The 57,671-nt window shown below is 40.4% G+C and carries 53 protein-coding genes (1 of these 53 running past the window's edge); 24 read left to right on the top strand and 29 right to left on the bottom strand.

Annotated features, from left to right (window positions below; genetic code table 11):
- Positions 1 to 256: 256 nt before the first annotated feature.
- The 4 genes from C2M30_RS12315 to ydiJ all read right to left on the bottom strand — a co-directional run bounded on the left by C2M30_RS12315 (position 257) and on the right by ydiJ (position 7,251).
- Entirely contained in the window at positions 257 to 2,506 is a 2,250-nt protein-coding gene (locus tag C2M30_RS12315; RefSeq protein ID WP_105171809.1) for an NAD(P)-binding protein, read from the bottom strand.
- Between the two features lies 1 nt (position 2,507).
- A complete protein-coding gene (locus C2M30_RS12320) occupies positions 2,508 to 3,482 on the bottom strand; it encodes an acetoacetate decarboxylase (RefSeq protein ID WP_105171810.1) in 975 nt (324 codons plus the stop codon).
- Positions 3,483 to 3,584: 102 nt separating this feature from the next.
- Positions 3,585 to 4,178 (bottom strand): arylesterase, encoded by a 594-nt coding sequence (locus C2M30_RS12325; protein WP_105171811.1) that lies wholly within the window; start codon positions 4,176 to 4,178, stop codon positions 3,585 to 3,587.
- Positions 4,179 to 4,209: 31 nt separating this feature from the next.
- Positions 4,210 to 7,251, bottom strand: a complete 3,042-nt coding sequence (ydiJ, locus tag C2M30_RS12330; RefSeq protein ID WP_105171812.1) for a D-2-hydroxyglutarate dehydrogenase YdiJ — start codon at positions 7,249 to 7,251, stop codon at positions 4,210 to 4,212.
- 174 nt (positions 7,252 to 7,425) lie between these two features.
- Here ydiJ and C2M30_RS12335 point away from each other — a divergent pair, with 174 nt between their 5' ends.
- A complete protein-coding gene (locus C2M30_RS12335) occupies positions 7,426 to 7,638 on the top strand; it encodes a PGPGW domain-containing protein (RefSeq protein WP_010559264.1) in 213 nt (70 codons plus the stop codon).
- 109 nt (positions 7,639 to 7,747) lie between these two features.
- On the opposite strand, the gene C2M30_RS12340 is transcribed toward C2M30_RS12335, so the two are convergent.
- The gene (locus C2M30_RS12340; RefSeq protein ID WP_105171813.1) at positions 7,748 to 8,323 is read right to left on the bottom strand and encodes an HAD family hydrolase; all 576 of its coding nucleotides are present in this window, start codon (positions 8,321 to 8,323) and stop codon (positions 7,748 to 7,750) included.
- 193 nt (positions 8,324 to 8,516) lie between these two features.
- Between C2M30_RS12340 and C2M30_RS12345 the strand changes: the two genes are divergently transcribed.
- Both C2M30_RS12345 and ykgO read left to right on the top strand, forming a co-directional pair.
- Positions 8,517 to 8,768 (top strand): type B 50S ribosomal protein L31, encoded by a 252-nt coding sequence (locus C2M30_RS12345; RefSeq protein ID WP_010559267.1) that lies wholly within the window; start codon positions 8,517 to 8,519, stop codon positions 8,766 to 8,768.
- Positions 8,768 to 8,905 carry a type B 50S ribosomal protein L36 gene (ykgO, locus tag C2M30_RS12350; protein WP_105171814.1) on the top strand — a complete coding sequence of 46 codons (138 nt, stop codon included), beginning with the start codon at positions 8,768 to 8,770 and terminating at the stop codon, positions 8,903 to 8,905. Before C2M30_RS12345 ends, ykgO begins: the two co-directional genes overlap by 1 nt.
- A 93-nt stretch (positions 8,906 to 8,998) precedes the next feature.
- Here the strand turns inward: ykgO and ppsA are convergent, their stop codons facing one another.
- On the bottom strand, positions 8,999 to 11,371 hold the full coding sequence (gene ppsA / locus C2M30_RS12355) for a phosphoenolpyruvate synthase (RefSeq protein ID WP_105171815.1): 2,373 nt from the start codon (positions 11,369 to 11,371) through the stop codon (positions 8,999 to 9,001).
- A 669-nt stretch (positions 11,372 to 12,040) separates the two neighbouring features.
- On the opposite strand from ppsA, the gene C2M30_RS12360 reads away from it, so the two are divergent.
- Positions 12,041 to 13,102, top strand: coding sequence for a hypothetical protein (locus tag C2M30_RS12360; protein ID WP_158683400.1), 1,062 nt, complete (start codon positions 12,041 to 12,043; stop codon positions 13,100 to 13,102).
- Positions 13,103 to 13,127: 25 nt separating this feature from the next.
- Here C2M30_RS12360 and C2M30_RS12365 read toward each other — a convergent pair whose 3' ends face one another.
- Entirely contained in the window at positions 13,128 to 14,027 is a 900-nt protein-coding gene (locus C2M30_RS12365) for a hypothetical protein (protein ID WP_105171817.1), read from the bottom strand.
- Positions 14,028 to 14,409: 382 nt separating this feature from the next.
- Between C2M30_RS12365 and ppsR the strand changes: the two genes are divergently transcribed.
- Both ppsR and C2M30_RS12375 read left to right on the top strand, forming a co-directional pair.
- Positions 14,410 to 15,219, top strand: coding sequence for a posphoenolpyruvate synthetase regulatory kinase/phosphorylase PpsR (gene ppsR / locus C2M30_RS12370; RefSeq protein ID WP_054979829.1), 810 nt, complete (start codon positions 14,410 to 14,412; stop codon positions 15,217 to 15,219).
- Positions 15,220 to 15,426: 207 nt separating this feature from the next.
- Complete coding sequence (locus tag C2M30_RS12375; protein ID WP_105171818.1) at positions 15,427 to 16,281, top strand: hypothetical protein; 855 nt, start codon at positions 15,427 to 15,429, stop codon at positions 16,279 to 16,281.
- A 308-nt stretch (positions 16,282 to 16,589) separates the two neighbouring features.
- Here C2M30_RS12375 and C2M30_RS12380 read toward each other — a convergent pair whose 3' ends face one another.
- The 3 genes from C2M30_RS12380 to C2M30_RS12390 form a co-directional block, all read right to left on the bottom strand.
- Entirely contained in the window at positions 16,590 to 17,354 is a 765-nt protein-coding gene (locus tag C2M30_RS12380; RefSeq protein ID WP_105171819.1) for a hypothetical protein, read from the bottom strand.
- A gap of 776 nt (positions 17,355 to 18,130) precedes the next feature.
- The gene (locus C2M30_RS12385) at positions 18,131 to 19,396 is read right to left on the bottom strand and encodes a metallophosphoesterase (RefSeq protein ID WP_105171820.1); all 1,266 of its coding nucleotides are present in this window, start codon (positions 19,394 to 19,396) and stop codon (positions 18,131 to 18,133) included.
- 37 nt (positions 19,397 to 19,433) lie between these two features.
- Positions 19,434 to 22,223: a TonB-dependent receptor gene (locus tag C2M30_RS12390; RefSeq protein WP_105171821.1), complete on the bottom strand. Its 2,790-nt coding sequence runs from the start codon at positions 22,221 to 22,223 to the stop codon at positions 19,434 to 19,436.
- A 403-nt stretch (positions 22,224 to 22,626) separates the two neighbouring features.
- Here C2M30_RS12390 and C2M30_RS12395 point away from each other — a divergent pair, with 403 nt between their 5' ends.
- Both C2M30_RS12395 and C2M30_RS12400 read left to right on the top strand, forming a co-directional pair.
- The gene (locus tag C2M30_RS12395) at positions 22,627 to 23,442 is read left to right on the top strand and encodes a GGDEF domain-containing protein (RefSeq protein ID WP_158683403.1); all 816 of its coding nucleotides are present in this window, start codon (positions 22,627 to 22,629) and stop codon (positions 23,440 to 23,442) included.
- Between the two features lie 10 nt (positions 23,443 to 23,452).
- Positions 23,453 to 24,454, top strand: coding sequence for a helix-turn-helix domain-containing protein (locus tag C2M30_RS12400; protein WP_234004787.1), 1,002 nt, complete (start codon positions 23,453 to 23,455; stop codon positions 24,452 to 24,454).
- 9 nt (positions 24,455 to 24,463) lie between these two features.
- On the opposite strand, the gene C2M30_RS12405 is transcribed toward C2M30_RS12400, so the two are convergent.
- From C2M30_RS12405 to kynA, 3 genes are all read right to left on the bottom strand, one after another.
- Entirely contained in the window at positions 24,464 to 25,948 is a 1,485-nt protein-coding gene (locus C2M30_RS12405; protein WP_105171824.1) for a DUF3360 family protein, read from the bottom strand.
- A gap of 410 nt (positions 25,949 to 26,358) precedes the next feature.
- Entirely contained in the window at positions 26,359 to 27,540 is a 1,182-nt protein-coding gene (locus C2M30_RS12410; RefSeq protein WP_105171825.1) for a kynureninase, read from the bottom strand.
- Between the two features lie 14 nt (positions 27,541 to 27,554).
- On the bottom strand, positions 27,555 to 28,400 hold the full coding sequence (kynA, locus tag C2M30_RS12415) for a tryptophan 2,3-dioxygenase (protein ID WP_105171826.1): 846 nt from the start codon (positions 28,398 to 28,400) through the stop codon (positions 27,555 to 27,557).
- A 451-nt stretch (positions 28,401 to 28,851) separates the two neighbouring features.
- Here kynA and cspE point away from each other — a divergent pair, with 451 nt between their 5' ends.
- Positions 28,852 to 29,064, top strand: a complete 213-nt coding sequence (gene cspE, locus C2M30_RS12420; protein WP_054979221.1) for a transcription antiterminator/RNA stability regulator CspE — start codon at positions 28,852 to 28,854, stop codon at positions 29,062 to 29,064.
- A 297-nt stretch (positions 29,065 to 29,361) separates the two neighbouring features.
- On the opposite strand, the gene C2M30_RS12425 is transcribed toward cspE, so the two are convergent.
- Complete coding sequence (locus tag C2M30_RS12425; RefSeq protein WP_105171827.1) at positions 29,362 to 29,943, bottom strand: TetR/AcrR family transcriptional regulator; 582 nt, start codon at positions 29,941 to 29,943, stop codon at positions 29,362 to 29,364.
- Between the two features lie 126 nt (positions 29,944 to 30,069).
- On the opposite strand from C2M30_RS12425, the gene C2M30_RS12430 reads away from it, so the two are divergent.
- The 7 genes from C2M30_RS12430 to C2M30_RS12460 all read left to right on the top strand — a co-directional run bounded on the left by C2M30_RS12430 (position 30,070) and on the right by C2M30_RS12460 (position 37,107).
- On the top strand, positions 30,070 to 31,113 hold the full coding sequence (locus tag C2M30_RS12430; protein WP_105171828.1) for an alkene reductase: 1,044 nt from the start codon (positions 30,070 to 30,072) through the stop codon (positions 31,111 to 31,113).
- A gap of 116 nt (positions 31,114 to 31,229) precedes the next feature.
- The gene (locus C2M30_RS12435) at positions 31,230 to 31,853 is read left to right on the top strand and encodes a peroxiredoxin-like family protein (RefSeq protein ID WP_105171829.1); all 624 of its coding nucleotides are present in this window, start codon (positions 31,230 to 31,232) and stop codon (positions 31,851 to 31,853) included.
- 250 nt (positions 31,854 to 32,103) lie between these two features.
- Complete coding sequence (locus C2M30_RS12440) at positions 32,104 to 32,769, top strand: HDOD domain-containing protein (protein ID WP_105171830.1); 666 nt, start codon at positions 32,104 to 32,106, stop codon at positions 32,767 to 32,769.
- Entirely contained in the window at positions 32,763 to 32,981 is a 219-nt protein-coding gene (locus C2M30_RS12445) for a hypothetical protein (RefSeq protein ID WP_105171831.1), read from the top strand. Before C2M30_RS12440 ends, C2M30_RS12445 begins: the two co-directional genes overlap by 7 nt.
- A gap of 100 nt (positions 32,982 to 33,081) precedes the next feature.
- Positions 33,082 to 34,893 carry a sensor histidine kinase gene (locus tag C2M30_RS12450; protein ID WP_105171832.1) on the top strand — a complete coding sequence of 604 codons (1,812 nt, stop codon included), beginning with the start codon at positions 33,082 to 33,084 and terminating at the stop codon, positions 34,891 to 34,893.
- Between the two features lie 170 nt (positions 34,894 to 35,063).
- Positions 35,064 to 35,762 carry a hypothetical protein gene (locus tag C2M30_RS12455; protein WP_105171833.1) on the top strand — a complete coding sequence of 233 codons (699 nt, stop codon included), beginning with the start codon at positions 35,064 to 35,066 and terminating at the stop codon, positions 35,760 to 35,762.
- 67 nt (positions 35,763 to 35,829) lie between these two features.
- Entirely contained in the window at positions 35,830 to 37,107 is a 1,278-nt protein-coding gene (locus tag C2M30_RS12460) for a S41 family peptidase (protein WP_105171834.1), read from the top strand.
- A gap of 81 nt (positions 37,108 to 37,188) precedes the next feature.
- On the opposite strand, the gene C2M30_RS12465 is transcribed toward C2M30_RS12460, so the two are convergent.
- From C2M30_RS12465 to C2M30_RS12520, 12 genes are all read right to left on the bottom strand, one after another.
- Positions 37,189 to 39,555 (bottom strand): TonB-dependent hemoglobin/transferrin/lactoferrin family receptor, encoded by a 2,367-nt coding sequence (locus C2M30_RS12465; protein ID WP_158683405.1) that lies wholly within the window; start codon positions 39,553 to 39,555, stop codon positions 37,189 to 37,191.
- A 352-nt stretch (positions 39,556 to 39,907) separates the two neighbouring features.
- Positions 39,908 to 41,290: a DUF2271 domain-containing protein gene (locus C2M30_RS12470; protein ID WP_158683407.1), complete on the bottom strand. Its 1,383-nt coding sequence runs from the start codon at positions 41,288 to 41,290 to the stop codon at positions 39,908 to 39,910.
- Between the two features lie 69 nt (positions 41,291 to 41,359).
- Complete coding sequence (locus C2M30_RS12475; protein WP_105171837.1) at positions 41,360 to 42,295, bottom strand: calcium-binding protein; 936 nt, start codon at positions 42,293 to 42,295, stop codon at positions 41,360 to 41,362.
- 12 nt (positions 42,296 to 42,307) lie between these two features.
- Complete coding sequence (locus tag C2M30_RS12480) at positions 42,308 to 43,108, bottom strand: hypothetical protein (RefSeq protein WP_158683409.1); 801 nt, start codon at positions 43,106 to 43,108, stop codon at positions 42,308 to 42,310.
- Positions 43,101 to 43,991: a metal ABC transporter permease gene (locus tag C2M30_RS12485; protein WP_105171839.1), complete on the bottom strand. Its 891-nt coding sequence runs from the start codon at positions 43,989 to 43,991 to the stop codon at positions 43,101 to 43,103. Before C2M30_RS12485 ends, C2M30_RS12480 begins: the two co-directional genes overlap by 8 nt.
- Before the next feature lie 7 nt (positions 43,992 to 43,998).
- A complete protein-coding gene (locus tag C2M30_RS12490; protein ID WP_105171840.1) occupies positions 43,999 to 44,712 on the bottom strand; it encodes a metal ABC transporter ATP-binding protein in 714 nt (237 codons plus the stop codon).
- Positions 44,709 to 45,605, bottom strand: coding sequence for a metal ABC transporter solute-binding protein, Zn/Mn family (locus C2M30_RS12495; RefSeq protein WP_105171841.1), 897 nt, complete (start codon positions 45,603 to 45,605; stop codon positions 44,709 to 44,711). Before C2M30_RS12495 ends, C2M30_RS12490 begins: the two co-directional genes overlap by 4 nt.
- Before the next feature lie 8 nt (positions 45,606 to 45,613).
- Complete coding sequence (locus tag C2M30_RS12500; protein ID WP_105171842.1) at positions 45,614 to 46,132, bottom strand: hypothetical protein; 519 nt, start codon at positions 46,130 to 46,132, stop codon at positions 45,614 to 45,616.
- Entirely contained in the window at positions 46,116 to 46,436 is a 321-nt protein-coding gene (locus C2M30_RS12505) for a hypothetical protein (RefSeq protein WP_105171843.1), read from the bottom strand. Before C2M30_RS12505 ends, C2M30_RS12500 begins: the two co-directional genes overlap by 17 nt.
- Positions 46,437 to 46,442: 6 nt before the next feature.
- Positions 46,443 to 47,264 carry a DUF4198 domain-containing protein gene (locus tag C2M30_RS12510; RefSeq protein ID WP_105171844.1) on the bottom strand — a complete coding sequence of 274 codons (822 nt, stop codon included), beginning with the start codon at positions 47,262 to 47,264 and terminating at the stop codon, positions 46,443 to 46,445.
- 2 nt (positions 47,265 to 47,266) lie between these two features.
- Entirely contained in the window at positions 47,267 to 47,740 is a 474-nt protein-coding gene (locus C2M30_RS12515; RefSeq protein WP_105171845.1) for a DUF2271 domain-containing protein, read from the bottom strand.
- Positions 47,741 to 47,751: 11 nt separating this feature from the next.
- A complete protein-coding gene (locus tag C2M30_RS12520; RefSeq protein WP_105171846.1) occupies positions 47,752 to 48,381 on the bottom strand; it encodes a PepSY-associated TM helix domain-containing protein in 630 nt (209 codons plus the stop codon).
- A gap of 231 nt (positions 48,382 to 48,612) precedes the next feature.
- On the opposite strand from C2M30_RS12520, the gene C2M30_RS12525 reads away from it, so the two are divergent.
- Positions 48,613 to 50,424: a flavodoxin domain-containing protein gene (locus C2M30_RS12525; protein WP_158683411.1), complete on the top strand. Its 1,812-nt coding sequence runs from the start codon at positions 48,613 to 48,615 to the stop codon at positions 50,422 to 50,424.
- Between the two features lie 77 nt (positions 50,425 to 50,501).
- Here the strand turns inward: C2M30_RS12525 and C2M30_RS12530 are convergent, their stop codons facing one another.
- On the bottom strand, positions 50,502 to 51,131 hold the full coding sequence (locus tag C2M30_RS12530; RefSeq protein WP_105171848.1) for a class I SAM-dependent methyltransferase: 630 nt from the start codon (positions 51,129 to 51,131) through the stop codon (positions 50,502 to 50,504).
- Between the two features lie 231 nt (positions 51,132 to 51,362).
- Here C2M30_RS12530 and C2M30_RS12535 point away from each other — a divergent pair, with 231 nt between their 5' ends.
- From C2M30_RS12535 to C2M30_RS12565, 7 genes are all read left to right on the top strand, one after another.
- Positions 51,363 to 52,121: a DUF3450 family protein gene (locus C2M30_RS12535; protein WP_105171849.1), complete on the top strand. Its 759-nt coding sequence runs from the start codon at positions 51,363 to 51,365 to the stop codon at positions 52,119 to 52,121.
- A complete protein-coding gene (locus C2M30_RS12540; protein WP_105171850.1) occupies positions 52,118 to 53,398 on the top strand; it encodes a MotA/TolQ/ExbB proton channel family protein in 1,281 nt (426 codons plus the stop codon). The genes C2M30_RS12535 and C2M30_RS12540 overlap by 4 nt, the downstream gene beginning before the upstream one ends.
- Positions 53,395 to 53,775 (top strand): MotA/TolQ/ExbB proton channel family protein, encoded by a 381-nt coding sequence (locus tag C2M30_RS12545; RefSeq protein ID WP_105171851.1) that lies wholly within the window; start codon positions 53,395 to 53,397, stop codon positions 53,773 to 53,775. Before C2M30_RS12540 ends, C2M30_RS12545 begins: the two co-directional genes overlap by 4 nt.
- On the top strand, positions 53,765 to 54,166 hold the full coding sequence (locus tag C2M30_RS12550) for an ExbD/TolR family protein (RefSeq protein WP_100915075.1): 402 nt from the start codon (positions 53,765 to 53,767) through the stop codon (positions 54,164 to 54,166). Before C2M30_RS12545 ends, C2M30_RS12550 begins: the two co-directional genes overlap by 11 nt.
- Complete coding sequence (locus C2M30_RS12555; protein ID WP_105171852.1) at positions 54,163 to 54,801, top strand: energy transducer TonB; 639 nt, start codon at positions 54,163 to 54,165, stop codon at positions 54,799 to 54,801. The genes C2M30_RS12550 and C2M30_RS12555 overlap by 4 nt, the downstream gene beginning before the upstream one ends.
- On the top strand, positions 54,798 to 56,141 hold the full coding sequence (locus C2M30_RS12560) for a tetratricopeptide repeat protein (protein ID WP_105171853.1): 1,344 nt from the start codon (positions 54,798 to 54,800) through the stop codon (positions 56,139 to 56,141). Before C2M30_RS12555 ends, C2M30_RS12560 begins: the two co-directional genes overlap by 4 nt.
- Before the next feature lie 146 nt (positions 56,142 to 56,287).
- Complete coding sequence (locus tag C2M30_RS12565) at positions 56,288 to 56,722, top strand: hypothetical protein (RefSeq protein WP_105171854.1); 435 nt, start codon at positions 56,288 to 56,290, stop codon at positions 56,720 to 56,722.
- A gap of 76 nt (positions 56,723 to 56,798) precedes the next feature.
- Here the strand turns inward: C2M30_RS12565 and C2M30_RS12570 are convergent, their stop codons facing one another.
- Entirely contained in the window at positions 56,799 to 57,326 is a 528-nt protein-coding gene (locus C2M30_RS12570) for a GNAT family N-acetyltransferase (RefSeq protein WP_105171855.1), read from the bottom strand.
- A gap of 108 nt (positions 57,327 to 57,434) precedes the next feature.
- On the bottom strand, positions 57,435 to 57,671 hold the 3' end of the coding sequence (locus C2M30_RS12575) for a cation diffusion facilitator family transporter (RefSeq protein WP_054979191.1). 651 nt of this gene lie beyond the right edge of the window; only the last 237 of its 888 coding nucleotides appear in the window; its start codon lies off the right edge, out of view — the gene reads right to left on this strand; the stop codon is at positions 57,435 to 57,437.

Raw genomic sequence — 57,671 nt, forward strand, 5'->3', positions numbered from 1 at the left:
TTCTTGCTCTTCTTTTCTGTTCATCTAAAACCTCAACTAACACATCATAAATATATAAAAATGTGTCAGCCAAGGTCTAAAGATTCACACTTTAATCAAGTTACACAAAACAGCAGGCTTGCGCTCCTTCGTCGCTTATTTTAGCCTTTTATTAAGGCGTTACGACTGTCCGCTTGAACTCACTGCACTTAAGTGACTTTCAGATTTGATTGAATCCTATTAATCAAATCTGAAAGACCACGTTAAAACTGATTTATTATTGCTCGTCAGGCTCAAAACCAAATTCACCACTAATATGATTTGGATAACCACAAATAGCGCGAGATGTTGCCATGCCCGCCATGGTTGCGGCTTCTACACAACCTGCATTAACACCGGTTTTGATCCAATCTCCGGTAATCAGCAGATTAGCAAATTGCGTCCCATCCGTTGCTAAACGGTATTGGCTAGAATCAACCACCGACATTACATAACGTTCACTGGGATCGACATTTGCGCGCCAATATTGGCTATCAAAACGGGCCTCTCCTACCGCATTTGTCGTATCCATAAGTGCTTGCCAATCAAATTCACCTTGTTTAGCAATATCTGGCCACAGTGGATACATTTGCTGCGTAAGTTTAAAAACGCTATTGGCTTTTACGCGTGCATTACACACGGCTTGAAAATCACTCTGGGTACTTGGTGCAAAACTTTCTTGCGTAAATGCGCTACAAAAATAGGCGACATTTTTCGGCTCGACATCACCTTGCCAATCTTCTTTATTAATCAGCTGATCCATTGACGCCCAAGTATCAAAGGGTTCGCTAAAGCCACTTAAAATTGGTTGCTCACCACTTGCGGGCGTATACGCCCAACCTGTTTCATCGAGTGGTTTGTCTAACCACAATTGAAACGCTTGTGTTGCTACGGCTTTGACTTTTTGTGAGGTTAAACTTAATCCTTGATCTTTTGCTAGTAACTTTTCACATAAATGAGGCAAGCTGGCGACCGATATGCCATAAATGACTTTATCAAAATCAACGCCCTGTTTTAGCGTCACTTCAGGCAGAGCTTCGCCAAAGTGTTGCTGATACACACTTGGCCAATCACTGTAAAAACTTTCTAAATTAATATTGTGCTGTTTAATTAGCGCTGCTTGTTCATCGTTAATTTGCTCATATAGTGGGAAAGACGGCCAGCATGGTAGTCCTTTTACATCAACAAGCGGATGGTAACGCCCTGTTTTTAGTGCAACCTGCTTTATCAGTTTAATCTCATCGACACAGTTTTCGCCATCATTGCTTTGCGTTGGCAAAAGTTGCGTCACTTGATGGAAATATTCAAACTTAACACCGCGTTTAATGAGTAACTCGTAAATCGGACTAAATATGGTGTCGCCCATACCTGCTTGCATTTTCCACATTACTCCGCCGTGATAACACAGCGATAAACGCAGCATTGCCAACGCAGCTACGCCAGCTTCCACATTGGGTTTTGCAAAGTCCCCGTCTTGGTATGCAAAGACAAGATCGTAAAACCCCCGGACCGGCGCAGAATCAACTGAAAACTGTGTGTTTGCCCCGTGTTTTTCTAACCACGCTCTAAAATCAAGATTGTTAATTGCGCCAAAGCCACGTTCAAATACCTTGTCTTCAATTAAGCCTTCCATCATGGCAAGGGCTAAATCAGCGCAAATATAAAGGCGACGAATATCAGCGTTATCTTCAAGTAAGTCTTCAAATTCTTCGTTTAACCAACGCTTAAAACGTCGGATCACCCACTGAATCGCGGATGGGTGTTTTGTATTAGATAGGTTTTTATCGCTAGCACGCTTATCAAAAAAGTAACTAAGCTCGCTTAGCGTAACTTGAATATGTTTTGAGAACGTTTCTAACGAATCTTCGGCATCGTCTTTAAACTCTTGCCATTCGTCTTTGATATCGTCGACTTTTTCTTTTACTTCATCAATAAAGTGGGCAAAAAGGTTTTGTTCTTCATCGTTTTCAGGCGTTTTAATATCGCGCACTTTATTCAATGAGTTCGCTTTGTGTTCTAATTCGCCGACAAACTTTTTTATCCAAAAATATAATAAGCGTGCGATTTCCCAAAAGTGTAAATCCAATGTGCCATCCGCTGGGTTGCCCGGAATTAGCGGAAAATCAACAGGCCATGTTTGCCACTCGTTATCAATCAGCTCTTGTAATACAACATAACTGTGAGGCTTAAACGCCTCTTGACAGGTTGCTAACGGCATGCTGTCGGGGCGTGCTAATTTTTCGTAGACTGATTGAATCATTTTAAAAGAATTTACATAAGCGCCAAACCATACGTGAAGTCCGTGCTCTTCGATACGTTGACCCAAATACGGGTTGCGGCCACTGGCGCCTTTACCACCAATGCGCCAACCTTGCTGATACACTGTGATATCGTACTTATCTTGCCAGTTTTCATCGTCTGTTAAATACACCGCGGCGGTCATCGCTGACACGCCACCGCCAAGTATCACAATTTTTTCTTTTGCCATGTTAAAGTCCTTTTGTAGCGATAATTTCACACGCTTTTTCTTGGTCAAAATCCATTACAACATTAAATGGTAATAGCGCACGATGGGTGCCGGGATAAATACCAAACATCTCACCAAGCGGAAACGTATCAAGCTGATACACGGTCACATCAAATTCATGCTTAAAGATTTTAGCGCTGTGTACCTTCTTGATAATTGACGGAGAATGTACAACGCCTTGGTAAACTGCTTTACTGCCATCACCATTTGGTAATTGCTTAAATAGGATCTGGTCCATTTGCGGGTTTACAAAACCATCAAGCAACTGCTTTATAGCGTTTAAATCAAGATCAAAAAAATCAGTATCGGACTTTAAAATTTCAAACGCTTCTTTCACCAATTCGACAAAATCACTCACAGGGTGTTCGCCGCCTTGCTCAACTAAATTTACTTCAAGCAGTTTATGCTTTGCCATTTTGGTATTCGGCGAAAAAGGCTGGAAGGCATCAAGGGTAAGTTCAAAAAACTGAGGTAATTCACCAATGTTTGGCATCTTATAGTCACACAAATATTTGTTATAACCCCAGGTCTCGCGTCCATTAATCAGTGCATAAATATTGTTTACGGTAATAAACGCAGGATACCAATAAATATGGTCAACTTTTTCTTTACCACGCTTGTTCACCATTTTGGCGACTGGTAACCAAAATATAATGTCGGTCTCTTGCATCCAACCTTGTTCACTAAACGGAGGTACTTTAGATGCGATGTTTTCGATATCCGTAAAGGTAAGCAAGGTGTACGCACTGAGCGCCTTAAAGCGAAATTCATCTGATTTAACCGCGTTGAGTGTTATATCGATATAGTGTTGAATTTTTTCGCTACAGCCTTTAACGAAAAAGCCATATTGATTGGCATTCAACATGCGACACGGTGGTTCGGCAATCACATTGCCCGGAAATTGAATAAAGTTGGGTTGTAAAGGTGCTTGCGCCATAGTCTTCCCTCTAAATCGCAAATCAAAATTAGGTATTTAACCCTTTGAAAATAGTACACACTTGAGAAAGAAGGAATAATTAGTTTCTATTATTTTTACGCTTTAATTGGTAATTTCGATGTGCTTAGCAATTTCACTTGCTAATAACGCATAGCCTTGCGCGTTGAGGTGTACTCGGTCGGATTTTTTGCTGGCATCACCCAATAAATCGGGCAAAGTATCTTCAATAAGCACCAAATCATATTCATCAGCCAGTTTTTTATACACTGGCATCGGTGAAAGTAACAACCCGAATTGCGGTACCGCAACTAACATCACCTGCGCACCGTGTTGCTTAGATTGGACAATCATTTGCCTTAAATTTGCTTCGAGCTGGGTTTTACTTTTGTTTTGCAGCACATCATTACCGCCATAACAAATAATAATAAGGCTCGGCGTATGCGTGGTTAACACATTATTTAAACGCGCGAGCCCTTGGCTGCTGGTTTGGCCTGAAATGCCGCTATTTATCACTTCAATACCCAACTCGCTTGCCAGTTTTGCAGGATAGCTATTTGATTTATCTACCCCAACCCCTTGCGTAAGGCTATCGCCAAACGCCACAATGTTAGCGTATGGGCTAATTTGCACGGTATTGTTGCCGCCGCAGCCATAAAGGCAAGTTACCATAAACATTAACAGGGTGATACGTATCATATTACTTGCCTCTATGCGTTAAGCCATTTAGCTAAAGCAAACTGTTTAACAATTGTATTGGGTGTTTTGGTTTGTTGCCGTTATTAAAACGCTTAACTTGCGAACGACACGAAAAACCAGTCGCAACAAGCTGTTCAATTGGTGTGTTATCAACCGTTTGTTGCCAGCTCATTTCATAAAGCGCACGAGATTTATCTAAGTTTTGCGTTTCATGGCCATAAGTGCCCGCCATACCACAGCAGCCAGTAGCTTTTGCATTGAGTGTTAAACCAAAAGTTGCAAACAGGTTTTGCCACACCTTACTGGCATTTGGCATTGCTGTAGTTTCAGTACAGTGATTAAGTAACACAAAATGATTATCAGTGTTTGCTTCTTTTTGCTCAAAGCGTTGCGTTTCAAACCATTCGTGGGCCAATAACACATGGAAATCGCCACGTTGTTCGCCAAGCGCTTGGTTATATTCGTCGCGATAACACATAACAAGCGATGCATCTAAACCCACCATAGGAATATTCAGTTCTGCTATCTGGTTCAAAAATGCGGCACTGTTTTTCGCTGTTTTTGCAAATTCGTTTAAGAAGCCTTTCACATGCTGTGGCTTACCATTTGGTTTAAACGGTAATAGCACTGGCGTTTTACCAAGTTTTACCAGTAACTGGCAAAAATCGTCCACTAATTCAGCTTCATAAAAGCTGGTAAACGGGTCTTGTACAATTAAAACAGTTTGCTGCTTTTGCGATTCATCAAGTGTTTTAAGCTGATTTAGATTAAACGCAAACTGAGTAGACACGCGCTTAATAATGGCGTTATCACTTAATAATGGTGAATCCACATAGCCGATTTGGTTTTTCAAAAAGCGTTCTACAAACCCTACTTTTAAAATAGGGTTTACTAGAAAGTGTATTTTGCTTAAAAGCGGCGCTTGCGCCTCAATATTAGCCACTAAGTAATCTTTAAGTGGGCGTTTATAACGGGCATGGTATAGGTTTAAAAAGCGTGCACGGAAAGTCGGTACATCCACTTTAATTGGGCATGCCGTTGTACACGCTTTACATGCCAAACATTCGTCCATCGATTCTTTCACTTCATGTGAAAAATCGTAAGCACCTTTGGCTTTTTGTTTTGCGAAAATGCGTTTTTCCCACCACGACTTAGTCTCGCCTTTCGCTATCGCTTTTTCGCTTTCGAGTAGATCTATGCCCTTTTCACTTTGTAAACGCATCCATTCACGCATCAAACTGGCACGCCCTTTTGGTGAATAACGTCTGTCTTTTGTTACTTTATACGATGGGCACATAGGTGAGTGGCTATCATAGTTATAACAAAGACCATTACCGTTACACCCCATGGCGTTATCGAAACTGTCTTTAATGGTGATCGGGATTTGTTTATCGAAATGCGCACGCTTAGTATCGTCAACACTAACAAGCTGCTCATTTGAGTCAAGTGGCGTACAAATTTTACCTGGATTTAACCGATTAAGCGGATCGAATGCTGTTTTGATCTTTCTCAGTTCAGTAAACAAAGTATCGCCAAAGAAATCTGGGCCATATTCACTACGGTAACCTTTTCCGTGTTCACCCCACATTAAACCGCCGTATTTAGCGGTTAGTTTTACCACTTCATCGGAAATATGACGTAGCAATTTTTCTTGCGTTGGGTCACACATATCAAGAGCAGGCCTTACGTGCAATACACCAGCGTCAACATGGCCAAACATGCCGTAGTTTAAGTTGTGTGAATCAAGTAATTGCCTAAATTCAGCAATAAAGTCCGCAAGTGCTTCTGGTGGTACTGCCGTATCTTCTGCAAATGCCAGCGGTTTTTCTTTACCCTTTACATTGCCAAGCAAGCCTACCGCCTTTTTACGCATGGCATAAATTTTTAGAATGTCGGCCTTAGAATGCGTTACCTGATAACCAATGATCCCAGCTTGGTTATTTACCATTAAGCTATCCAGCTTTGCCAACAAGCCATTTACTTTATCATCGATATCCGCCTGATTTGTCGCATTAAACTCAACCATGTTGAGGCCCTGCATATCTTTACCCGGCACATCCTCAATCAAGCTTGAAACTGAATGCCAAATTATGTCTTCTCGGGCAAGATTAAGTACACGGCTATCAACGGTTTCAACCGAAGTCGCTTTGGCGTCCACTAAAAACGGTGAGTTACGAAGCGCTGAGTCAAAGCTATCGTATTTTATATTGATCAGCGTTTTAAATTCGGCAATCGGCGTAATATTGAGTTTGGCTTCACAAACAACCCCTAACGAACCTTCTGAGCCGGTAATAATGCGGCTTGCATCTAACGTCGTAAGTTCATCATTGAGAATATTTTCTAAATCGTAACCTGTTAAAAAGCGGTTTAAGCGGGGAAATTTCGCTTTAATTTGGCCGCGTAAATTTATACCGGTATCGAGTAATTGTTGATAAATCTTGCCGCGTGTTGATTGTTCTTCGGCGTATGTTTTTGCGGTATTAACAGCAACGGGGGCAGTATCGAGTTCAGTGCCGTCTACCAGCATGGTTTTTAAGCCAAGTACATGATCGGATGTTTTACCATAAACAAGCGAGCCTTGACCCGACGCATCGGTATTTATCATACCGCCAACCGTTGCACGGTTACTGGTCGAAAGGTCCGGCGCAAAGAAAAAACCATAAGGGCGTAGAAAATCATTAAGCTGATCTTTAATCACACCGGTTTGTACGCGCACCCATTTTTCTTCAACGTTGATCTCTAAAATCTCACGCATGTGGCGCGATAAATCAATCACCATACTGTGTGTTAGCGATTGACCATTGGTACCTGTGCCGCCACCACGCGGTGTAAATTTGATTTGCTGATATTTGCTTTGATTTGCAAGTGAAAAAATCTGCTGAATATCTTGGCTTGTTTTTGGAAATAAAATACCTTGCGGTAACGCCTGATAAATACTGTTGTCAGTTGCGGTTACAATGCGCGTTGCATAGCTGATGTCGATTTCACCACTGTAGTGTGTCGTTTTTAACTCAGCTAAAAACGCCTCTGCTAAAGGCGATAAGGTATCTTTTTGATCTATTACTTCAATCATTACTTGCTCGGTGACGGGGAACAGGGTTTGCACTCATTATATCAAAGAAATACAGCGAGTTTTGCTTCATATTTACAGTTTGTAACATCATTTATTCGCGCACTAAACCAAATTTTTTATACTATGAATAAATATCGTGTTTATACGTGAATTTATTCGTTTAGGATGCTACAGATGAAAAAAATGATAAACCATGTGTTTGCAGTAATGTTTCTAGCGCTTGGCTTACTTTTTATGGTGGTGCCAGGCCCATCACTGATCTTTTTTATTGCTGGTTTACTGTTGTTGGCGTTTTACTATCCTTGGGCAAGACGCTATTTGAGCCATTTTCAAAAAGCACTTAAATCATCTTGCCAGTTTATCGATAAAAAATTAGCAAGGCGTTAAGTTAAAATCGGTTTTAAAACATACATTCAAGCTGCTAGCTTAACTAGCAGCGTAACGATTCGAACCGTAATCCATTTAAAATTCCCCTCATTCCGCACTGCAAAGCAAGTTAAGCGAAACGTGCCAGTAACTCAGCATAGCTTTCAAATACATAATCTGCTTGATGTGCGTAGTCTGGTGTTTCGAACTCGCAAAACAGTGCACTTTCTACCCCTGCATTTTTTGCAATGTTAATGTCGTGAAGATAATCCCCTATATATAACAAGTTGGCGGGGGCAATATTCCACCTTTCTGCCAGCATAAGTAAAGCTGTAGGATCGGGCTTTGCCGGTGCATCCTCACGGGTTATTACGGTTTCGATTGGTATTTGATTGTTGGCTATTTTTATAGAGCTTGCTTCAACACTGTTTCGCGTAATAATCGCAGTGGGATAGTTTTTATTAATTAAATACCGCACGAAGTGCTCTGCCCCTTCAATCCACTTTGCACTGTGGGCATCGTCAAGTTCTAAACGCTTTATTGTGTGATTCGCGATTGACTGTTTAGGCTCATCTAACGATGCAACAAACTGCAAAATATCTTGCTCTAATGGGCAGCCAATTTCCTTTCGCATTGTTTTAAAACACAAGTTACACGTTACTAAAGTACTGTCTAAATCGAAAATTACACCTTTGATATGTTTCATACTGCCTCTGTGTTACTTGCTTTTAACGTTATACAACAAAAATACGCTAACAGATTAGGTTGTAAATGAATTAATTGAAATTCTTAGCTAACTAATTTGTTATTTTTTTTGATAATAATTATCATTTGATATTGATTGTTACAATATAACACTTTATATTATGTAATGTTGTAACATATTAATTGGAGCTTATATGAAACCTGGTATCCACCCTGATTACGGTAAAGTGGTTTTTCACGACACAGCAGCAGATGCATATTTTTTAGTTGGTTCAACCATCAAAACCGATCGCACAATCGATTATCAAGGTAAAACATATCCTTATGTAGCGATAGATGTATCGAGTGAATCGCACCCGTTTTACACAGGTAAGCAACGCGCTGCTCAATCTGACGGCCGTATTGCGAAATTCAATAAGCGTTTTGGTAAATTAGGAAGCAAATAATGCAAGTTTTAAGTTCGTTAAAAAGCGCTAAAAAACGCCACCCTGATTGCCAAATCGTAAAGCGTCGCGGTCGTTTATTTGTAATTTGTAAATCAAACCCACGTTTTAAAGCAGTACAAGGGAAAAAGAAGAAATAGTTTTATGAAATGAAAAAAAGGCGCATTGAGCGCCTTTTGTTTTGTCAGCTTTATACTGATGACATATCAGTTAAAGGAACTGGTTAAGACAATTTATTTAGCGTGCTTCTCACCTAGGTATAACCAAGTTTCAAGCACTGTGTCTGGGTTTAACGACACAGAATCAATACCTTGATCCACAAGCCAGGCTGCAAAGTCTTCGTGATCTGATGGACCCTGACCACAAATACCCACATATTTACCTTTAGCTTTAGCTGTTTGAATCGCCATTTCTAATAGCTTTTTAATCGCAGGATTACGCTCGTCAAATAAATGAGCAATTAATCCAGAGTCACGGTCTAAGCCAAGCGTTAACTGAGTTAAGTCATTAGAACCGATAGAGAAACCATCGAAATACTCTAAGAACTCATCTGCTAATAATGCATTAGATGGCAGTTCACACATCATAATTACTTTTAAGCCATTTTCACCGCGCTTTAACCCGTGCTCTTCAAGTAGCTCAATTACGCGTGCTGCTTCTTCTAACGTACGCACAAATGGGATCATGATTTCGATATTGGTCAGACCCATATCGTTGCGAACACGTTTAATCGCTTCACACTCAAGGGCAAAACAATCGCGGAAATCTTCTGAGATATAGCGTGATGCACCGCGGAAACCAATCATTGGGTTTTCTTCTTCCGGTTCGTATTGCTCACCACCCACTAAATTCGCGTATTCGTTTGATTTGAAATCGGACATACGCACAATGACGCGCTCTGGCGCAAATGCTGCACCTAGTGTCGAAATACCTTCAACAAGTTTGCTGATATAAAATTCAACCGGACTTTCGTAACCTGCCATCATAAAATCAATATCAGATTTTACGTCGTCAGACTGAGCATCATAGTTAAGTAGTGCTTTCGGGTGTACACCAATCATACGGTTAATAATGAATTCAACACGTGCTAAACCAATGCCTGCATGTGGTAATCGCGCAAAGTCGAATGCTCTGTCTGGGTTACCCACATTCATCATAATTTTCATTGGTAGTTCAGGCATTTCATCAACGCGAGATGTTAATACCTCATAATCAAGTAAACCTTGGTAAATATAGCCAGTGTCACCTTCGGCACAAGAAACTGTCACTTCTGCGTTGTTTTCAATGGTGTCAGTTGCGTTACCACAACCTACTACTGCAGGAATACCCAACTCACGTGCAATAATTGCTGCGTGACACGTACGGCCACCACGATTTGTAACAATCGCCGCTGCACGCTTCATAATCGGTTCCCAGTCAGGGTCGGTCATGTCGGTTACTAGCACATCGCCTTGCTGTACTTTATCCATTTCATCAATTGAACTAAGTACGCGTACTACACCTTTGCCTATTTTATGACCAATAGCACGACCTTCGCATAACACGTTTGACGAGCCATTTAGTTGAAAACGTTCCATTACGTTGGCGTCTTCGTTAGAACGCACTGTTTCTGGACGCGCTTGTACAATATATAGCTTGCCGTCATTACCGTCTTTAGCCCATTCAATATCCATTGGGCGACCATAATGCTTTTCAATGATCACTGCTTGTTTAGCAAGTTCCATTACTTCTTCATCAGTAATCGAGAATTGATTTGAGCGGGTTTGTTCAATATCCACTACTTCTACTTGCTTACCGTGAGATTCATCGCTTGAATAGATCATCTCAACTGCTTTTGATCCAAGCGTACGGCGCACAACCGCAGGGCGATTTGCCGCAAGTGTTGGTTTGTGTACATAAAATTCATCAGGGTTAACCGCGCCCTGCACTACCATTTCACCAAGGCCATAGCTTGATGTTACAAATACCACATCTTCAAAACCAGATTCGGTATCAATACTAAACATTACACCTGATGAGGCTTTATCAGAACGGACCATGCGCTGAATACCCGCTGACAGTGCAACACCACGATGATCGTAACCTTGGTGAACACGGTACGAAATTGCACGGTCATTAAATAACGATGCGAATACGTGCTTAATTGCCACCATTACTGCGTCAATACCGCGCACGTTTAAGAAGGTCTCTTGTTGCCCTGCGAAAGACGCATCTGGCATATCCTCAGCAGTTGCTGAAGAGCGAACCGCAAACGAAACATCTTGATTTTCATCACCATGAAGCGTTGCATACGCTTCACGAATCTCAGAATCTAAATTACTTTGGAAAGGTGTATCGATAATCCATTGACGAATTTCGCCGCCAACGCGTGCGAGTTCGTTTACATCATCAACATCAAGCGTATCAAGTACATTGTGGATTTTGTCGTTGAGGCCTGATTGGTCTAAAAACTCATTAAAAGCATCAGATGTTGTAGCAAAACCACCAGGCACAGTTACACCTGCGTTTGCTAGGTTAGAAATCATTTCACCGAGGGAAGCGTTTTTACCACCAACACGTGGTACGTCATTCATACCAAGTTCTTGATACCAAAGTATATATTGCACGGAAATTCTCCATAAGCAAAAGGTTGTGAGAGTGTGTTATCTAATCCTAGTTGAGATAACATCAAGTTGCTAAATGTGAACGCCTATTACATCTGCGATAAATTTGAACGGGTAGCAGGGATTAAGGTTTCGTTTAAAGCGAGCATGATTTTACATAGATGAACAAACTAGGTAAAGCGAGCAAAAACGACAAAATCAAGGACAAATACCCGAAAAACAGTAAAAATTAACCTTAAATGCGTTAAAACTGCATTTTTATGCTAGTGACACCGGTGCCAATAGCAAAATTAGAATAAATCATAACAATAAATTTTTTTTAAATATGATATTAAATAAGTGTTTAAAGACCCAATTTGAAGTTAAAACAGCTTTTAAACCAATAGACTCATCTTTAAGCACAACCCGATTATTTTTGGCTTATCCCCTCCAAACACATTAATACGTTCTAATGCAAAGAGTTGATATTTTAGAGCCAGTAAATCGCGCCTAAGCCGAGTAATTGCGAGCAACGTTTTGTCTGAGCAGCAACGATTAAAGTGCCTTGTCAGGATATGTTAATTGGTTTAACATTTCTGTTAGCGTGTATTTCGGCAAAGGAGTCGCCGTTTAAATACACCAAAACCTTACAAATAATTCATTAGCAAGCAGTTGAAAAACATGGAACATGCAATGAGACGCGCAGACTTTTACAACCGAAAACGTATGGTGCATTTGGCATCGTGCGCCGCTTTTGTCATCTCGACTATTTTAATAAGTTTAATCCTTGCAGAATGGCATAAGAAATCCCTAGCTTGGGTAAAAAATGGCTATTTAGCACAAGGAACAATCGTAAATCTTGATAACAACCCAAGTAAGCTTAATACTCTATTGCAGCGGGCAAGACTTCATACCGCTTTCGCAATTACCTACAGTGTAAAAATCAATAACGCACTGTTTAAAAAAAATGCCTATGTAGATCAGCACGTGTATGCAAGTTTGAGCGAAGGTAAATCGGTTCCAGTATACATTGCAAAAAATGGCGAACAGCACAACTTAAAGAGCAATATCGATGATCAACTAGCGCAATCACATCTTATTTATTATTTATCTAAAACCGCCGTCATTACTGTGCCGGTATCTTTAATTTTTCACGCGTTGCTAATGCTGATATTTGTTCGAACTCGCGCAAATATCTTGCTCAAAGGGTTTTATACTAAGCACTCTTGGTTAAATACAAACGACAATGTACTAATTTGGTTAACCCATTCGCAAATCATCGTTATCCGCTTTGAAAAACATCAAACTAAAATGCTTGCTCAGTTATATCAACAAGAAGCATGTTTAGACGATTTAATTGCCAAGCTTAAGCGTCCTAATATTTACGCAATTGATATCGCAGATATTAACGCAATTGAAAGTGAATATGCCTCACCAAAATTATTGGTATCAACCGCAAATCGAGCCTATAAACTTAGCTTTATGAATTACGGGTTAAAACATCACGCATTAACTCAAATCGCACAACATCTACCCGCGCACCTTATTCACAGCGTTAATAAGAAATCACGGATTATGGGATTTATGCCATGGTTTTTACTCTCAGTGCTTTGCGTAGCAGCCGTTTTACAATTAAATAATCACGCGCTTATGTTAATAATTGCTGCGATTTTTGTACTAAAGCTATTACCGAAATGCATTTTTCATATTTGTTCGCCACGCGAAGTACAGCGCTGGCGAATACCTGATATTTAACAGCTGTGCATTCAATTGCTGAAAACTATTGAAGTTTAAGTCGTATTAAATATCTATAGTCTTTTATGATACCTCTAAACTCGTCTACTAAACTAAATTTCTCTGATATTTCATAGTTTTCGCATGATGAAAGTGCATCTTTGTTTAAAGTTAAAAGAAAAGCGTCTTTTGCACGTTGAAGGTCATCTATTGCAACTGTTTTATCGCCAAACAGCGAACGCACTAGGAAGTCTTGAGGGTCTAGTGTCTCCAACACCTTAGATAATCTAATTTTTTTATCATTAGAATTGATTGTCGCTTTTAACGGTGGCATCACTGTAGTTGAATCTTGAAAAGATATTTTTAAAACACGCCTTTGTTTGTTCATTCTATTAGGACTAGCGCGGTGAACAGCTGTTCGATTGAATAAGAATGAAAAGCCTCTTTGACCTGTTAAACGATAGTATCGCGAACTCTTAAAAAGGTAAGGCCAAAAACTCAAAGGTTTATCTGAAATTTCAAACGCGCCATCGGCTTCTCCTACATCGGTAAGATAAACGAATAGGCTAACATGTTGCGTCTTTTTATCCGATTGACGGTGCCTGCAATCTACATCTCGGTGCCAACCTCTTAAAAAATTACCTGATGAAATATGCGATTTATTATTATTTCCATCAATTTCGTATGCATGACAGTGGTAGAGTACAGGTTTGTCAAACATTGAGTAAATTAGTGATAACACTTCCTTGTTAAATATATCATTAAGTAGGCCTAGCTCTTGCATGTGCTTCGCATCAACATAGCGTCTGCTTGCTTTTTGTTTTGCGAAAATGTCGTCAAAACTTGTATTTAATTTCTCAATTATTTTGTCATTTAAAAGTGGATTAACTTTAACAACCGCATTCGCTTTTACTGCAGTATTAACTTCAATACTAGGTTTAAACATATTTAAAAAGACCTATCATTAAAAGTAATATTGCCGCCGAGCCATAAATCGTTATATACGGGCTTAATGCAAAGAGGCCAAATAGCGCAAGCAGAAACACAGACAAAGCAAGAACCACACCGATTGATTCTTTTAGTTTAGTTTTAAGTAGCACTTAATTGATTTCCTTATTTCTAGATCCATAATGTGCGTAACTATATAATTTTATTAAACTTGAACAAAGAACTATTTAATCATCAATTAAACAAGTGTAAACAAATAAGCTTTAGAAAATATTCTCTTTCAATGTAGTTATATTTTAATATCTACATTCACAATGTTGTGTCGTGTTTAATTATTTGGTCTTATATAAGCGCTCTCACAACAAAAAAATAAGGTTATTATGCGCAGCGCATTTTATATATCCGATGGTACCGCAATTACCAGTGAAGTATTTGGTCATGCTACCTTGTCGTTATTTCCTGTCGAATTTAAACACATCACAATCCCGTTTGTTGAAACTGAACAAAAAGCATATGAAGTTAAGTTACAAATAGATAAAGCGTTTAAATTAAGTGGTGAAAAGCCATTAGTGTTTTTTACCTTTGTTGATCCTCAGTTGAGCGACATTATTTTATCGTCACAAGGCCAATGCTTTGATTTTTTAACTGCTTACAGCGGCCAAGTAAAAGACACAATTGGCGTTGAACCTGTGCCACGTACACACCGAACTCACTCAATCCATGAAAAAAGCTACGATTTCCGAATCGATGCCGTTAACTATGCACTTGCAAACGACGATGGCAGCAATTTAAAAGATTATGATGAAGCCGATATTATATTGGTCGGTGTGAGTCGCAGCGGTAAAACGCCTACCAGCTTATATTTAGCACTTCAATACGGCATTAAAGCGGCTAATTACCCACTTACCGAAGATGATTTGGATATGATGCGTTTGCCGAACGCGCTAAAAAACCACAAAAAGAAACTGTTTGGTTTAACAATAAATCCTGAGCGCCTTGCGGCAATTCGTAACGAACGTATGGCAAACAGCAAATATGCATCGCTAAGGCAGTGCCGCCTTGAGGTGCGAGAAGCTGAAATGCTCTATAAGAAAAATAAAATCCCTCATTTAAGTTCAACGCACTTTTCAGTTGAAGAAATCTCCGCGAAAATCCTCGCCGAAACCGGTTTAGAAAGACGCAAATACTAGCACGTACAGGATTACACCTTCTAATATATTGCACCTAAAATCATATAAGTTTTAGGTGCAATACACAAAAACACGTCGACAATGATCTTAAGTAGATTTATACCGTATCAATCCTATGGTGTATTCATTTGTCACGTCGTTTGTGCCATATTTATTGTGTAGGGATTTTGTTAAATAAGGAGCGTATTAACCTAACCGCGAGAGACTATGCGCGCAGTATTTTTTAGCTTGTTACTTTTCAACCATGGTTTTGCCTTTGCTCAGATCATCGATATTTATATTCGCGATGATGTGTACAAGGATTATCAAACGTTTGTAAATGGCCGTGACATTGCCACAATCTCAAATTTTCAAGGAAATGCAATTCGACGCGACGTAGTCGATATGATAATTGCCCAAAAGGCGCTTAAATTAGGCGGCTTTCACCACAGTTTCAATTACATTCCAGGCAAAGTAAATTTTCGTAATACCCGCATGCTAGAAACCGGCAAGTTATTGATTAGTTTCGATACTTATTGGTTATCTGACGCACATGCTAAAGCCAAATATTTGCACATTAGCAAACCCGTGATCCGTCAAGGTGAATATATTGCTGGGGTTTATACTAAAGCAGGACGAGAAAAAGCCCTTGGTTTAACTCAAATTAGCGATTTTAAGCGTTTAAGTGCGGTATCAACACCAAAATGGCGCACCGATTGGAAAACGCTCTCAGATTTACCGCTCAAAGAGTTAGTCATTGAGCACGAATGGATCAGTATGGCGCGTATGGTCAATACCGGCTGGGTTGACTTTATGTTAATGCCATTTAATTCAACTACTGACCAAAGCTTTAAACTTGATAAAATCAATTTGTTACCCGTGCCAAATGTTGCAATAGAGCTAAAAGACAGTCGTCACTTTGTTATTAGCCGCAATCACCCTCTTGGCTCACAAGCATACCTAGCCCTTGAAAAAGGGCTAAACATGTTACGAAACCAAGGCGAAATAAAGAAAGCCTATACACAAGCCGGCTTTTTTGTTGATAAACAGAATTTAAATATTATTAATGCGCAGTATGACTAAACGCTATCTAAAACAAGCGACTAGGTCTTATTGTATTAAAAACGCCTAACTTGCTTTGTTAGATTGACATTTGTTAGTTGTATGTGTGCTAATTAACGCCACTCAAATACGACGTCATTTCTTATACTCAATTGAAAAAAGACGTTTATCTAATCATATTTTGACAATTATGAGTTAGAGTCAACGGACAGCGTTGTGCCAAACACGGCCGTCGATAACGCCCGATTAACGGGTAAAAAATTGTGGGCTAAAATTGAGCGAAGCGAATAGCCCGCAAGTTTTTTATCCCTGTTGAATTGCTTGTTAGCTTACTTTCCAAACATTTTCTTCCATTTGTTTTCATACTTTTCTTTTACTAGTCGAGTAGAGGAATAGTTATCCTTCAACAAGGTGTCTAACTGGCGTATTACGCTAATATATTGAACTAAATCATCTGTTAAAGAAGACAAATCCCTTAAAGACTGGGCATTTTGATATACCCCTTTACCAATTTTCTCAGGCTTACAGTCATTTAAGTATAATACTTCTTTTTTGATTGGATTCTTTATCAATTCACTGATAATTTTAACAACTTCACTTTCCAAATAATCAGCATTATTTGCCAATTCGCGAATAGAGTGCTCAAAAGCAATCAGATTAACAGTAACGTAATCACCGACAGACTGCTTCTCTACACCAAATACATTTTTAGACTTAGTGCTTTCCGTGTGTAAATAAACTTTAGAAAGAATGCTACTTATCTCTTTACGACTCGCATCAACATTGAAATTTTCATAATTATAAGAACGTCGGTTTAAAAATCCACAAACGACCAAATCCAGCTGGTCTCTCACATCGATAATAAGGGCTGCAAGATATTCAGATAAGTGTTTTTTCCTCTTGCTGAGAGGGTATAGTATTGTTACTAAGTAAAAAACATATGCGGCTAGGTAGGATATACATAAACCCACTGAAAGATCAGCCAGCTTAGCACCACCACGAAAAACTTCTGGTGCATCTGAAAAATGGAACTCAAATAGAAAGATAACAACACAACATATAAGAGCCGTCAGTTTCAATGTTTTATCTTTCATAATGTTGCAGTTAATCCTTTGTAAGCTAACAGTTTATTAAGAGGCAAGTTGCCTCTTTTTCTACCGCAACATCGCCTGTTTACATTCTGAAGTAATTTATAACACTAATAATTAGTTGTTACTAGTCAGATAGTTATTTGAAAATTAACATTTTATAAGTTGCAAAAAACAGGCAAATTGCCTGTTAATAATATTAAGGGGGAAAAATCATTAAGAAATGAAATAGGCATATTTGATGCTTCTTTAGCAACGACCACTTTTTGCTCATTGCTGCCGGATAAATAATTAAATCCAAGGGTTATTTCCTCGCAGTGCCCAGACTATGAAAAGCCAATTTTTACCAAACCGTTACGCTTTAAAATTCATCTACGAGATTTGGTTACATCGGTCACCCATGATTTCACTTGCTCAAGCTGCTAAGCGTTGCATCATAGCGTTTGTATTCACATTTAAGTAATAGATGAAAAATTGTTTGATTTAGGGGTACGTTTGGGTTCATTTTTGTCGTGTAACAAACATGAACAGAGCGCATCATAGATGGTGTGAGAATTAAAATTCATGGACTAATTTGTACACCCACTAAGTTTAAAAACGGGTTACCTACATAACACTCTATTACTTGTGGTTTGAGCAAAATTATATCAGCAACTACTCCTCATTCAGAACTACCTGTCGGTCAAAATAAAGCCCATATCCAAAATGCTAAGTTTGATATGAGCTAATTTAAAAACTTAAGTTTAAAAAGAATGTTTTAAAAACAATTAATAAAAATCACGTTATTGACTGCGATGTTTAAAACTAAAGCTTTTCTCTTTTACTAGCTCACCACTTTTATTTGTTGGTGTCGTATAAAAGTTAACGTTTAACTCATCTTGTTGATTATCAATTTCAATATGGGCAAATCCCCAAGTGAAAGCCTTATTCCAAATGAGATCGTATTCTTGATATTGACGCTCTTGATAATTTGCAAGTCCGCGATGCACACCGCGCATTTTAGACGCAGCGCCACTAATTATAAGCGGTAATGGTGGTTTTTTATCAGATGAAACACGCGAACAATCATCCGTTAATAACTCTAAATCATGTTCATGCCCTGCAATATACGCATCTGCGTATTGGCATAGTTCAGGCAAAATTAAGCGTCTTAATACATGGCCTTCATCGTATTTTGTGCCGCCAATTGACCATAAAATATGGTGACCATAGACAATTTTCCATTTTGCTTTTGAGGTTTTTAAGCCTTTAGCCAGCCACGCAAGCTGTTTATGATCTTCACCATCAAGCGGTACTTCGTGTTTTTCAATGTCTTCGACTTCTGCTTGCCCTTTAGCAAGCGCCGTTGCTAAACCCTGCTCACTGCCATCTTTTGCTAGTGGGATTTCATAGTAATGCTGACCTGATAACAACATATTGGTGTCTAACACAAAAAATTCCACATCATTCCCGGGCAAGCCTTTTGTAAAACGGTAATATCCTTGTTTATCCATGTGGAAATTAGGCTGTTTTGCCATCCAAGCTGTTTGTAATGCAACCCCTTTACGCGATGTTTTCCAGTCATGGTTACCCAATGCAGAGTACACAACTAACTCAGGTTGCTGCTCAAACAAAGGTTTTAGCGGCGCTAAAATAAGGTCGTTCATGCGTTTCTGGTCGTCTTTTCCATCATTCGCATCGGCGCCATCAGGATAAATATTATCACCCAGCTGAATACCAAACTGACACGCGACGCTTTGGCACAATGTTGCCATTGCCTTGCCAACACTTGCAGCGCCTGTGTCCTCAGTGGCAATCTCGGTGCCCGGATAAACATAAATTGGGGCGTGGCCAAACTCTTCGATTGGGCGGTGCTCTTCTAGCCAATCTTTTTTTTCAGCGGCAATAAATTCAGCCTTAGTTTTTGGCTTTGTTATATGTTTTTGTTTTGGATAACCTGGGTGGTAGCCGCCATCGCCAAATGCTAAAAACGAGATTCGCTCATTTGAAAACGCTGGCAATGCGCTCGTTGCCAATAATAAACTAATTAAAATGGTAATTTTTTTCATATAAATCGCCGCTAGCGATTGGCTAGCGGCACCTCATTTAGAAAGATGTAAAAGTAAATCCGAGTTCGAACGAACGTCCGTATGTTTCATATTGTAGGCTGTAACGCTCATTACCGTGCGACAAGTAATATGGCTCGTCGGTAATGTTCACAGCGTTAAAGTACACTTGAGTTTGTTGGTTAATATAGTATTTAGTACTTAAATCAAGTTGGGTATGAGCTTGTTCGTAAACCCCTTTATCTCCTAGCTCATATTGATACGCTTCGCTTTTGTAACTAGCGCTCAAACGTGCACTAATTTTAGCGGTTTCATAGCCAAACATGAGGTTAGCAACGGTATCAGATTGATTTGGCAACTTATCATCAGCATCAACAAAGGTACCGTTGGCTGAAAACATCAAACCATTTTTAAAGTTCTTGGTCCACGCTAATTCAACACCTGTGAGTGACGCGCTGCCACCATTGATTGGCTGCATTACTTCTGCAAAGCCGTTCCATGAACCATTGTCTTGCACTTCGGCCATTACAATAAAGTTATCAATATCTTTGTAGAATAAACCCGCCGACATTACGCCAATATTGCCTGGGTAATATTCAATTGATGCATCAAGGTTAAGTGACTCGTACGGGTCTAGATCCGGATTACCCACCTCAGCCTTACGCTCAGTGATTGTTTCGCCATCTTCATCAACAATTTCGGTTTCAATTAATTGATACGCAGCGCTGTCGCCAAATGTTGGACGAGCAATGGTATTGGTATAGGCAAAACGTGTAATAAGCTTTTCGTTTACGTCATACTTAACATTTAAACTAGGTAAAAAATGGCTGTAATCTTTATCTACTTGCCACGGTGAAATTTCAACAAATTCACTGTCATTAATGTCATCAGCAACTAATTCAACACGGTTACCTGCGGTTGAAAATGACGTGTCTTCATAACGCACACCTGCAACAATATGCCATGCATTGATATCCATCGTGATCATGCCATATGCCGCTAGAATGTCTTCATCACTGGTATAGCTTTGCCCAAAGCTATCAATTTTTGAATCAATGGCGTTTACATCAAAGTTTGATTTATTAGCGTTAACAAATTGTGCAATATCACTGCGCGATAATCCTGGTCCAAATGAGCCCAAATCATAATCTGGTGCACCCACTGCAAATTGACTCGCTAATGCATCGTTAAAGCCGCCATCAAAAACAACCACGTTTACATCGTTAAATTTTTCCCGCGTTTGGTATTTTGCACCAAATTTCAACTCAGCATTATTGTTTTGCCAGACAAAATCTTTACTGACATCAAACTTCACACTTAGCGCTTCATCTTCCGACACATTGTTTTCACTTACAATTTCATCAAGCTCAAAGTTTGGTAAATCATGTGCGTTGGGTGAATGAGCTAAATCAGGTGCATCATTCGTCGTGTTATAGCCTAAAATGAAGCCTTCGCCGGCAAAGTCCGCATCAATGCGATCGGGTTCTTTTTCATTTGATTTCGAATACCCTAAATCGTATTCAACAAACCAATCGTTTAGGTGATTTTTACCGCCTAACACCATAGACAGAATTTGCTGTGTCTCGTAGCGGTCTTTTGTATCGCGGTCCATTTCTGCGTCAACAAATGTCGCTGAGTTGTCGCTGATGCTATCTTCAAGCACAGTACCTTTATCAAACTTATATTCATTGCGTAAACGGAATTCATCATCAGCGAATTCACTCCACAAAGTACGCAAGTAATATTCAGAGTTGCCCGTTGTTTTATAATCTAAGTTAAGTGCAGCGCCTAAGCGTTCACGGGTTACTAGATAATGGCGCTGTTCAATCTCTTCAGCGCCGAAAAAGTTTATGTCGTCACCACTTGATTGGCCTTCAACTTCCATCTCATTCCAGCCACCATCAACTTCTGAATTGTGTGAGCCAAACTTGCGTTCAAACCAACTTATCGCAGTTGCAACACCGAGTTCATTGCCGTTATCTAATTCATATACGTCAGTAAAGCTTGCTGATATTTTTGGGCTGCTCTCACTTACTTGCTCATTGTATGACCCTTGTACCGTGGCACTGTAGCTTTGCCCTTCTCGGTCAAATGCACTTAAGCTTTTAACATCAATCGAACCACCTACTGCACTTGCGTCCATATCAGGTGTCACGGTTTTGCTAACTTCTAAACTTTGCACTAGTTCGCTTGGGATCACATCCATTGCTACGCTTCGCACGCCAGCTTCTGGCGATGGCACGTTAGCACCGTTAATCGTTACGTTGTTTAGATTCGGGTCAATACCACGTATACCAACAAAGCGCCCTTCACCTTGGTCGCGTTGAATAAACATACCAGGTAAACGCTGCAGTGCTTCTGCCGCGTTTTGATCTGGCAATTGGCCAATAGAGTCACTACTCACAATCGATTTTATACTTAATGCGTTTTTCTGACGGTTAATAGCACCGGCTTGTCCCGCTCTGGTGCCAACTACTATCATGTCTTCTATTGCGGTTTGAGCCGACGACAAGCGCACATTTTTCTCTACAATGCCACTTTCGTTAATTGTTACTCTGATTGTTTTAGGCAAAGCACCAAGGTACGAGATGACTAACGTGTAGTCACCCGCAGGCAAGTTAGTTAACGAATACGAACCATCACGCGCGGTCACAACACTTTTATTGAGTTCTTGAATTTCGACTTTAGCACCTTCGAAATACACTTTTTGATTAGCATCGCTAACGCGACCAGAAACGGTATTCGCTGCTACTTGGCAGGATAAACAACTAGCAAGTACAGCAAGAGTAAGTTGCGTACGCTTAAAAACTGACGGTTTATTACTTTCCATTATTATTCTCTTTCAGGGGTTAAGGCATATGCCGAGAGATTCTGTTGTCTAGCGCTCGTTGCTGAGACAGCGCTACCCTACTTGGGAGATGTGAAAAAAATATTGCAGTACAATCAACTAAGTACTGATATGGCTTAAAAATCACTTGGTTTACTGTGTTATGAGCTAAATTAACCCCCTTGCATCAACCTAAAATGCCTTTATCCCTGTAAGGACTCAATTTCTGTCATAAAATTGATACCTTTTATGAGCTAATCTAACCCTACTCATATAGCTTTAAACCCAAGAAAATGAACAAAAAGCCTGTTCAATTATTATGAAAATCACCAACCTTACGCTGCACAAACATTTGGTCTTTGCCTTTTTCACTTGCTTACTACTCTTGGTCAGTTCGTTTATTCACATGAGTAACGCAAAACCCGTTGCCAGCATTAAATGGCTCGATGTTATTGGTGAGGGCGGTATTGCTGTAATTACCTTATGCTGGTTAATTGTTACGCTTTACACCCGCCCGAAAGGAAAGTTAACCACGCTGTTATTCATTGGCATAAGCATGGTGCATTTTTCCATGTTACTTGACCTGCTCGATGAATTTTTTCGCTACAAAAATGAGTATGCGTGGTTTTCACGGCTTGAGGCAATTCCCGCAGTACTTGGGCTCGTGATGATGAGTTTCGCCCTTTACTACTGGCATAAAGAACAGCAAATAATTAATAATCGTTTAATTAAAAGCGAGCGTTTTTATCGAGAACACAGTTTTTACGATATGATTTCGGGACTGTATTCAGCAAGTTATATGAAAAAGCAAATTGCCGCTGAGCTTGTTCATTTCAATACCCATAACACACCATTTTGTATAAGTGTGTTCGACATAAAATCGTTTAATCTTTATTTGCGCGAACAAGGCCGATTATCTGCCAATAAACTATTACATGATATTGCCAGTTTAATTCAAGTAAACATTCGCGATAGCGACTTAGCCTGCCGTTACGCTGGAGATCGCTTTATTGTACTGATGCCAAATACTAAACAGCATCAAGCCCAAGTAATTAACACCCACGTTGCGAATATGGTTAAGCAACACGTCTTGTACTTTGACAATAAAACCCTTTTTAACGCAATTCATCAGTCAAGTATCGAGGTAACGCGTGGCGATGATGTGACCTCTTTGCTGATGCGATTAAACCACACCTTAACGCTACAAAAGCAGGTGGCATAGTTTGGCAAACGTGACCTTTTTTGAATGCAGCGATAACGTAATTCCAAGTGCACTTTTGTTATTGCCTTTGCTTGAACTTTGCCAGCAGCAAGGCGTAGATACCAGTAAAGTGCTAAACGGCAGCAAGTTGGCTTATTACGACCTGTTAAAAAGCGACATAAACATTAGTTTTGATCAGTTAGCAGTCTGTTGTCACAATAGTTTGAATTTATTGCCGCATAACGATTTTAGCTTTCAAATTGGTCAACAGTTTTTTAATCAATACAACTCTGATATAAAAACCGCAATTGTAAACGCACGCAATCTAACCCATGTATTCAAGCTGCTCAGGTGCTTTAGTAGTGAGTTTTTTCCGGTATGTAAATTTAGCGAATTTAACAACGAACAACAGCGGCATTTTGTTATTGATGTGGGAATTAAACATTGCCCCGAGCGAGTTGAACGTTTCTTTTATGAAACGTTAATAAGTATTGTGTGCCACTTTATTTATTGGCGTTTTCCAGAAATTGATATCACTATACAATTGCCATTTAAAGCACCTAAACATCTTGAGTATTACCACACATTTATAAAACACCCTGTGATATTTGATAAGCCATTGCTGTTGATATCGATAAAGAGCGAACAGTTGAATATACCAGCTAAAGAGAGCAGCACTATATTAAGGCGCCAAGCATTTTATAAGCTGACTAAAAAACAAAAATTAAACAGCTTACTTTCCGTTCTAGCGCGCCACATTGCGTGTAAACCAAATACAACATTAGAAACTGCCGCAGCCCATTTATCAATGAGTCCAGCAACATTAAAACGCAAATTACAAGCACACAATACCAGCTTTAAGTACGAGAAAGATCAGGTACTTAAAAACGTGACCTTGTTTCACTTAATGCAAACTTCTGCATCAAATCAAACCATCTCCGAAAAACTGGCAATCAATGATTTAACCAATTTTCGTCGCTTGTTAAAGCGTTTAACGGGAAAAACGCCAAACCAGTTACGTTTGGCGAAATAACCCTTTTAATTATCGAAAGCTCGGCATAATTGCCGGAAGACCCGGTAACAACCCGACCAATGCCATTACACCTGTAAGCACAACAAACATAATAAGTGGAATAATCCAGCGGTTCATTGACGTTAATTCTTTAGAACGTTCTTTACAGCCAATCAGGCCTAAGTTATCCAGTAACATGGTTAAAGACCAACCAAATGCAGGGTTAACCAACGCAGATGAGAACACGACAATTGCTGCTGATTGTGTGGTTTTACCTTCGCGCGTCATTTCCATGCCTGCTTCAAGTAATGGAATAAACACACCCACAATGAGTGCAACACATAGCACAGGTTGCCAAATAGCAAGGTCCATTGGGTAGCCCCAAATACCAGCAATAATACAAAATAGCGCAGTTAACACGGCACCTGCTGGAATAGGACGCTTAGCAATAGCCGCAGGTACAATGTATGTGCCCCAAGACGACGTAAAGTTCGCACCGCCCATAATTGAACCGAATGTTTGGCGTGCCGACGCACTTAACATAGTATCATCAATGTTCATTTGTACTTTTTCAGTGCGCTCTGGGTAACTAATTTTCTGAAAAACTTGATGACCTAAGAAATCAGGAGACCACATAGCCACTGCAAGCACAGCAAATGGTAGCACTACAATAAAGCTCTCTAAGGTGGGTAAGCCTAACATCCAACCGGTGCTTTCACCCCACCAATACATCGGATCCATATTTGGTAAACCTGGACCTGTTTTAAATTCAAACGGCGCACCTAACATAAAGGCGAGGCCACCACCAAGCAAACAACTTAGCGGCACAGCGAGCCAGCGCTTCTTAAAATGTTCAAGTAACGCATAAAGTAAAATCGTGGTGAAAATAATAACAAACGCTATATGCGCCATATTGATGCTTTCAGCCCAGGCAAATAGCTTTTTAACCTGAGACGTTGTGCCAATAAAACCAAGGTAAAGCAACAAGCCCCCACATACGCCCCGACTGGTCAATCCCGCAAGCACACTGCCGCCCTTACTAATCGCAAGCAGCAAACCAAATGCGCCAATTAACAAACCAAACGCCATTGGGTGACCGCCAGCAGCAACTACAATTGGAATAAGCGGAATAAGCGGTCCATGGGTACCTGCAAGGTTAGCAGTAGGTAATAAAAAACCAGAAAACAATAAAATAAATAGTGAGACCAGTAATAACTCGTAGCGCACGTTTTCAAGTATAAAGCTATCACTTAACCCTAATGGACCAGCAAACGTCGCTGCAATTGCACCTACCATAACCACTTTGCCTATGGTGCCTGCCATTGCTGGAATGGTATCTTCTAATTCAAAACGATAATCACGAAACGGTAAATTAGGGCGCCATCGTTTGGGCTGCATAATTTGTAATTCATGCTCTAAATACTCATCGCGCGTGTTGAATTCAGAACTTGGTTTGTGAAGCGATTCATAACTTGCGCTATGCAAATCGTAATTGGTGTCTGTTGGTGTTGTCATTGCATCTCCTACTACAGATGAGATTTTTATTATGAAAACACCATAACGGAGTCGTTGCGTAATGAAAGTTAGCCATAAGTCGAGTAGCTATTTGAAAAACGGCCTTTTTTCGCTTTAAATTTAATCAGTTATTATCTAAGCTTGTATTTAGTAGATTTAAATCAATAACTTAGTATATTTTTAATTTAAATTAGTGTAACAACATTAGCCTTTAGCTATTAGTCTAATAAGGTGTTTAGGGCTAACGTGTCAGAAGGAAGTTTAGAGTTTTTACCTGAGATTCTATTTAACTAATCGAAGAATCAGGATTTAGAGACATGATTTAAACGTAATTCAACCTCACAAATCTAACTGTTGTGCATTACCGCCTTTTCCTAAAAAAGACGGCAATACTGCTTAGAAGCACATGTTTATACCATTGTTTTTGCGATATTTGCTATTACATCAAGTGCATTATCAAGCTGTTCATCTGTTACATAAGGTGCTGGCCCTAGACGTAATTGGTTTCCACGGCTATCGGTTTGAATTCCCTGCTCAGCTAACTTTTTCACCCAAGTTGCAGCCTCAGGTGTCGTCAATGACAAAAATCCTGCATTATTATCAATGCCATGCTCTGGCAAAGTAAGTACGCCTGCGGTTAACGCCATACTTTCAATGCCTTGCCAAAGGCGTGTTATTTGCTGTTTATTAATGTCAGCAAGTCGTTCTGCACTCAATCCTTGCGCATTAAAAAAATCAAATACAGCCGCAGCGCGGTAATGACTTGTTGGATCATATGTTGAACCGGCAAATGCACCTTGCCCTTTGCCATACCCGACTTTTCCAGGGGCTTGATCAAGGCTTTCAAATTCAGCAAACCAACCGGTAATAATTGGGCTACCATTATACCCTTTTGGAATGCGCATAAAGCAGTTCCCTTCACCGGCTTGGCAATACTTATAACCACCGCCAACAATAAAAGCAGTTTCAAGTTGCCAACTCGCTAAACTAAATGGAATGACATTAAGCGCGTGATACACATCCACTAAACACGGTATGTTTAACGTGTTTGCAGCAACCGCAACATCGCCAACTTGGTGGAAAATACGACTGGATGCAAAAAACACTGCAGAAACTAACACGGCATCTGTGTCTTTATCTAATGCGTTGATTAAACGCTCTGCCAAGGTGTCTTGCGGTTGAGTATCAATCACCTTAACGTCAATATTGACGTCTTTTAGACGATCTAACTGGCGACGCATTGAATGAAATTCACCATTAGTGGTGACGATTTTTATCGGTGTTTGTTTTTTATGCTTAAAACAGCTTAAGTCAGATAAAAAACGTAAAATCAATTCATGAGTGGATTGGCCTAGCGCAATTTCACCGTGTGATTCTCCGAGTAAAGTTCGATAAAAGTCACGCACTTTATCAGCCTTTTCAAACGCCGCGCCCCATTTATCGTCGATATGCTTTGCCGCATCGTTAAAACAATCAAGTAATCCTTGTTTTGCTGCATTAGGCCACGCTTGATGCGAGTGACCTGACAAAAGAATACGATTGGTCACATCAAACTCAGAATAAAACTCTTGTAACTGGTGTGCAGTTGTCATTGTTTTTACTCCTATTACAGTTTAGTTCTAAGTTCAAATAACTCAGGGAAAAAGCTAATATCCAACGCTTTTTTCAAAAACGCCACGCCTGATGATCCACCTGTACCCGACTTGTTCCCGATTATACGCTGTACTGTGTACATATGTTTAAAGCGCCATTGTTGGAAACTGTCTTCAATATCAACTAGCTTTTCAGCAAGTTCGTAAAGCTCAAAATACTTGTCAGCGTCTTTATATACTTCAAGCCATGCATTTAGTACGGACTCATTTTTTTCATACGGTTGACTTTTATCACGCTGCAAATGGCTTTCATCAATTTCTAGCCCTTGTTTGGCAAGAATGGATAAAGTGACATCGTATAAGCTCGGCGCATTAAGAATATTAGATAATTCTGTGTGCACTTGCTCATCACTCTCATGTACTTTTAATAAGCTGTGATTTTTGTTGCCAAGTAAAAACTCAAGCTTGCGGTAACCATACGATTGGAAACCTGACGAGTGACCAAGAGCATCGCGAAACTTTAAATAATCAACCGGTGTTAATGTTGATAAAATATTCCACGATTGAGTTAACTGATTAAAAATTTGTTTTACGCGCGAAATAACTTTAAACGCATGGCCAAAATCACCATTGTTTAAATTGTCTATCGCGGCACTTAGTTCATGCCCTGCCAGCTTTAACCAAAGTTCACTCGATTGGTGAATCACAATAAACAGCATTTCATCATGCTGATTTGATAGTGGCTTTTGCGCGGTAAGGATTTGTGACAACTGAAGGTAATCACCATACGACATGTCGTCTTTAAAGTCGGTGTGAATGTCTTTTTCTAGTTCACGAAAGTTATGATGTGGGCACGACATAGCTAAGCTCCAAAAATTATTATTATGCGTTATACGGCGCTATTTTATACATGTGTTTGATTACGCCTAACATATGCGATGATATATAACCCAAAAGCATATCTTAGAGACGCACGTAATTAAAACATGTTGAATAAAATATGTCAGTGTTTGCCTAATACCGTGCTATTAAAATGTGTACTTTTTGCTTAACACCTGTGTAAAGCGCAGCAAAATCGCGCCTTTATTAACTAATCCGACCTATTAAATGCCAATTTTACTAGACAAAACACCCTTAAAGGACTAATATTCAAAGCGCTTAAAACATAGATCAATCCCTATTACTGCGTTGTTCCTTCGTTACTCCTTTTTAAAAGTTGTACCAGATGCTAGATGCGATATTAGCTGAAATATAAATTAAGCCCGACGGTGATAATCACCAAAATATACACTTTTAAAAAAGGTTAAAAACATGTCTAACAAAGTAGATGGCGTTGTAAAATGGTTTGACGAGTCAAAAGGTTTTGGCTTTATTTCACAAAACGACGGCGGCAAAGACGTATTCGTACATTTCCGTGCAATCCAGTCAGAAGGTTTCAAAACTCTTGCTGAAGGTCAAGCGGTTTCTTTCGAAGTTGAAGACGGTCAAAAAGGTCTTCAAGCTGCGAACGTTGTAGTACTTTAATTAGTCACTACAAGAAAAAAGCGAGTTATTAACTCGCTTTTTTTGTGTCTGTTTTTTATATTCACTCAGTAAAGCCAAGCCTAATACAACTCATACTAGTCACAATACTTGAGCAAATTAAATTTTTGCTTTGGGTAAGTTCTGCCTAGTTTATAGAAAGCCTCACGTACGCATGTAAACATTAAGTTTAAACAAGCACCTTTCAATCGGGTTCATTGCCGCAGTAATTAAGTGCTCGTTTATTAATTTCCAGCTAGTTTAATTTCGCTATTAAAGCCTATTATTGAACGCAAATAACTACACAGAAATATCGTTAATCACCTGTTTTGCTAATGCTTTTAACTCATCTGGCTCTGGATGTGTGTAACCATACGTACGCAAGCCATAAATACTCATCACCAACGAACGTGCCCTGCACTTTGCATCACGCAAACCAACAATTTCACCCGCGAGAATGCCTTTTTCAATGATTGCTTCTAACCCTGCTTGCCAACGATGAAGTTGCTCTGTAACCAGCGTTTGCACGTCAGAATCTTGTTCCGCCAATTCATTAAGTGCTTTTTGTAATAAACACGACGCTTCAGGTTCGCAACTTAAACATTGCTCAACAATATGGTTAAGATACGCACTTAAACCTGCTAAAGGCGATGGCGTTTTTTCAAAGAAGGCGTTAAAAAATGCAGTGCTGTCTTGGTTATACTGACCAATTGCTGCAAGCAGTAACCCTTTTTTATTTTCAAAAGCGCAATAGATTGAACCCGGATGCAAGCCCGTTGCGGCCTTTAGATCTTGCATGCTGGTTTTGTTGTATCCCTTATGCATAAACGCATTCATCGCAGATCGCAAAACCGTTTCACGATCAAATTCAGCACTTCTCATAGCGGACCTCTTAATCAATAGTTTGCCAATATAACTTAATTTGAATATTTGTTCAAAAAAGTACTTGAATGAACATTCAAATAAAGCTAACTTGAATAAGCATTCAAATTAACGAGACATAAACACATGGCTAAATCACTTTTTGATGAAGTTGCGTTAAACGCTGAAATCACATTACAAAACCGCATTTTAATGGCGCCATTAACACGCTGTATGGCTGATGAAAACCTCGTACCTACAGAGCAAATGGCAACATATTACGCAAAACGCGCACAGGCGGGCCTGATTATTTCAGAAGCGACTATTATTCGCGCCGACGGCCAAGGTTATCCAAATACACCGGGGTTATTCACCGCGGAACAAATCCAAGGTTGGCAACGCGTTACAAAGGCAGTACATAACAACGGCGGCAAAATTTTTGCACAACTTTGGCACACAGGTCGTGTTGCTCACCCTCACTTTTTTAATGGCAACAATGTATTAGCGCCAAGTGCGTTAAAAGTTGAAGGTACTGTGCCACGGATGCGTGAACTTGAATATATTGAGCCGACCCCTGTTACTGTTGCGCAAATTGAGCAATTAGTAAAAGACTATGCGCAAGCGGCAAGCAATGCCATAGATGCAGGTTTCGATGGTGTTGAAATTCACGGCGCAAATGGTTATTTAATCGACCAATTTTTACATTACAATAGCAATCATCGTACTGATGAATTTGGTGGCTCGCCAGAAAACATGTCACGCTTTGCTCTGCTTGTGGTAGACGCTATTTCAGAGCGAATTGGCGCTAAACGTACAGCGCTTCGTATTTCACCAGGAGCTTATTTTAATCTTGAACCCCATTCAGACGACCGCGCAGTATTTGACTATTTGCTAGATGCACTTTTAGAGCGCGAACTAGCTTATTTACACATTGGTATTTTTGATGATGAGCAACGCTTCGAGTACCTAGATGGTCGCGTATCTGACTATGTGCGCGAAAATTATCCGCATACATTAGTGGGTAACGGTGGGTTTAGTGCCCAATCGGGTGAGTTGGCAATTAATCAGGGGCGTTTTGACTTGCTTGCCATTGGTCGTCCATTTATTGCCAACCCAAATTACGTTGAACGCATAAAAAATGGTGAAGAACTTACCCCATACAGCGAAGAGATGCTGCAGGAGCTGGTTTAATTTATATCACTAAAAAAGGTGCTAACTTAGCGCCTTTTTTATCTTTTTAAAAGCATTTGAAATTAAATAAGTACTTGTCGGGTCAAGTAAGTAACGTAATAACTAGGACCCAAAATATGAAACGTTTTTTACTTTGCCTTGTGCTTATTGTTCCATTTTTACTAAGTGCAAAGCCAATTGCTGAATCGAGTGATGAAGTTACCCCTTTATTGAACGGACAGGTTATCCCTGACGTTGACGTTACTCAAATAAACGGTAAAACCACATCACTAAAAGAGTATCTAAATGGCGATAAAGCGATTTTATTTTTCTATCGTGGAGGCTGGTGCCCGTTTTGTAATACCCAAATGGGGCAACTTAAAAAGATTGAGCCAAAACTAAAGCAACTTGGCTTTAAACTCGTTGGCATTTCTACTGACGCACCGAAAGACCTAAGCAAAAGCGTTGAAACAATGTCACTGCAATACGATTTATTATCTGACTATAACAGCGAGATCAGCAAAGCCTTTGGTATTGCATTTTTTACTGACGCCAAAACAACTCAGCGCTATGTTAAACGCCTTAATTTAACCAACCCGCTAAAGCGTAACAAAGCCGGTGAACCTCGATTAGTATTACCTGTACCCGCTATTTACGTGATTGATGAAAAAGGGTTAGTACAGTTTAATTACGTAAACCCTAATTTTAAAGTTAGGTTACATGAGGATGTTTTACTTAAAGTGGCTGAAGTTTATAAGTAAGCAACCAGCCTATTAATAGCTTCATGAAGCTAGATTCACGTTAAGCAATTTTAGTTAGCTAAATACTCAGATTTAGTACTTAATAAGTTATTAGGTTAAAAGGCAATTGTGCTTATCAATCGTAAGCTTATTAAAATCCCCAAACATCTGAGTAAGTAAACATTACTTTTATGATGTAATTTGTTATCTCGAGTTTTGGTTAACTATACTTATTGGCAAATTGAAATGACTTTTATCTTAAGGTCTGTGAATGGCAACACGCCAAGCATCACCACAAGAACAGGTATCCGATTTGCCAATATTACCGACAATATTGGTCGAATTGTTGAGCATTCCGCTTGATGATAAAGATTACTTCAATAAAATTGAAAAACTTGCAGAGCGCGATCCGCCCCTTGCCCTCAAAATAATTCAACTAAGCAATACCGCTAAACAAGCCGCTATTAAACCCATTCGCAGTATTAAAGATGCGATTGTGCGCATGGGCACAAAAGAGGTATTTAACTTAATAAACTTAGTGGCGCTAACCAAGGTATTCGTGCCCACCAGTCAATTTGAAAAACAATTGTGGCGTCAATCGTTAATCTCAGCGGAATTACTAAAAACCACCTATGACGTACTGTTACGCAGCGTGATCACCGCTGATATGGCTTACTTAGTTGGTTTATTACATGATATAGACATCACATTAAACCACAAACTGTATGCCAAGTACTTTGATTCACTCGACGAATTAACTTGGTATTTACCAAAGCCTTATGAAAAGCACCGTATTGCCTATTTACAGCGTCAACATGCGTTTAATGGCGCGAAAATTTGTAAAACATGGCATATCCCAAGTCCAATTCCCGAGATTATTTATTTCCATCACCACGATAACTTGCCCGATAAATTTAAACAGTTTATCCTTTGTTAGAGACAATCCGCCGTGTGCAGTTTTGTGATTTAACGACCCAAGTTTATTGCAAGCATCAGGCACTTGAGCTTGATGTATTGAATGAGTTAATTGCGAGCAATGAGATTCTATTTAGTTGGCAAAACCAGCACGCTAATTTTGCACAGTTGTTAAACCAGCTGCCAACTGCCATATCGCTTGCTGAAGAAAAGTACCGTTTACTTGCCATTTAACTGGCGCACCAAATTTAACCTTTGAAACTAACATAAGTTCAAGCGTTTACAGCTAAATATTTTGACCTACACTTTATAAAAATGGATCAGGCAGCCAAATATGAAATTAAAAACAGCCTTTATAAGCTCGCAAGTCGCTTTGTTAATCAGTTTTATTGTGGTGCTCACGTGTGGCGCCATAATTTATCAAAAAGTCGCTAATCACTACCGTATTACGCAATCGCTAACCGACTTTAAACAAGTATTGTCTGACACCGTTAATTTACAACAAGAGTTTTCCCTTGATAAAGACGAGCAAATGCTGGAATGGTCAAAAGAGCAGTTTGACGATTATTCACAACTGCATTTTGCGTTATTTAAACAAGTGGCAGACATCGAAATTGCAGCGCGACTGCTTACGCAAATTCAAGAAGCAATGCGCCAGTTTGAACAAAATCTCAACAAGCAAATCGCCATTCAAAAACAACTTGGTTTTAATGAAGATCAAGGTATTCGTGGTAGCTTTCGAAAATCCATTCATGCAATTCAAGCCGTTAGTCAGAAAATTAACGACCAAACACTCGAGATAATGATATTAGAATTAAGACGCCGAGAAAAAGACTACTTGTTACGCTGGGATAAAAAGTACTTAGAACTACATAAACAAACATTAGTGCAAATAAAGGTGTATCTACAAACCCATAACAGCGAGTTAAAAACCCAGTTAATTTATAATTTGAAAGACTATGATTACAACTTTACCCAATATACGGCACTACTAGACACCATGGGCCAGTCGTCAACCCTAGGTGTTGCCGGTAAAAATAAAGTGCTGTCACAAGTTATCAATGAGCGTTTTACAAACCTATCTTTACTATTAAACGAGCGCGCAAAAGACGCTAGTAATCAAGTGTTGTTCATCACATTCAGCGTTACATTTGTATTTTTAACATTTAGCTTATTAAGCTCATTCTTAATTAACCGACGCATTGGTTACGGATTATTTAAGCTAAATGCATTTATCAGTTCAATTTCCCAATCTGATACCTTTTCAATGCGTAGTAATATACGCGGTGATGATGAAGTAACCGATCTGGCTAAAAATATTGATAACCTACTTGCCCATATTGAGGAACTAATTAATCGATTAAGTTTGGCGCAAAAGCGCTTAATTGAAGACGCGAAAATGGCAAGTCTTGGTACTATGGTAAAAGGCTTTGCCCATGAATTAAATACACCGCTTGGCATTGCTATTACCAGCGAGTCCCATTTACGAGATCAAGTAGAGCAACTAAAACACTCCTTTAACCAAGGCACATTGCAAAAAAACACCCTTGAACAAATGATCTTGGATGCGGAAAATTGTTTAAGTTTGATGGAGTCAAATTTAAACCGTTCAGCTAATTTAATTAACAACTTTAAGCAAGTTGCGTCCCATCAAGAATACGATGAATTAGTCGAATTTAATGTCGAAACATTTTTAAATAACCTGTTTGATAGCCTAAAACACGAACTTGATAAATACGATGTTAACGTTAGCGTCGAAGCGACAAATGGGCTGGTTATTAAAAGCTATTTAGGTGCGTTTAATCAGATTTTTACAATTCTTATTGTTAACAGTTTACGTCACGGCAGTGAGCCAAATAAAACCTTAAACATTAATATCGTGGCAAAAATGGTGGGGGCAACACTGCATTTCCGTTACATGGATGACGGTGCAGGTGTAAAAGAATCATTACTCGACAAAATTTTCGAACCCTTTGTGACAACAAAACGCGCAAAAGGCGGAACCGGTTTGGGGCTGAGTATTGTGTACAACTTGGTCACGCAACGCCTTAAAGGTGAAATCGAATTTCAGAGTATCGAAGGTGAAGGCGTATGTATTTACCTGCATTTTGATGAAGTTGATTACAATCTTCAGTTTGATGAGTAATAAGCGTGTTGATTTAGTTTTACAGCATGTATCGTGGTTATCATCTAGCGAAAATACATAAACGGTTACTATTTTCACTAAGCCATACGCTGCAGAAATAGACAGCAAAGGTCAACACGCTCTGTATTCTGTGTTAATGTAAACGCGAATAAAGTTAATTGAATTACATTATGGATCAAGTTGTTAGCCATTTCATAGGCTTGCTTAAAACAGGCAATATAAAAGAAATCACCTCGTTTTATTTAACGCAAACGCCTCAGAGTCAAGCACACATAATGCTGTTTTTAAACTTGCAGGCCAATAAAAGCGTAGAGTCTTTTGATTATTTTCAACGTTTAAGCGTCACACTAAACGGCGAACGCCCGATGCCCACTCCGTTAGTATCGCAACTTAAAAATAACCAAGCGTTATCGTTTTTTACGCCGTTATTGCAGAAAATGGCAAACTTTTCACTGCAAGATACAATGAAGCGCAATGTCTTACATTACCTATTTGTTGCCCGCGGTGAACACACAAACGTGCCCTTTACTTATGTTCGCTCACTCCTATTATTCGAAAGTAATGTGTTTTTACCAAAAGCATTGAGCCAACGTGAATCTAATGGATTAACGCCGCTGGAGTGTTACCTGCATTTAAACATTCAAGGTACAGTGTTACCAAATCATGAACTCACTGCGTTTATTGCGCTGTGTGAAATAGAGCGTAGCCAAATCACCTTAAACAGCGACAACTTAAATTCTGCATTAAAGCGATTTAAAAAACAGCGTGCCGATTTTGACCTAACACCCGATTACATCGAACAAAAATGTTTATTGCTAGCCAGTTACTACGGTGTCTCAGAGCAGCACATTACTACTTCGCTTAACTAGCTCGCGCTCTCTACAATTTGTAATCAACGACACAACAAATAAAACAATAACAAAGGTTTACCGATACATGCTTTCATCACTAAAAACTAAGTTAATTACACCACTTTGCCTGAGCTTGCCGATTTTAACGCTTGCTACGTTTAATATAAACGCTGCCATAGCGTTTAATGCAACAAGCGCATGGCAAGAGGTTGAACACGTACTGACAAAGCAATACGCCTATTTTGATAGGTTAAACAATGCAAATACAGTATTGAACCAGTTTAAAAGTAAAGCGTTGAAGGCTAAAAACAAGGCTGAGTTTAATGACATTAGCCAGCAGCTTATGCGTGCCTTTTCCGACCCGCATTTAAACCTTGGTCCCTACGATAAAGACGATTTTAGTGTGTTTCCAACCGGCTCAGATATCCGTGCTATTTATCAGAACGACCAATTTATTGTGCAAGATATCAAAGCTGGTTCAGCCGCAGATAAAAGTGCTCTCACATTAGGTTCGACAATTATCAAAATGGATAACCAGCTAATAAAGCCTCTTGTCGCCAGCTTATTTGGTCAAGGGTTTGAAACCTTATCACCACAACAAATTGAGTACGGGGTAAATGTTGTACTTGGGGGCCTTCGTAAACAAACGCGAGTGATTACCTTTACAAGCAGCAAAGGGACTCAACAAACCATTACGCTTGCCGCCAGTTATGATGCGATTAATGCGCTCAACGATGGTCCGACATTAAGCTATCGTAATTTAGATGGTCTTGGCTATATTCGCTTTAATAACTCCCTTGGTAACAACCAAACGGCGGCCTCGTTTAAAAAAGCCATTAACGCACTTAAGCATACACGCGCACTGATTATTGATTTGCGTAATACGCCAAGTGGCGGCAATACTGGCATTGCAGAGCCTATTCTGGGTCACTTTGTTAGTGCAAAAACACCGTATCAAACCTACCGCACGCAAACGCTTAACATGGCGTATCAAAAAGCACCAATGCAAACAGCGTTTGTTACGCCAACTAAACCGCACTATGCAAAACCATTTATTGTGCTTGCTGGTCGTTGGACCGGCAGTATGGGTGAAGGTATGACTATTGGATTTGACGCTCTTGGCGCACAAACGGTGATTGGCGCTCCCATGGCCGATTTACTCGGTGGCATTAAAACAGTGACTTTAGAACAAAGTGATGCCTGGCTAGAAATGGCATTTGAGCGTTTATATCATGTAAATGGCACCTTTAGAGAAGATTTTGAACCACATATATTAGTTATCCCAACAGATAGAGATCATCAAGGTGCTGATCCAGCCCTAAACAAGGCTATTGAGTACTTACAACACTCTACCAGTATGTAACGGCTGAATATAAATAAAAAAGCCTGCATACAGTGCAGGCTTTGTTATTAAACCAACGGGAAATTTATGATTGATTAACGTTTAAAATCTAACGTTAATGTTCGCAGAAACACTTCTACCCGGCTCTGAGTAACGTTTAATGCCGTCGTTAGAAACACCGCCTCTAAAACCGCCTGAACCTTCTGAAACAAAACGAATGCGCTGCCAGTTGTAGTACTCTTCATCGAATAAGTTACGTGCCGCGATATTAATCACCATGTTATCTGTTATATCGAAATTAGCGATTAAATCAACTACGGTCGATGTATCACTTAGGAAATCGGTCGCTTGAACCTGCTCACCTTGTGCATTTGTGGTGTATGCATCAGTTGCCTTTTTCTCAGCTTGGTGACGAACTTGCGCCATAACACGCCATAGTGACTGTGAATCATAACCAATACTGACAACTGCCGAGTCTGGCGAAACAGTTAACATTGGGTCGCCATTGTCATATTCACCTTCAGAATGGGTGTAAGCAGCGCGCAGCTCTAAACCATTATTAAAACGATAAAGCGCATCTAACTCAACACCTTGAACACTTGCTTCACCGATGTTTTCAGGTCGTTGATAGTCATCTGTAGTGACCTCCATTTGCTTGTAACAACCACATGATGGGTCGTACACGCGCTTTGTTGTTGGTGTCGCTAAATCGCGGGTATAAGTAACATTATCAATAAAATCTGTGTACTCACTGTCAAATACCGACACACGTACTCGGCCGTTATCATTTTGCCATTGATAACCGAGTTCCATATTAAATGCCGATTCAGGTTTTAAATCATAGTTTGGTACAAGTTGCCAATCGTCAACCGTTGCACCGCGTGAGCCATAATAAACTTGCTCAACAGATGGCGCTCTAAAACCTGTGCCAAGGTCAACAATCACTGAGTGATTTGGTGTTATTTCGTAGTTTGCTGAAAGCTGCCAAGTAAATGCATTCATATCAACGTCTTTGACAAGGCCTTGATCATTTGTGAAATACTGGTCGAACTCTGGCTGATAGCTGTAATCGTCATATCGCAATCCTGCAGCTAACGTTAACGCGTCTGTTACAGTTACGCTATCGCGTAAGTACGCATTCCAAATCGCAACGTCTGTTTGAGGAATAAAATTAGCATCTTTTATTGGATAATGGGTTGTGCCATCAGCAAGAGGGCGTCTTAATTGTTGATAACCTGAATCAGTTGTCAGCCCATTGTAACGGTGATCCCACATATTATTTTCAAGTTCACGCGTTTCAAAGCTTGTACCGTAAACAATATCGTGGCGCATTTGCCCGGTAACAAGTTGCTTTGAAAAATCAAATGCAAGGGTCGAAGTCTGTTGTGTAAGTTCACGCTGCTCTTGACGTAAATACGCTTCTCCTAGCGCTAAGCATTGGTAACTCGGCGAGTATTCAAGACACGCCGCGTAGTGCATATTCGTTACACCAGAGGTGAAAATATCTTGATAATCAAAACGTACCTCCAGCTCATCAAATGCGATGGTATCTAGCGTTAAATAATAAAATACACCGTAACGGGCGCGATTTTGTTCATCATCAGAAAAACGACGTTGAATACTGCTTGAAACGCGCGATAGGTTTTCTACTTGCGAAAGGTTATCGTCATTTTCAACAACAAAGCCTAGTTCATGAACGTCGTTAAACTGATACTGGGTTTTAAATAACAGTGCGTCGCTGTTAAAATCGAGTGGATCTGGTTTTTCTCGCGATGCACCCGTTGTATCTGGGTTTCCAGAGTGGTTACTTGATTCACTGCCCTGGCGTTTTGTGTACATTAGTAGTGTTTCTAGCCCACCAAACTTGTTAGCCACTGCAATTGTGCCTTGCGCTTGTTCATCGCGCTCATCATAACCAAACTTGAAATAACCACGGGTTTGATTTTCATCACCGTCAAGTAAATCAGATGCACTCATGGTAGTAAACATCACTGCACCACCAAGCGAACCTGAACCACTGGTTACTGAGTTTGCACCTTTAACAATTTGAATAGCTTTCATATGCTCAATTTCAGTGGAGTTACGACTCGCTCGAAAATACTCATAAGGCGCAAATGAAGGGGGATCTAATGTTTCACCTTGGGTTAAGCCATCAACCGTAATCGCAATACGATCGCCTTCCATACCGCGAATATTAAAACCGTTATTACCAAAACGGCCCATGCTTGCAACGTCTACACCTGGAATGTAGTCAGCGACATCATTAATATCCTGCATTAGGTTTGACGAAACTGACACGCTGTCGAGCTCCGTTTGTGACTTAGATTCAACGCGCTTGTTGGCAGATAATTTTGTTTTTTCTAGCGTTGTGACCTGCGTATTTGCCAACGCATATGGGCTTGCGCCCGCGATTGAAACAACTGATGCAAATGAAATTGCGGTGCTTAGCTTAGATAGAGTAAAGCGCAAAAGAGTATCCTCACATTTAAAATTCATAGTCATCGCACTCAGGTCGTAATGATAATGATTCGCGTTTTTAATGCAAGGTAAATTATACTTTTTTTCGCAATATACTTAATCGCGCTAAATCCAGCTCAGCAAAATCGATAACCAATTGATATGTCTAAACTAACCTTAAAAAGAAGTGTAGTGATTTGTCGTTAAAGCAAGATGGCACATAAAACTTAAGTAACTTGAGCTAAACAGCATCAAAGTGAAGTGAGTATTTTGAGAAAGTAAGCGGCAAATCCGTATGCCGTTTTTATGTAATTTACGCTAGAGCGTGTTGATCTGTATTGCCTATTTCTTCCATTCTTGAGTTTTACGGCGTAATCGTCAGGCTAAGTTGCCCTATTTCCCCTTTGCCATCTTTAGTTATTGTGGCTTGTTTCGTGAGATTAAATGGCAACTTTTGATAACTGGTATCACCATGCTCTCGGCTAACTTCAATATGCAATATCAATTCATTTTCAGTGACAATTTGGCCAAAATCGTCCTCGCCAAACCAGCTAATACTGTGTTGCCCTGGCTTTCGCGTTGCATGGGCAAGGTGCGGAAAAACGCTATTTTCCTTGCGCCCTACTTTTCGCCACCAACGCCTGCTTTGCTGCCACCATCTTTCACTATCACCAAGAATAGCCATTTGTTTTATTGGATTCCCTTTTGTATCTGATAGCCATATCGCAACATAAGGTTTGCGGTAATCGGCAATATCAAATTCAGGTAACGTGTAATCAAATGTCAGCTTTGCCTTGTGTTTTGATACATCGCGTTTTTGCCATGTTTTTGAATAAACAACGCGTCCGTCAGGTAGAAATAATACGCCTGATACGTCATGCTTATTAAGCCAATCAATGGCATTTACACCATTCATTGTGGTTAACGCGGTTGCAATGGCATCGGCATTTGCAGTTGTTTTTGCAATTACCGCAGCACCGATAGGCTTTTTAATGGGCCAGCCATCGCGGGGGGCAAAAATATGGCTAAACATATTGTGCTTAATTTGAAAATGACGAAACGCAAGGCCACTTGCTGCATATGCGTGATTTTCCAAATTAGTTAACATCACCTGCGTTGCGTTCTTAACATTTGGGTTTGTAAATGCGATTGGCCACGCGCCGTAATGACGACCATCGCCGCCAATATCAATTTTAAAGCGGCTTTCACTATAACGGGCAACAAGTAAGTCATACACTTTATCTATGATAAACCCTTTCGCGATACCATTAACATCAAGGGTTAGCTCCTCATCAAGGGTGATGTGTGACCCATTAATTAAGATTGTTTTATCGCGTAACGAACGGGCCTCGCGTCTTACCTCAATGCGAGATGGCATAGTTTGCGTTTGTTCAGCCTGTTGCCAAATTGGTAAAACACTGCCTAGTCGACAACTAAAGTGGTTAGTGGTACTTACTTGCCATTGCTGACATAACTTGAGTACGTCGATAAGCTCAACAGGTGCATTTTTTAGTTGTTTCTCACGATTTAAAATCGACAGGGAACTACTGTTGTTATAGCGCGATAAAATCGTGTCCAAGCGTGTTAACGCTTGTTTAACTAGCTCAAACGCTTGGTCTTGCTCAGTCGCTGATACATTCTCTATAGTAAACTGAACAGATGTGCCTAAATAGGCCGTTGTGGCGTACTGTTTTGCCACTGCGTTAAATCCGCACACAAGTGCTGCGATTAAAACCACAAAACGCATCATTTACCTTTTTTAAATTTAAAGGGGGATTACTCCCCCTGAATGTTTGGAATTTTTGACCCGCAACCGTTACAGTTTACTGTCTTGTTTTTTGGCATCGCGGTTAGCTACTTGTGTGTTAGCCTTTTCGTCAAACTCTACTTTGCCGTCTTTGTTTTTGTCATAACGTACAAAACTGCGCACACCTGACAATTGAAACTCCTCAAATGTCATACCATTGCTGTCTACATCAAGGATTGCAAAGCGTTTATCGGTACGTGCTACGCGTTTTTCACGGGCTTTTGCAATTTGCGTATCAAGTCGGTTTTCAAATTCGGCTAAATATTCGTCAAATACCAGTTGGCCGTCACCGTTTTCATCTGTTCTTGCGAACATTTCTTCACGCACTGCCATGTACTCTTGCCAAGACACACTGCCATTGCCATTAGCGTCGTAGATCGCAACCATGCCCTTTTTATTATGCGTTGTTGGCATTTTTACAACACGTTTCGCACTGGCTATTTTGCGCTCGCGTTGTTGTTTTTTAATTTCTTCTTCGCTTTTTTGCTTAGCTTTTTTACGCGGTTTGTATTCTGGTTTCGGATCTTCATCGGTGATCATGCCGTTTTTATCCGTATCAAAAAAATCAAAACCACGCTTTGCAACATCCATGTATTCGTCTTTCGACATTATGTCGTCGTCGTTTTTATCCATTGCGTTAAAGCGCATTTTTGTTTGCTTTACGCTTTGCTTACGTTCTTGTGCAATTTTTTTATCGAGACGATTTTCGTATTCGTTACGGTATTCATCTAAGTTCACTAGACCGTCTTTATTTTCATCGGCAAGGTCAAAGCGAACTTTGCGCGCTTTAAAAAACTCTTCAATCGTGACCTGTTGGTTGTTATCTGTATCCCAAGTATCAATCCAGCTATAGCTAAAATGGGATTTTTCTGCTGCTACAACTGAAAAACTGTTAATTGCTGCAATCACAGCAATGGCCGATAAGGTTTTAATTGGACCTTTCATTTTCAACCTCTTTTATAATTGAGAAAGTGTTTGGGATAATGCGTTATGATTGTTTTTTAAGCGCGCAATAAATGGCGCTTTGTTAAATCGACTAAAATCATCAATATGCCAGGTGTTGGGCAATGGCGTTTTCTTAACTTTGTCGACTAATAAGTAATTTAGGCCTATGGCTTGTGCGTCTTGCTGGGTCGTTAAATCTGTCGCAAAGCCATTAACAAACGGCGCCTGTTTCGCATTTGCCACCATAAATGCAACGTCGTGTTTAATTAACAGCTCATTACTCGCGCGATTAATGCTGCGAATTTGCGACGATAGCGCTTGTTGATTGGCATTAAACATCGCAGAGAATTGTGGCCAAAGGCTCACTAAATCACGCTTCAAAATGCCTAGCATAAGTAGTAAGTTGTTATTGTTAAGCCAAAAATACTCTTGTTGGTTTAGTAACACGACTTTCTCGCCCTTTGGTAACAGGGCCTCGGCAATGTCAATTTCAACCACACGAATATTGCTTTGACGCACACTGGCATATAAATCAAATTGCGGCTTTATCGAGCGCATTGATACATACGCATCAAACTGATCAAATTTGCGCGTTTTGTTTTTCTTAATCCAGCTTGGGATGCGACTTACAGGTAAACGCTTTGGAGGTAAATAAGTCACTTGAATAGGCGTATTTTCAACCATTGCAGTTACTAAGCTATGGCTTATTGGACTCACAGTGACAATTTTCAAAGGCTTACTTTCGCTTGCCTCTGACGCACCTACAGCTAAAGGCATTAAGGTTAATAACATGGCTAACATAAGATTACGCACGGGTGCTTACTCCTTTTACGCTGTGCACGCTAATGGCAAACACGAACCAACAACAAGCAGTTAAAATAATTGCAGGACCTGTTGTAACAGCCCATTGCATATACATTGGCAACAACACACCAATTAATGCGCTGGTTGTTGCAATCATTACTGACCATAACAACATGCTGCGTAAGTTATGGGCTAACAACCGTGCACTTGCCGCAGGAATAAGCAACAATGCACCAACTAAAATTGCACCGATGATTTTCACGGCAGCGACGGTCATCAGGGCAATAAGTACAACAAAGCCATAATCATGCAGCTTAGTGTTAATGCGCTGGCTCTTTGCAATTTCAGGCGCAATTGCGGTTAAGAATGCTTGATTTGAAAAACGCCATGCAAGCACCACAATAATGACAAACATCACTACTAAAATGAGTAAGTCTTGTTCATTGGCGGTAAGTACCGAGCCAAATAACACTTGCTCTACTAAATGGGCATTCACTTGTTGCGCAACCAACATTAAAAGCGCCGCTCCCATTGCCAAGGCAAACGCCAGAAAAACACCAATTAGTGCGTCATAAGGTACGGTCGTACGCCCTCGCACCCACTGCAACGACAGAGCAAACAACAATGAAAACGCAAATAAACTGATCCAAGGTGCGGTAATTGGTTCGCCAAGTAGAATACCAATCGATACGCCTGTGAGTGCTGAGTGGCCAACTGCTTCTGATAAAAAGGCTAAGCGTTTCACCACCACTAAAGTGCCTAATGCTCCCAACAAAGGGCCAATTAGCAAAGATGCTAAAAAGGCATTAACCAAAAAACCATAGCTGAACATTTCTGGCAACAGACCAATATTCACTAGATTTGAAAAGAATGTATGTACTAGGTCCAACATAATGTTCCTACGCTGATGTTGCTAACTCAAATGGTGCGACATTCGGCTTTAAACGGCCAAATACGTGTTCAATCGGGCCATAGTCAACCAGTTGTCCATCAATCACGGCAACAAACTGACAATACTGCTCCACTACGTGCCAGTGGTGTTCAACCATAATCACGCTGCCACCAGCTTGGTGAAATTCTGATAACACATTAAGAATTAGTGCATGGCCTTGTTTGTCTACACCGGCAAGTGGTTCATCTAGCACCAGAATATCCGGTTGATTAATTAGCGCAGCGCAAAGTAAAACGCGTTGTCTTTCGCCAGCCGATAATGTACCAAGGCGTTTGTTATTAAAGATTTCAATTTGCAAACGCTTCATAGCATTTCGTATTGCTTGCTTTTGCTGATGCCGAAACCAAACTGGGCGGGTATCGCATACCATAGTGAGGTAATCGCTTACGGTTATCGGTAAAGAGGGCTCAATAACCGCAATTTGTTGTAAATAACCAATACGCCGCGCACTTTGCTCAGGCCAATCTAAGGCGATTTGTCCGCGGTGCGGCACTTGCCCCATAAGGGCTTTAATCAATGTTGACTTACCACCACCATTTGGCCCAACCACACCTAGCCAAATTCCCGCAGGTACCGACAAGTTAACGTCATTTAACAGCAGGTTGTTGTTAATGCTGACACTTAAGTCACTAACACATACGATAGGAGCATGAATTGTCATAGCGTGTTACCTGATTTTGATGCAGCAAATGTCAACGCTTTGGCGAGCATTGTTAGGTTGTGCTTCATTTCCCGTTCAACCAAATCTTGGCTGTACTGACCATGGGTCATATGCGAAAAGTGATACACTTTGATGCCCGTCGCTTTTTCAATTACATCAACATAGCTGTTTGCCATATTCAGTTCTGTAAACAGCACATCTATGTCGGCTTTTTTTATTTCATTAATCGTTTGCTGTAACTGCGACGCACTTGGGGAAACCCCGTGCGCAGGCTCAACAACGGCTGAAACCGTTAAGCCAAACTCTTGCAATAAATAACCATATGCGTTGTGGGTGCTCGCGATACGCACATTCGATAAATCGTGATTGATTAAAATATCTTGCACTGGCTTTTTTAACGCTCGCAATTTTTTGGCATATAAAAAAGCGTTTTTACTAAAATACTTAGCGTGCTCAGGTGCCAATTGACCAAGAGATTTTGCAATGGCATAAACTTGGCGAATTGCCGCATCGATAGAAACAAAGGTATGAGGATTCACCTTATGGTTTTTGCGCAGCAGCGGCACTTGGTCGTTGGCTTTTATCAGTGTAACGCCTTGCGGTTTTATGCGATTAAAACCATCGAGTGCAAAATCATCATGACCAATACCGTTAACGACCAGTGCGTCCATGTTTTTTAAACGGCTAATATCGGCAGGGCTTAAACTGTAATTGTGTGGATTAAATCCCGTTTCAATTAGCGGAATTACCTCACCTTGGTTACCCACAATATTTGCCACATAGGCATAATAAGGGTGTAAGGTCGTACCGACATGCAACTTACCGTGCTGTGCATATGCGTTCGATAACGTGATGCAAAACACCATCACACTAAACATAATTTTGTAAAACAAGCGAACCTCTAATTTTGGTTAGTCTGGCTACTTACGTGTTGCCATTTATTATTGTTATTGCAAAGCGCATTATCGTCATGATGTGCGTGCGCTGTCGCGCTATGGAGTTGTTCGCGCCACATCACTTGCCAGCCCGAATCCTGAAAGTTAAGGCGTAATTGGTGGTTATCGTGTCGATGTATAAAACAACCTGATTTCGGTGATTCAAATTCACGCTCGGAAAAAGGTTCAATCTGGTATGTGATCAGCTCGTCTAATGTAGGCCTCATAGCCAATTCGCCTACGCTGGATAAAATAGCGATTTCTTCTGCGGCATTTTGTAATTGGGTGCTAAGGCTTACAATATTTGCCGGCAGCGCAACACGTTTACTTCGCTCGCCTGCCGTGAGCACAAGAAGTAATGCTGCAAGCGCAAGTATTGATACAATAGCCACGACAAAATACGCATTTTCCTTACGCCCATCTTGCTGCGGCACAATTTCCACAAAGCCAGCTTGGTAAAACGCGCGTTTATTCAAGTTCGGCATAATCAAACTCAGCAGGGCTTTCATGACCCGCATCAAACACAATATAAAACTCGCCGTTTGGTTTACTAAACGACACGCTGCCATCACTCGCGGTTTTTACTTCACGTAATAACGCTTCATCGTATGAGTACACTTTGAGTATTACTTCACCCGCTAGACTTGCATCAGAATAACCTGCGGTGCAGCTAAGCAGTTTTGCATCCGTATTGCTTACATGGCAGTTTAGCGTTGGAAAATGGGCATCTGCTTTAGCGCATAGCGCTAAAGACAACATGCCAATCACAGGGGAAATCAGCTTTTTCATCGTGATTTACTCAAAAATCACTTCAAATGCGTAGTACACGCGGGTAATTTCTACATCCGCCTCAGGATCGGTACTATCGATTTTATGATTGACCTTTAGCATGTAACGCCCGCCTTTTGCGAAATTGAAGCTCACAAGGCCATCTTCATCACTTTTCAGTTCAAGGGCTTTAGGATTTTCGCTGTATTGAGGGGCTTCGAGCTCAATCACCACATCTTGATTTGCCACTGGCTTGCCGTTAAATAACAAGCTTACCGTTAAATCTTCACCGGTTACGTAATCTGACGGATGGGTGATTGGTAATACTTCAAAACCTTTATTTTTTGCTTTGAGTACGTCGTTGGTGGGTGCTTTATTCGTAACGTACGACATTGCAATGGTTGTATATGATGCCGTTTCTAAATCTCGCGCACCTTTTGGTGCATTAGCCTTTGCGTGTGATTTATTGCCGCGGATGCGTTTTTCGGTGTCTCGCTTACCAATCTTGTAGCGCGAGTGATAGTTTGGACCGCGATGATATTCAAGTGCATATGTTCCTTCGCCCTCAACACCTAAATCGAATGTTGAAAAACGCGCACCTTGATAAAAGCTGCCAATACGACGAACTTGTTTGCCGTCGGCAGCGAATACTTTTACGCCTTCACTTGGCATTGCAAAATCAGGTCTGTATGTGGTGTGTGACGCAGTGATTTGAACCGGCACGTCAACCGCCTTTTCGCTATTCACCGTAAAGTAACTTGGCCAAATATAAATGTCATGGGCACTTGCTAAACCTGATGCCAAAGCAAGTGTTAGCCCTGCGGTTACGTTAACAAATTGGGATTTCATTATTATTTTCCTTTGATAATTGTTACAGCGCCAATTTCTTTATCAGCGTTTAAGTGATAGCGTTCTTGGTTATCTGAGAAGTCGATTGGCATTTTTAACAGTGAACGGCCGCCGTCTTCACGTACCACTTCAATAAACAGTTTGAATTGGCTTAATTCGCCAACATCGAGTGTTTCGCTGTATTTACCTGGGCCTTTTGTCGCGCCAGTCACACCATCAGGCGTGTCACCATAACGCCCTTGTTTGCGCCACCAACGACGAATATCCACCAGCCATTTATCTTCTTTTCGTTTAGTTAAGTGCCATAGCAACAACGTTTGATTTTGCGCTTTACTTTCAGCCCAAATTGCAACGTAAGGTTTGTGATAGTCGCCGGTGGTAAAACTCGGTAATTCAAATTCAACTGTTAAGGTATTTGCATGCGCAGCGACAGATGCAAAAAAAAGGGAAGTCACTGCAATTAACTGCTTAAGCATCGATACGTCTCCTAATGCATTAAAGTAATGATAAAGACAAACAAGCTACTGCCGAGTAGCAAAGCGATGTTGGCGTTTTTGCGCTCCATACGGTTAACCAAAACCAGCCAAAAACCACTGATCGAAAACAGCACCATACAAATTGCGCTTATATCTGAAAGCACGCGCCATAAGCCCGATACGTGCTTTGCCCGATGTACATTATTCAGCATATCGATAAGGGATAAGCGTCGTGTATCAACATGTGCTTGCCCTTCTTCAATAAATGCCTCAACTAGCGTGCTGCCATTTGGGCCAGATAAATTCAAAATGACCAGACTATCTAATTCATCCCAATCGATTTCAAAGTCAACTCCCGATACGCCATGTTCAACATCAAGCCAATGCAGCAAGGTTAAACTGTGGCTCGCATAATGAGTTGGCCAGTCGGGTAAATCGGTAAGACTTTTTGGCAGCGCAATGGTTTGCTGTTGCTTTTCAACGTCACCACCTTTCCAATCGGGGTGGTTTAGGTAAATGCCCGTAATTGCAAAAAACACCATCAACACCAATACCGGCATTGCACTGAAAATGTGTATTTTGCGCATAATGCGAGATACATAACTAACATCGAATTGCATTTGGCTATTTGACCTTGCCATACCACTAAAAAATCTTCGGTCTACTTATTTGTCGGGCAAATTCTACTAGCGTTCGCTGACACTTTGCAATAGCATATGATAATTATTTTCATTTAGATTTGTAAATTAAACATGTTTCAGCTAGTCAAATATGGCAAAAACCTTATTAACTCTCAGCACGCTAACTTATCGTATTTATTGAATTTATTTATAAAATTGCTTTTTCTATTGGGCTTTGTTTTATGGGCGTGGATGTTTTCTTTAAATTCAAGCCATACTCAAACACGCTTTTCAATTGAGGGGGTTACGCAACACAGTAATGGTGAGAAAGTATTCGATAGTTTTACCATTAAACAACTTGAGTTTTTCGATGAAACTCGCTTAATTGTGCTTAACCAAGAGTTTGAGATAATCAATTATCTGTCTAGCAACCAACTCGCCATTGCTCATCTGTTAGAACAAATCGGCTTATTGTTTTGTGCTGTAATTGTGGTTATTTCATTGCTTCTTTGGCATCAAAAAGAGCAGCAAAGGCTATCGCTTTTTGCCTTTTGCTTTGTTGCATGTGCCCTATTTAGTGGCTGCTTTACCTTGTTTAACCTAGACGTAAACAACGGCTTATCACTGTATACATCAATAGGTATATTGAGTGTGTGTTTTGTGTTTTATGCCAGCTGTTACAGCTTACTGAATGCCCGTAGTCAAACAGCGAGTACCTTGCTTGCATTCGCCAGTCAATCAGGTACTGCGATGTCGATTGCAGAGCGCTTTCATAAACAGCTACCGAATACTTTTGATCTGCGTTGTTTATCTTCTCTCACACCCGATTGTTTAGGCCAGTATCGCCAAGTGCTTTTAATCGCCAGCACTTATGGCGAAGGTGCGCCGCCAGAGACCGCGGTGACATTTCTTAATAAAATGAAGCAAACGCAAACGCTAACTAGCAAGGTGAATTTCTCAATTTTGGCGCTTGGCGATCGTACCTATCAGCATTTTTGTGCATTCGGCCACCAGCTTGCACACGTATTATCATCAAAAGGGGCAAAGCCAATTACCGATGTGATTGAGGTAGACCGCGGTGATAAAGATGCCATTAGCAATTGGTGGCAACAAATTAGCCACTTTATTGGCAAGGAGCAATCGACCGTTTCATTGACTGATAACTATCACCTTCTTAGTACCCACAGTAACATGCTAGTGAACTCACAAAAGCCTAAGCGCGCTGCACATAGAATAACCTTTAAAAACGAGGGACTTGCTTATCAGGCTGGCGATCTTTTGGAAGTAATACCCAAATACAACGCAATTAAGTGTCAACAAATGCTACGTGAAAAAGGCTTTGATTGTCAGCAACCCGTCATTTTTCAAAATATTGATATGCCACTATTTGAAGCGGTAAGGCAATCTAACTGGCTTGGTGAAAGCGCAACATCAGCTCAGCAACTTGTCGATGTGTTAACGCCGCTACCGCCGCGGGTTTATTCAATTGCAAGTGCACCACACGAATCTAACATAGAGATTTTTGTGCGCAGGTATTTCGATGACTTAGGTAAGCCGGGACTTGCTTCAAATTATCTGTGTGATCTGAGTGAAAATCAACTGATAAGTGCTCGCATTAGGCATCATGCAAACTTCCATTTGCCTAAACGCCTCTGCCGCACCATTTTAATCGGTGCTGGCACGGGCATTGCGCCTCTTATTAGCTTACTAAAAGGTATGTCAGTCAAAGAGCAGCGTGTACCTGCTTGGTTATTCTTCGGTGAGCAATCAAAGAGCACCGATTTTTATTTTAAAGATGAAATTAATGCCATGCTTAGCGATAAATCACTGACTTACTTTACCCCAGCCTGGTCGCGCGACGGTGACGGTTATATTACTGAGCAGCTAGAGCAACATGCTAGCAGTATTAAAAAGTGGATGCTTGACGATAACGCAATGATTTATTTATGCGGAAAGCAAAAAGGGTTTGGCGACACAGTTATCAGCTGTCTTAAATCAATTTTAGAAGAGCACGTCTACCAATCACTTATCGAGGATAAACGCATTAGAGTGGATCTTTACTAGCTAGTTGATAATGACAATTTATTAACGTGAACAACATTTAGACTAAAGGCGGTTTCTTGATAAAACCGCCCTTTAAATTAGCGTTTAATTCCCTGACACAGCAAAGCATGGGTATTAGTACCTAACAACTCTTGGCTTTTAAGTTCAAAGCCAGAAGCGTTAAATAAGCTTTGACATAAATCGGGGGTGAGTACTGTGCTGTGCGCCGGCTTTTTACCATAGGTTTTATGGTAACGATACAATAATTTTGCACGATTAATCAGTGACATTTTATACATGGTAACACTCATCACAATCACCTGACCAAACGGTTTTAATACGCGATGACACTCTTTAAGTAGCTTATTTTGCTCAGGTACAACGTGTAATAGGTTAGCCATAAACAAGGTATCAAAGCTGTTATCGCGATAAGGTAAATTAAAGCCATCTGCCAACTGGGTTTTTACGTTATCGCAATCACATAAGCGCTTTTGGCATACATTTAACATTTCCCTACTTACATCGGTTGCAGTAACCGACTGTGCATTGTCAGCCATCACTTTAGTAAAAGTGCCATTACCACAACCGAGCTCTAGCACATGACCCGTACCGTAAAACTTTGAAAGACGCGTTTTAATACGGTCTATCTCCGATTTACCCACGACATAATTGTTACGATTTTCAAAATCAGTCGCAAACTGCTGCCATTGATTATTTAACGCTATCATCTGTTGAAACTCCTTTTTCTAAACAAGTAAAGGGAACACTTGTTAAGTGTGTGGTTTTCGCACCATTGCTTATTTATTTGTAAAGGCAATGCACGATTCAAGAATTTAAGTTTAATAGTGAGTTTATTTTAGTTGTAGATACTAATGATAACGGTTATCATTTGCAATATATTTGATTTGTAACTAACGCTGGTGTGGCGCTAAGTCACTACTGGCGAATTTTTTGTCACTATGAAGACTCCAAAAAAAATAACCTTGGTGCTATTAATTGCTACTGCGTGTCTGTTTGAAAGCCATGCAAGTACCATAAAGGACTATCAATTATTGGTCGATAAATGGCTTAACTTGCATAAACAACGTAATCAACTGATCGCCGATTGGCAAAGCCAAAAACCTTTGCTCGAGCAACGATTACGTTTATTAAATATTGAAAAACAGCGATTAAAAGAAAAACTCGCACAAAGCAAGCAGCACAATGATGAAGTTAGTGAGCGCCGAAATCAGATTTTACTCGCGCAATCTAAACTTGAATCTGAGCAACATGAGCTTACATTGTGGCTTGAACAATCAATTAGTTACGCTCACAGCCAGATAACAAGCCTGCCCCCTCCTTTAGCAAACACATGGCGGCAATCGCTTTTACAAATTACCGATGCATCGACTGACAGTGAAACCCTTGAAGTTTTGTTACTACTACAAAGCAAACGCCAAGCGTTTAATCAGCGCATAAGTTTTGAAAAGTCCAAAATCACACTAGCAACAGGTAAACACGTGTTACTTGAACAAATCTACATCGGTGAAAAGCTTGCCTATGTGAGTACGCCAGATGGTACACAGACTGGCATCGGGTTTGTTGCAAACAATCAGTGGCAATGGCAACTCAATAATGAAATGCCTTATGCCGACTTTGTAAAAGCAAAGGCCATATTGCAGCACCGACAAGAAGCGGATTTTATCGCTTTGCCGGTAACCTTGGAGCAATCACAATGAAACTAAATTTATGGTTAGTCACTGCGTTGCTTTGTGTTATTGCGCCGCTTAAAGCAAACGACGTAATTCAATCGTTACAACACGATATAAAAAGCGCGCAAGCCGCGCTCAACAAAACCGAAAAACAATTGGCACGTGAGAATAGTAATCTCAGCCGCGAATTGCTTAACGCTGAAAACGCTGTTCTGTTACTGCGTAAAGAAACTGAAGGCGTAGTACGCGCACAAGATGAAGCAGCACTGTCGATAGAAGACGTTGAAAATCGCTTAAAACAATGGCAGCAACAGTCGCAATATCAAACACACCTGTTAACTCGTTATTTAAGTGAAAGCGAAATCACGCCAAAAAGTGACGACTTAACAGAATTATTAGCGCTTGCGAAAAAAAGCTTTAGTGAAACACAACAAAGGCAGGGGCTGTTTTATCAAAGTGAGGTTGTATTTAGCGATGGGAATACACATCAAGCAGAACTAATTGATATTGGCCCTTTCACTTATTTTAAAAGCGATAGCACTGCGGGTTTAATTGATAAATCTAGCCAGCACAATGAAGTCGCAGTATTACTAGGAAATGCGCATGATGCATTAACGCAGTTAAAAGACACCGGCAGTGCGTTTTTGCCAATCGACCCGAGTAACGGCCGCGCTACCATGAGCTTAAAACAGCAAGAGAGCATTATTTCGCACATCAGCAAAGGCGGTGTTTGGGTCGCACCGATATTACTGTTTGCACTTTTCGCGTTACTTATTTCAATTTACAAACTGGTTCAGCTTGCAAGGCTCGACAAAATCGTGCCCGCAGTAACAGAGCGCTTAACTAACCTCAATGGTGAGCACAGCACATTGAAACTGGGCAGCTGGCAAACCGAACTGGTCGAAATTTGTAAACGCTCTCCAATTGGCCAATTGAGAGATGATTCGCTTTTCAATGCCTTAAACGAGCAAAAGAAGCAACTCGACAACCTACTTGGCGCAATTGCTGTAACAGCTGCTGTTGCGCCACTGCTTGGCCTTTTAGGAACAGTAAGCGGCATGATTGAAACCTTTAAATTAATGACCTTGTTTGGCGCAGGCGACCCGGCTGCGGTATCAGGTGGCATCTCAGAGGCGCTCGTAACGACCGAGCTCGGCCTTGTTGTCGCTATTCCAGCGTTACTCTGCCATGCATTTTTGTCACGAAAAGTTAAAAGCCATTATCATCAACTTGAGCAGTGTGCCATTTCACTTAGCCAATTTAACTTCAACCAAAACATAGAATTACATAAAGGCGCGGCATGATCACATTAAACGAATTATCTCATCCGATTGTAATCGCCATTTTAGCGCTCGCGCTGTTTGTTTATTACCGTTTGGTGTATGCCTTTATTGCACGTAAACAGGTGTGTTGTTGCGGTCTTGGCTTTTGGCAACAATCGCTCAACTTATGCATTTGCGCGCTACCGCTATTAGGTTTGCTTGGCACAATTATGGGATTATTAGATGCCTTTGTTGCCATGTCTTATGGTGAAACAATGGGCTTGGGCAACAGTTTAACCGCCGGCATATCAGACGCCCTATTTACAACACAACTTGGTTTGTTATTGGCCGTGCCTGCTTGGATCCTCTACAGCCTAGTTAATCGCAGCTTAAATGAAGTAGAGCGCCATGCAAGCTAATCTAAAACAACGATTGCAAAACGAGCAACAGCAACACATCGATTTATCGCCATTAATAGACGTGGTGTTTATATTGCTTATTTTCTTTATTGTTACCACGGTTTTTGTAAAAGAAACAGGGGTAGACGTTGATAAGCCTCAGGCATTATCGCAACAAAAACTAGAGCGCAACCTGATTATGATTGCCATTACTAACGCTAAAGAAGTGGTTTACGATGGCAGTAATATTGGCGTTGCCGGCGTCCGTTCGATTGTTAGCCAGCTGACAAAAGACAAGCAACGTGCGGTGGTTATTCAGGCTGATAAACTGGTACCAACCGAGCTTTTGGTACAAGTAATTGACGAAAGTAAACTCGCGGGTGCGAGCAATGTGAGCATTGCCACACAATGAAGAAAGTAACTTCGCATTCAATTGCTTTACTGGTTGCCTTTGCAATTCTCACATCGGCACTTTCCCTTGTAATGCTTTCGCGTTTTTTGACTACCGGCGTGCAAAAATCGCTAACAGTGCGCAATATTGAGACCGTGAGTTTTCCCCCGCCCCCTCCTCCTCCGCCACCAATGACGCAGCCACAAGTAGACACACCCCAAATTGCCATGAACGCAAGTGGTGAGGGCCCGCAAATCACCATGAGTTTAGTAAAACCAGAGGTAACCTATACACAACAGCCAATTGATATCACTTTTCAGGTAGATGACATCAACTGGAGCGACTCATTGGATGTTGATTGGCAGGCATTTGGTTTGAGTGACTTAGATTCCTTGCCACGATCACTTGCGAATCTCAAATTCAACGTACCCAAAAAGATACGACGCAGCGGCGTAAAGCGTTTTGACATTGTGCTTGATGTATTAATCAACGAACAAGGCAAAGTGACGCTAATTGATATTAAAGAGAATCCATTTCCCAGCTTTAAAAAAGAAATTAAACGTATTGTTAAAATTGCCCGCTTTACCCCGCCTAAAAAAAATGGCGAGAACGTAAAAGCGCGCTTTAACTGGCCTATTGAAGTAGAAACCATATGAAAATTACTCTGTTCTTAACACTGCTATTTGTTTGTACTAGTGCAGCTTCGAGCAATGCACACGTCGAAATCGCGATAACTAAACCGAGTTGGGATTTTGAAATTAAATACGGTTTATTATCACAAGATGCTGCTAAGCTCACGGCTACCGAACAAACCATTGCGACAACAATAAAGCCACTGCTTGCTAAATCCGACTACAACGGCGCGTGGCTAGCCGTAAAGCAGTTAGAAATTAACACATTAAGCCCTGCGCTCGCGCAAGCGGTTGGTCAAATAGCACTACAAGTAAAACAGCTAGCGCACGCCGAGCGTGCTTTTCGCCATGCACTATCAAAAAGACCCGATTTACTACCGAGCCACCGCGCACTTGCCGCAATCTATTTAAAGTTGGAAGATAATCAAAAAGCAGCAAAATATCTCGCGAGTGCATTAACATTAGGTGACCAAGATGCAAGTTTGTTTGCACAATTAGCCTATTTGCATATGCAGCAAGCTCAACCCTACGCCGCCATTGCTGGCTTTAGACAAGCGCTTTTTTTACAGCCAGATAGCCTTGATTACAAAAAAGGATTGTTATGGGCGTTAACCCAAGCCGGCGATGTAAACGAAGCAACGGTTTTACTTAACCAACTAATTGAAAACACGCCTAATGAGGCTGATCTTTGGTTGCATCTTAGCCAGATTCAATTGCAGCAAGGTAAAGAAAAGAACGCCCTAGCAAGCATTGAAGTCGCAAGACGTCTTGGCAATAATAACCCAACCAATCTATTACTTAACGCCCAACTCCATTTAAACCACGGTAGCAGTGACGCCGCTGTCAAATTATTAACAGAAATAATCAACAAAGGTGACCCCGCTCATTTAACACAAATCGTTAACGCATTAACGGTTTTGATAAACCAAAATAACGTTTCGCAAGCACAAGTACTTGCCTCAGTGCTTGAAAAACACAGCACTAAGCTTAACTTTAAACATCAAAGCATGTTGTTAACTTATCTAGGGCTGTTAGCAGAGCGAAATGGTAAGACAACTATGGCCGAGCAATACTTAACTCGGGCAATTGAAACCGATGCCAGTAACGGAAAAGCTTTACTTCAACTTGGCCAACTTTATCAACATCAAAAACAACTCTCGCAGGCAAATAATTATTATATGCGGGCAAGTAGCCTTGATAATTATAAAGAGCAAGCGTGGTTGTTCAGCGCGCAAATCGCAATTGACCAAGGACAATATGAGCGCGCGATTACACTATTAAATAATGCGTACCGTGAAAACCCAACACGACGTGATTTACTTGCCAATATTAAACAATTAGAGCGATTAAAACGCGTTAAATAACAGATAAGCATGACAATGATTATTGAGTTTTTACTCTATTTAGGCTTTTTGATTACTTGAATCTGATGTAATATCGGTCACGTGCACGTTTTCTCTTATCAGTTTTACGTGCACTTTCTATACATTAAATACAAGGAAAGTAACTGGTGAAGTATCTAATTTTATCGCTTAGTCTATTTTTAACCGCATGTAACTCAACAACAAATATTGACGTTGCAGACACCATGAACTTAATCGCGCAAGCCGAAGACAATGCGCCTGATGGTGTACAAGGTACATTTAAATTTTTAGTTAAAGCTACCGGAAGTTCACGCCATGGTGAAGTTTATCTCAATACTGAACACGATTATCGCGACCGACGTGCAGTAACCATTGTATTATCGCCTTCAGTGGTACCAGAATTTACCAAAAATTATGGCAAAGCGCCTAACGCGTTTTTCACAGGCAAAGTGATTGAAGTTACGGGTGAAGCAAAGCGCGAAATTATCGATTTTGTTTCAAATGGCAAAAGAACAGGCAAATACTATTTTCAAACTCATATCCGTGTGTCGTCACTTGAACAAATTAAGGTATTAAGCTAACCCAACAATTCGGGATTGTGCGCGAGATTAGCGCAATCCCAACCTTTAATAATCACTGACCGAACGCTTTGATTAACTAGCGTTGTAAACCATAAATAGCATGGTCGACTATGTTGCCATTAAGATTCTCGGCACGTGTAATAACCCCTTCTAACGAAAACCCAAGACGCTCACAGACATTTCGGCTTGCAGTATTGTTAACGGCAACTGCAATCTCAACTTTTTCCATTTCGTATTGCGTAAACGCCAGTTCAATCAATTTAGTAACGGCGCGCGTAACAATGCCCTTGCCCTGAAAATCACAACTAAGCCAGTACCCAATTTCTACCTTTTTAAGCGTATGATCAATGGAATTAAAACTCACATTTCCCACTAATTCGCCTTGATAAATCATGGCACACACCAGCGACTTTCCATTAGCATAATCAATCAGTGAGCGAGTAATAAAATTCGAGAAAAACGCAATACTGTCGGCATGACTTGGCCAAATCAACCAACGACTTAAATAATCACGTTGCTTTGTTACGATATCAAAATACGTAGTTGCAAACTTGGCATCAACTAACGCTAGTTTTAACGTGTTATCAACCGCTAGAGTAAACATAATCCACCTCGTTAAGCGCTCTAAACCATTGGTATAGTTTCTTTAACAAACAAAAAAGGGCCTTTAAGGCCCTTTTACACATCAGATTACGATTAACGTATTAATAAATCAACAATGTTTACACTGATGCGCTTCAATTTGCAGTACGCTGTGCTTCACCAAAAATTCTTGCAACAAGCACTTTTCGACGGCTAATTGACATAAATCGTGATGAAGTTCTTTGGTGCAACTCGGCTTTAGAACAATGTGTGCGCCGACGATCGTTTTACTGCCTTGCTTATCAACCGTTACATTGTGAACGCTGCTAATGTGCTCCAGATTGGTTAATCGTGATTCGATATCTGT

The sequence above is a fragment of the Pseudoalteromonas sp. T1lg24 genome (genome assembly GCF_002964745.1).
Classification (GTDB): domain Bacteria; phylum Pseudomonadota; class Gammaproteobacteria; order Enterobacterales; family Alteromonadaceae; genus Pseudoalteromonas; species Pseudoalteromonas spongiae.

What these genes read in the sequence shown, in the direction of transcription:
- C2M30_RS12455 (WP_105171833.1), top strand. Translation starts at nt 35,064, where the DNA reads ATGGATCAAGTTGTTAGCCATTTCATAGGCTTGCTTAAAACAGGCAAT.
- C2M30_RS12320 (WP_105171810.1), bottom strand. Translation starts at nt 3,482, where the DNA reads ATGGCGCAAGCACCTTTACAACCCAACTTTATTCAATTTCCGGGCAAT.
- C2M30_RS12525 (WP_158683411.1), top strand. Translation starts at nt 48,613, where the DNA reads ATGTTTTCTTTAAATTCAAGCCATACTCAAACACGCTTTTCAATTGAG.
- C2M30_RS12410 (WP_105171825.1), bottom strand. Translation starts at nt 27,540, where the DNA reads ATGACAACTGCACACCAGTTACAAGAGTTTTATTCTGAGTTTGATGTG.
- C2M30_RS12450 (WP_105171832.1), top strand. Translation starts at nt 33,082, where the DNA reads ATGAAATTAAAAACAGCCTTTATAAGCTCGCAAGTCGCTTTGTTAATC.
- C2M30_RS12375 (WP_105171818.1), top strand. Translation starts at nt 15,427, where the DNA reads ATGCGCGCAGTATTTTTTAGCTTGTTACTTTTCAACCATGGTTTTGCC.
- C2M30_RS12535 (WP_105171849.1), top strand. Translation starts at nt 51,363, where the DNA reads ATGAAGACTCCAAAAAAAATAACCTTGGTGCTATTAATTGCTACTGCG.
- C2M30_RS12500 (WP_105171842.1), bottom strand. Translation starts at nt 46,132, where the DNA reads ATGCCGAACTTGAATAAACGCGCGTTTTACCAAGCTGGCTTTGTGGAA.
- C2M30_RS12510 (WP_105171844.1), bottom strand. Translation starts at nt 47,264, where the DNA reads ATGAAATCCCAATTTGTTAACGTAACCGCAGGGCTAACACTTGCTTTG.
- kynA (WP_105171826.1), bottom strand. Translation starts at nt 28,400, where the DNA reads ATGTCGTGCCCACATCATAACTTTCGTGAACTAGAAAAAGACATTCAC.
- C2M30_RS12490 (WP_105171840.1), bottom strand. Translation starts at nt 44,712, where the DNA reads ATGACAATTCATGCTCCTATCGTATGTGTTAGTGACTTAAGTGTCAGC.
- C2M30_RS12550 (WP_100915075.1), top strand. Translation starts at nt 53,765, where the DNA reads ATGCAAGCTAATCTAAAACAACGATTGCAAAACGAGCAACAGCAACAC.
- C2M30_RS12555 (WP_105171852.1), top strand. Translation starts at nt 54,163, where the DNA reads ATGAAGAAAGTAACTTCGCATTCAATTGCTTTACTGGTTGCCTTTGCA.
- C2M30_RS12335 (WP_010559264.1), top strand. Translation starts at nt 7,426, where the DNA reads ATGAAAAAAATGATAAACCATGTGTTTGCAGTAATGTTTCTAGCGCTT.
- C2M30_RS12385 (WP_105171820.1), bottom strand. Translation starts at nt 19,396, where the DNA reads ATGAAAAAAATTACCATTTTAATTAGTTTATTATTGGCAACGAGCGCA.
- C2M30_RS12530 (WP_105171848.1), bottom strand. Translation starts at nt 51,131, where the DNA reads ATGATAGCGTTAAATAATCAATGGCAGCAGTTTGCGACTGATTTTGAA.
- ydiJ (WP_105171812.1), bottom strand. Translation starts at nt 7,251, where the DNA reads ATGATTGAAGTAATAGATCAAAAAGATACCTTATCGCCTTTAGCAGAG.
- C2M30_RS12390 (WP_105171821.1), bottom strand. Translation starts at nt 22,223, where the DNA reads ATGGAAAGTAATAAACCGTCAGTTTTTAAGCGTACGCAACTTACTCTT.
- C2M30_RS12315 (WP_105171809.1), bottom strand. Translation starts at nt 2,506, where the DNA reads ATGGCAAAAGAAAAAATTGTGATACTTGGCGGTGGCGTGTCAGCGATG.
- C2M30_RS12365 (WP_105171817.1), bottom strand. Translation starts at nt 14,027, where the DNA reads ATGTTTAAACCTAGTATTGAAGTTAATACTGCAGTAAAAGCGAATGCG.
- C2M30_RS12325 (WP_105171811.1), bottom strand. Translation starts at nt 4,178, where the DNA reads ATGATACGTATCACCCTGTTAATGTTTATGGTAACTTGCCTTTATGGC.
- C2M30_RS12475 (WP_105171837.1), bottom strand. Translation starts at nt 42,295, where the DNA reads ATGAAAGGTCCAATTAAAACCTTATCGGCCATTGCTGTGATTGCAGCA.
- cspE (WP_054979221.1), top strand. Translation starts at nt 28,852, where the DNA reads ATGTCTAACAAAGTAGATGGCGTTGTAAAATGGTTTGACGAGTCAAAA.
- C2M30_RS12405 (WP_105171824.1), bottom strand. Translation starts at nt 25,948, where the DNA reads ATGACAACACCAACAGACACCAATTACGATTTGCATAGCGCAAGTTAT.
- C2M30_RS12515 (WP_105171845.1), bottom strand. Translation starts at nt 47,740, where the DNA reads ATGCTTAAGCAGTTAATTGCAGTGACTTCCCTTTTTTTTGCATCTGTC.
- C2M30_RS12430 (WP_105171828.1), top strand. Translation starts at nt 30,070, where the DNA reads ATGGCTAAATCACTTTTTGATGAAGTTGCGTTAAACGCTGAAATCACA.
- C2M30_RS12520 (WP_105171846.1), bottom strand. Translation starts at nt 48,381, where the DNA reads ATGGCAAGGTCAAATAGCCAAATGCAATTCGATGTTAGTTATGTATCT.
- C2M30_RS12470 (WP_158683407.1), bottom strand. Translation starts at nt 41,290, where the DNA reads ATGCGTTTTGTGGTTTTAATCGCAGCACTTGTGTGCGGATTTAACGCA.
- C2M30_RS12560 (WP_105171853.1), top strand. Translation starts at nt 54,798, where the DNA reads ATGAAAATTACTCTGTTCTTAACACTGCTATTTGTTTGTACTAGTGCA.
- C2M30_RS12440 (WP_105171830.1), top strand. Translation starts at nt 32,104, where the DNA reads ATGGCAACACGCCAAGCATCACCACAAGAACAGGTATCCGATTTGCCA.
- C2M30_RS12460 (WP_105171834.1), top strand. Translation starts at nt 35,830, where the DNA reads ATGCTTTCATCACTAAAAACTAAGTTAATTACACCACTTTGCCTGAGC.
- C2M30_RS12345 (WP_010559267.1), top strand. Translation starts at nt 8,517, where the DNA reads ATGAAACCTGGTATCCACCCTGATTACGGTAAAGTGGTTTTTCACGAC.
- C2M30_RS12360 (WP_158683400.1), top strand. Translation starts at nt 12,041, where the DNA reads ATGAGACGCGCAGACTTTTACAACCGAAAACGTATGGTGCATTTGGCA.
- C2M30_RS12340 (WP_105171813.1), bottom strand. Translation starts at nt 8,323, where the DNA reads ATGAAACATATCAAAGGTGTAATTTTCGATTTAGACAGTACTTTAGTA.
- ppsR (WP_054979829.1), top strand. Translation starts at nt 14,410, where the DNA reads ATGCGCAGCGCATTTTATATATCCGATGGTACCGCAATTACCAGTGAA.
- C2M30_RS12485 (WP_105171839.1), bottom strand. Translation starts at nt 43,991, where the DNA reads ATGTTGGACCTAGTACATACATTCTTTTCAAATCTAGTGAATATTGGT.
- C2M30_RS12425 (WP_105171827.1), bottom strand. Translation starts at nt 29,943, where the DNA reads ATGAGAAGTGCTGAATTTGATCGTGAAACGGTTTTGCGATCTGCGATG.
- C2M30_RS12435 (WP_105171829.1), top strand. Translation starts at nt 31,230, where the DNA reads ATGAAACGTTTTTTACTTTGCCTTGTGCTTATTGTTCCATTTTTACTA.
- C2M30_RS12545 (WP_105171851.1), top strand. Translation starts at nt 53,395, where the DNA reads ATGATCACATTAAACGAATTATCTCATCCGATTGTAATCGCCATTTTA.
- C2M30_RS12570 (WP_105171855.1), bottom strand. Translation starts at nt 57,326, where the DNA reads ATGTTTACTCTAGCGGTTGATAACACGTTAAAACTAGCGTTAGTTGAT.
- C2M30_RS12505 (WP_105171843.1), bottom strand. Translation starts at nt 46,436, where the DNA reads ATGAAAAAGCTGATTTCCCCTGTGATTGGCATGTTGTCTTTAGCGCTA.
- C2M30_RS12395 (WP_158683403.1), top strand. Translation starts at nt 22,627, where the DNA reads ATGAGTAACGCAAAACCCGTTGCCAGCATTAAATGGCTCGATGTTATT.
- C2M30_RS12380 (WP_105171819.1), bottom strand. Translation starts at nt 17,354, where the DNA reads ATGAAAGATAAAACATTGAAACTGACGGCTCTTATATGTTGTGTTGTT.
- C2M30_RS12540 (WP_105171850.1), top strand. Translation starts at nt 52,118, where the DNA reads ATGAAACTAAATTTATGGTTAGTCACTGCGTTGCTTTGTGTTATTGCG.
- ykgO (WP_105171814.1), top strand. Translation starts at nt 8,768, where the DNA reads ATGCAAGTTTTAAGTTCGTTAAAAAGCGCTAAAAAACGCCACCCTGAT.